Source organism: Metabacillus dongyingensis (assembly GCF_019933155.2).
Taxonomy (GTDB): Bacteria; Bacillota; Bacilli; order Bacillales; family Bacillaceae; genus Bacillus_P; species Bacillus_P dongyingensis.
This window is the reverse complement of the sequence record NZ_CP082944.1, coordinates 1,934,454-1,991,548: the sequence shown is the minus strand read 5'-3', so window position 1 is coordinate 1,991,548 and position 57,095 is coordinate 1,934,454. Positions and strand designations below refer to the sequence as shown.

Here is a 57,095-nt window from a genome sequence, read left to right as displayed (position 1 = left end):
AATATGAACCATATTAAACCCGGCAATTTCAGCAGCGAGCATGGAAGCATTCAGTGTGCCGCTTACTTTTGAAGTCACATGAATGGCAATCCCCATTTCGTATTCCTGTTTCAGTTTCTCATATAATTCGACGAAATCACCTACAGCAGGCTGACTTGTTGTTGGTGAAACTTTCGATGCTTTTAACTTTTTATAAAATTCTTCATTTGTAAGTTCAATGCCGTCTTTATAACAATTCCCATCAAATATAATGGAGAGCGGCACAACATTAAATCCGTATTTTTCAGCTGTATCTTCAGAAATACACGATACACTATCTGTTACCCATGCTATTTTTTTCAACGAATTGTTACCCCCAGGCATATTCACTAGCTCTTTACAAAGACTTTGTTTCTATATCAGTCTTTGAAAAACAGCCCTTTCATTAACACATACTGCCAACTCATTCTAGAATGCCAGGAAAAATGTCAACAGTTTTCATTCTATAGTGAACTAAAGGAATAAACAATAGAAAGAATAGCATGTTCATTGAATTTTCTTATTTCATGAAGAAGATTGACGGAAAAAGCAAAATTCATGTACGATGAGACATATCAATCTGAACGGGAGCGTATAACGATGAAATCTGTTGAAGTATACATATTATCCGGATTTTTAGGAGCGGGTAAAACAACGCTTTTAAAAAATATTTTAAAACAAGAACAAAATAAAAACCGTAAAATTGCCGTTATTATGAATGAACTCGGGAAAGTTTCCATCGATTCGGACGCTGTCTCAGATGATATTCCCTTAAAAGAGCTTCTAAATGGATGTGTATGCTGCACAATGCAAGGCCAGCTAGAAGCACAGCTCCAGGGTATGCTCTCTCAATACGATCTTGATGCCATCTACATAGAAACAACTGGGGCGGCACATCCAATTGAAGTGCTGGATGCTTGTTTATCGCCTGTTTTTGCTGAAAAACTAGCGATAGGATCCATTGTTACACTTATAGATGGTGCCCGTTATCACGATCGCCATGCCTTAAGTATTCAGCTTCAAAAACTTCTGCATGAACAAATTCATCATGCAGACATTGTCCTCTTAAATAAAGTGGACAATCTCTCAGAATCAGAACAGGCATCCCTTGTCTTTGACATTCAAAACATTGCCCCTGATTCCAAGGTGCTGCTGACTCAGTACGCCAATATAAGATTAAGCGATTTTCAGCAATTAACCCGCAAGCAGCAGAAGGAGCATCAGAAAACACATGTAAGCCTTGATCTGCATTTAAAAACATATGTTCATACTTTTACAGAACAAATTGATTTTGAAGCTTTTGAGGATTTTCTGAGAAACATGCCTGATACGATCTACCGCATAAAGGGTTACCTTTCCTTCACACATTCTGAGGATACGTACCTGTTTCAGTATTCATATGGCATGCCGCTCTACTTAAAAGAGCCTGTAAAAATGAAAAAGACGCTTGTTTTTATCGGCGAAAATTTAGATCATTCAGGGCTGAAGAATCAGCTGAATGCCTTGCAGAAATAGCTTTTTTAAAACGGCCTTCTATATTATGCAAGTGGGTTCCGCTTTAAGCAAAACTGAAAAATAGAGATAAAAACGGGTATTAAATTGTACAGCAATTTGTATCCGTTTTTTGTTGTTAACAGCTTGATGTTTTTTGGAGATTAACTGTTTGAGTATTCAGTACCCTGGAGTCATCGTTTTTCAGTAATTCAACCATTTTGTATGATTCCTCAAAATACAGGATTATGCATGTTTTGGTAATAAAACAGCTTCTTTGATTCTTCAAAACTCCGGAGCTTGCCTGATTGAGGAATCATACGCCTCCTTTGATTCCCCAAAACCCGGGAGTTTGCCTAGTTCAGGAATCATTCGCACTCTTTGATTCCTCAAAACTCCGGAGCTTGCCTAATTGAGGAATCATACGTCTCCTTTGATTCCCCTAATCCCGGGAGTTTGCCTAGCTCAGGAATCATTCGCACTCTTTGATTCCCCAAATCTCGCGAGATTGCCTAGTTCAGGAATCATTCGCACTCTTTGATTCCTCAAAACCCGCGAGATTGCCTAGTTCAGGAATCATTCGCACTCTTTGATTCCCCAAAACCCGGGAGTTTGCCTAGTTCAGGAATCATTCGCACTCTTTGATTCACCAAAAGCCGGGAGTTTGCCTAATTGAGGAATCATACCTCTCCTTTGATTCCCCTAATCCCGGGAGTTTGCCTAATTGAGGAATCATACCTTTCCTTTGATTCCCCATAACCCGCGAGCTTGCCTGATTGAGGAATCATACGTCTCCTTTGATTCCACAAAACCCGCGTGCTTGCCTAATTGAGGAATCATACCTCTCCTTTGATTCCCCAAAACCCGCGAGCTTGCCTAATTGAGGAATCATACGTCTCCTTTGATTCCACAAAACCCGCGTGCTTGCCTAGTTGAGGAATCATACGTCTCCTTCGATTCCTCAAAACCATCAGGTACACCAAACTGAGGAATCAAACTAAAGTGAATTAGTTGTGAATATATCATTATTCAATACCATAATTAGCCTTTATTCAATTCCGGACAAAAAGATAAAAACGCCCAGATAGAGAAATGGGCGTTGTATTTATGTTATTCACTTAGACATTTTTTCATTCAAAAGGGAACCCGTAAACATAAAGGAGGTCGGTTCTCTTAACGATTCTTCTCGTATATTTTTAAATTTGAATACACAATGGATAAAATCGGTGCATCTATTTTGTGTTTTTCGGCAAGCTTCAAAAGGTACCCCTGCAAATGATCTGCCTCAACTTCTGTCAGCTTCTCCATATCCCTCTGCATGGAAGACTTCATTCCCTCTGTCATGTTAAGTATTTTTTTAAGCTGAATATCTTCAATGCCGTCAGCAATTGGCGCACCTTCAGCACGCATAATCGATCCGATTTCATAAAAGAGTTTCTCAATAACATTCAAGCCGAATTCATTTTCTCGAATAGGCCCGATTGGTGAACGGAACAGCGTGGTTACACCAGACAAACCTGAGATAAACATATATTTATGCCACATATCAGCAAGAATCCTGTCACTATTTCGAATTTCGGCATTTGTTCCTGCAAATAATGCTTTAAGTTTTTCCACTTTTTCCGTCTGCTGGCCAAATAGGGCGCCGTATACAAGCTCATGGATCGGACTGGTCTGCACGATCGCACCTTCCTGATCTACTGTCGATTCAATAAAACATAAACCGCCGATTACACGCTGTTTCGAAAATCTCTCCTGCAGCATTTCCAAGTGGGCGAAGCCATTCAGCAGCGGCATAATGAGTGTTTGATCTCCTGCAAATGGAGTTAATTCTTCCACGACCTTTTCCAGATGATACGCTTTCACAGATAACAAAATGAGATCAAATGTTTCCCTATTATCTCCTGCAAGCAATGTTTTAGCATGAAAGTGATAGTCACCGTGTATACTTTTAACTTGTAATCCATGCTTATTCAGTAAATGTGCCCTTTTTTCTCTGACTAAAAATGTGACATCTTCCCCTTTTTCAGCGAGGCGAGCACCAAAATATCCGCCAACCGCTCCTGCTCCAACAACTAATACTTTCACTTTTCCATCCCCTTCCCTACATCATAAGTTTATAGAACCAATTGAGAAAAAACAAAAAATCCTGCTTGAAAAAGCAGGATTTCTTCTTATACTTCTTTTTTCTTCGTCCAAGATTTTGAGTAATCCGGTCTAAAATAATGGCAAGGATGACAATGCGATACCTGCTTCAAATCCGCGACCGACCTCAATCCTTGCAACCGTTATGGCGGGATAACCAAAGAATCCTTGCCCTGTCTATGGTCGTTATCGCATCTCTTGTTTTGCTCCGGTACTTGGAGTGAATGTGCTTTGGAGTCCGCACTGGGTTTTTGCGGATTACAAAATCAAATATTTAAAGTATCCCAAAGCACCTGACAAAATCCACTCCATGTCCCCCATTCGGTTTACTGAAGAACACCCTGAAATCGTAAAATGGATGTCAGAATGGAAAATGAATGATAAACTGTTAAATTCCCTTATTAAATACGTACAGGAAGAGTCTCTCACACAAGAACAGATGCCTGTGAAAAAGATGGATGGATAAAAACCCCGGGCTTGTTGACAGCTGGATAGAAAAAAATAAAAACCGCCGATTGGCGGTTTTTTTGTGCTGGATCAGACTAAATTACAGTCGGCTTAGCTTTCCTATGCATACATTGTTTGAATCTGTTTTTGAACATCCTCATTCTCTAGGTACTCATCATATGACATTTGTTTGTCAATAACGCCATTTGGTGTTACTTCAATGATGCGATTTGCAATCGTTTGAACAAACTGATGGTCATGAGATGTGAAAATCATTGCGCCCTTGAATGCGATTAATCCGTTGTTAAGTGCAGTGATTGATTCTAAGTCTAAATGGTTCGTAGGCTCATCTAAAAGCAGAATGTTTGAGCTGCTTAGCATCATTTTAGACAGCATGCAGCGGACTTTTTCTCCACCCGATAAGACGCTTGCTTTTTTGAGAACTTCTTCGCCTGAGAAGAGCATTCTTCCAAGGAACCCGCGAAGGAAGCTTTCGCTTTGGTCGTTCGGCGAGTATTGGCGAAGCCAGTCTACAAGGTTTGATTCTACGCCTTCGAAAAATTCGCTGTTGTCTTTAGGGAAATACGCTTGAGAAGTTGTTACTCCCCATTTGAATGTTCCGCTGTCTGCTTCCATTTCACCCATCAGAATTTTAAATAAAGCTGTAATCGCGATTTCATCACGGCCGACAAGAGCGATTTTATCTTCTTTATTCATAATAAAGCTTACATTATCAAGAACTTTTACTCCGTCAATTGTTTTTGAAATGCCGTCAACGCGCAGAACATCATTGCCGATTTCACGCTCAGGTGTAAAGCCGACCCAAGGATAGCGGCGTGAAGATGGTCTGATATCATCAAGAGAAATTTTATCAAGCAATTTCTTTCTTGATGTTGCCTGCTTTGATTTCGATGCATTTGCACTGAATCGCGCGATAAACGCTTGAAGCTCTTTGATTTTCTCTTCTTTTTTCTTGTTTGCATCAGATGCCATGCGGCTCGCAAGCTGACTTGATTCATACCAGAAATCATAGTTTCCGACATAAACCTGAATTTTCCCATAATCAAGGTCTGCAATATGCGTACATACTTTATTAAGGAAGTGACGGTCATGGGATACGACAATAACAGTATTTTCAAAATTGATCAGGAACTCTTCCAGCCATTGAATCGCTTTGATGTCCAAGTGGTTCGTAGGCTCATCAAGAAGAAGAACGTCAGGCTTGCCAAACAATGCTTGAGCAAGTAATACTTTCACTTTGTCTCCGCCTGTTAAGTCAGCCATTTTCTTCGAATGAAGCTCATCAGTAATGCCAAGTCCTTTTAATAGAATGGCAGCTTCACTCTCTGCTTCCCACCCATTAAGTTCGGCAAATTCGCCTTCAAGTTCGGCTGCCCGCATGCCGTCTTCATCTGAGAAGTCAGCTTTCATGTAAATGGCATCCTTCTCCTGCATGACTTCATAAAGGCGTGCATGACCCATTATGACAACCTTCATCACTTCATAGTCTTCATATTCAAAGTGATTTTGTTTAAGAACAGCCAGACGCTCTCCAGGTCCTAAGCTCACGTTTCCTGTCTGTGCTTCAATCTCGCCTGAGAGAATCTTAATAAAGGTAGATTTCCCAGCACCGTTTGCTCCAATTAAACCATAGCAGTTGCCAGGGGTGAATTTTATGTTAACATCTTCAAAAAGTTTGCGGTCACCATAGCGCAATCCTACATTGCTTACTGTAATCATTAAAGTTAGTCCTCCATCTATACATAATCTACAAAATTATAACACGAACTGGCGAAAAAAAATAATAATTGCAGCTTTGCCTCAAAAATATTCCTGGCATTTCCGCAAAGTCCATCTAATGTTCACATTCCAAACGTTTTGAACGGTACTTTTTTATGATAGGATTATGTGTATTACATCCCGGAGGTTATCCCATATGAAATTACTTACACTCCTAGAATACTCTCTTTATATTCTATTTACCGGATTGTTTCTTGCTTTTACAGGTTTTCAGACGAGCAATGTCACATTTTTCATCGGCCTCGTCGTCATTTATCTCATCGTCCACTATTTCAGCAAAAAAATCTTAACCAAATATGGAAAAATAGATGCGAAGGTATCCTTTCTGAAATCTATACTCGGAATTATCGGTGCCGTATTTGTTACGATGCTTGTTTTAACATTGATTTACACATAAAAAACAGACATCCTTATCGGATGTCTGTTTTTTCTATTCTTCGCGTTTCTTTACCGGATCGAAATCTTATTTCCTCCCTACGCTTACGGTATTCGCATCCCGTCTTTTTTCATCATGGAAAAACGAAAACCAGAGATTATTCTCCCATATCAGTTGGAGGCGCTGAATTGCCTTTATTCATGTATTTCTTAATTCCAAGCCACACTGCAAAACAAATTAATAAAAGGACTAGCAGAACAGGAAGATTTCCTGCTGTGAAGACAATCACGGCAGAACCTGCTGCAAGCAGAGCGTTCAGGCTTTCCATGAACTGTTTTTTCGTTTTCTCCCACGTATTCAATTCTTCGTTTTCAAGTCCGGGCACAGAAATCTTATCCTCAGAAATCTGCATCGTGATCGTTGCAAAAGAAGTTTGGTTTTTCAAGTAATTGATTCTGCCTGTAATCTGTTCCATCTCCTCTTGTACTGCACTTAGATCCGAGGAAATTTTCAGCAGATCCTCTGTTTTTTGAGCATCTTTCATAAAGCTTAATAGTCTTTCTTCAACAGCCTTTTTTGCTTTCAGTCTTGATTCTAGGTCGACGTATTCCTCTGTTACATCCTGGCCTGTGACAGTTTGCTGATTCACTTTTACGCTTCCTTTTTCAACGGTTTTTAAGAAGCTCTGGAATTTATCCTGGGGGACTTTGACTGTTAATGACCCTTCTTTTGGCATTTCATCCTCACTTGAATATGTATTTGATTCAATGACATACCCGCCAAGTGAGGCAATCGTATCTTGAAAAGCCGATACAGCCTGATTAAAGTTTTTAACTCTAATATACAGATCAGCTGTGTAAATAACTTTGCGGTTATCAGGTGTTGACGAGACTTTGTTTTCAGGTGAAGAAATTTCTGCTTTATCAGCCTGCTCACCTTCTGAATTCATTGTCATATCAGAGTCCGCTATTTCATTGGCGGACTTTCCGGCTGAGCTGTCCGCGCTTTTATCTGACTTGCTTTCTGAATTGCTGCAAGCTGCGCTAAATAAAGTAAGTAATAGGATAACGATAATAGTTCCAAACTTTTTCATGATCAACACACTCCCCTTTTATATAAACGATTAGACGAGTGCGATTTCCATTTCGTTACATCTCTAGATTATTTTGTTTTTCTTATCTTTTCAAATGGAAAGAACACAAATTCTGCCTTGCCGGCAATGCGATCTTTCGTGATGCTGCCAAGACCGTTTCTTGAATCCATACTGTTTGTGCGGTTATCCCCCATAACAAAAACTTCATGATCAGGAACAGTAATGGATTCAAAATCATCCATCAAATACAGTCCGAGTTTTTCCGCCTTCTTTTTATTTGAAAGCAAATATGGTTCCTCAAGCAGCTTGCCATTTATTAAAACCTGATGATCTTTAACCTCCACTGTATCCCCAGGCAGTCCAATAACCCGTTTCACATAATGAACATTCTTCTCCTCGCCATCAATGATGACGATATCTCCCCTGTTCACATCCCCGATCATAAAGCTGGATTTGTTTACAAACAGGCGTTCACCGTCATGAAGGGTCGGGTCCATTGAAGACCCCTCCACTAAATATGGCTCAAAGAGAAAAAGACGGATGATAAGAGCCAGACAAGCAGCAAGCAAGATAGCCTTCCCCCATTCCAGTAATGAGTGTGACTTATGTATATTATTCATATTGATCCCCCTTTTGCCTGATATTTTTCTCCTTTAGTAGTTAGGCGCAGACGATTTAAAACCCTTTTTGCACAAATAAAAAAGAAAAAATCACATGTCCTTTTTATCCATCCAAGCCATTTAATTTTACTATTTATTATGCAGCTGGAGAATTTATGAACAATAAACGCACCCTCCCCGAATACACTTAATGGACAAGGAATCGAAAGGCGGATGAATGCGGATGGAAAGCCTGCTCTTTATTGTTAAGCCGATTGTTCTTGGCATAAGTTTAGCTGCACCAATAGGTCCGATTAAGTTAGAGATGATCAAAAGGGGGATAATGGGGGGGTTTTGGCCTGCGATGCTTGTTGGAATCGGCGCCATCACGGTTGATATGCTATTAATGTTTGGGATATTTCTCGGACTCGTTACGTTTCTACAAAGCACGCTGTTCTCTGCAATTTTTAGCGCAGTCGGATGTTTTCTATTAGCAAGGCTTGGTATAAACAGTATTCTTCGTTCCCTGTCTTCTGAAAAAATGATAAAGAAAGAAGACGAAAATACCAGCAGTGCAGGATCTTATTGGACGGGCTTTTTGATAGCACTGGGCGACCCGTTTATTTTTGTGTTCTGGCTTGGTGTTTATGGCACTGCGCTGACCAGTCTTGGGCCGCACCATACCGTTTTTTATCTCCTGATTTACAGTCTGCTTATTATTGGAGGCGTTACTCTCTGGAATCTGAATATCGCAATTACTGTTCATTTTATCCGTGATTTTATTCAGGATAAAATGCTGAAAGCCGTTACCTTTATTGCAGGTATAATCTTGCTTGGTTTTAGTATAAAATTATTCAATCAAATGATTGAATTAGTTATATGAATCCTCAAACAGCGCTTTTTCAGTAGCAGACATAATAAAACAAGAGGATTCATCCATGGATGAATCCTCTTATTTTTCTTTTTATTCAAATGTCGAAGTTACCAGGTATCCTGCATAAAAAAGTACTTCTTTTGAATACACAGGCAATTTCGTTTCCCAAGTTTGATACGCTGAAGTCGTAGTAGGAGAAGAAGAAACATTCATCCCAATCTGTTTCGCAAGCAGAACAGACCGCTTCATATGATAGGGATCGCTTACGATCGTGTATGACTGCAATCCTGCTTTTTTTCCTGCTTCGTAAGCGTATTTTAAATTATCTTCTGTCAGTCTTGAGCTTGTCTCAATTAAAATATCAGATTCTTTCACACCGTTCTTCACGGCATAGTTTTTTCCGACTACTGCTTCAGGCAAGTCTGTTTTTATCGCTTTGCCGCCTGTGAAGATAATCTTATCAACATCTTCCTTTTTATAAAGCCGGATTGCGTGATTGATCCGTTCTTTAAATACCGGCGAAGGATCCTCTCCCCATGCAGCTGCTCCGAGCACAATGGCTGCATCCGTTTTAACCGATTCGTGTTTATTGCCGAAATTCCAGATGCTGACCGAAGAATAAACCAACAGCAAAAGAACGGCAAGCAGCATCATTTTAACCAGAAATGCTGCAATTTTTCCTACCTTCATCCAAATCATTCCAATCTCATCTGCACATGAAATACCTATTCCCTTTTTACCATCATCAACAGCATGGAGCAAGAGTTTTTTATTAGAAATACGGAAAAGCCTGTACTGACCACTTGTCCCTGGTTTTTGACCATACATCCCTTTACTTCTAATTATAGACACCCCGAAGGAAAACAACACATTAGAACTGGGGCATCTTTTCCAGTAAATAGTAGTCCTTCTTACTAACGAAAAAAGCTCATCTAAGGAGATGAGCTAACGCTATTCATACCTGAGAGAATCAATCGGATCAAGACGAGCTGCTTTATTTGCAGGCAGCATGCCAAAGATGACGCCGATGATCATGGAGAATGCAAGTCCGCCGAGTACAACCTGCCATGAAACGAGTGAAGGCCATCCTGCAATAACGGAGACAAGCGATGCTCCGCAAGCCCCTAGCAGGATACCGATGATTCCGCCGATGAGCGTAAGGGTGATGGACTCAATTAGAAACTGAGTGAGTATTTGTCTTTTTGTCGCACCAAGCGCTTTTCTTATGCCAATTTCGCGGGTTCTTTCTGTGACAGATACAAGCATAATATTCATGACCCCGATGCCGCCGACAAAGAGTGAAATCCCTGCGATTGATCCGATGATTAATGTCATAATTCTTGTCACCTGACCAATCCCTTCTGCGATTTCTTCCATATTAAAGACTTGATACTCATCTTCTTTGTCATGCTTCTGATTTAAGAGAGCGGTTGCTTTTTTTCCTGCTTCTTGAAGCATTTCAGCATTGTCCGCCTGAATAGTTACCTGATTAAAATCAGATTTGCCGAATGAATCCCGATACGTATTGGAAGGAATGTAAATTTCCATCGAACCAAAAGAAAAAAGACCAGTCGGCTTTTCAAGCACACCGATAATTTCAAACGGCTGCCCGTTTATCCAGATCACTTCTCCCAAAGGATCCGTCTCTTTAAATAGCTCTTTCTTTGTCTCCTGACTGATAATGCCTACACGGCGTCCGCTGATAAAATCGCCATCGATAAGGTTTCTTCCAGACTCAATTTTCAGTTCGTTTACCTCAATGTAAGCCTTATTAATGCCGAAAATGGACGTATCCGCCGTATCTTCCCTGTACCGGGCTTGCATGAATTCAGAGCTTGAGGCCACTACTTTAGAGACTTCAGGGATTTCGGATAAATCATCAATATCAGACTGCGTAAATGCTGACTCCATATAAGCATTGGGATTGGACTGCATTTCTTCTTCACTTGGCTGGTAAAACACTTCAATTGTGTTGCTGGATCCGGTAAATTGTGATTTCAGCATCTGCTCTCCGCCCTGTCCGATTGCAACGACCAGTATAACAGATGCAACACCAATAATAATTCCAAGCATTGTTAAAATGGATCTGAGCTTATGAGCAAGGACAGAAGCGAACGCCATTCGCAGGTTTTCTAACATGCTCATGCGTTTCTCCTTTCTGCCCCGTGAGACTGAACTTCCCCGTCTCTTACCATGATTATACGCTTCGTGTAGTCCGCTACTTCCTGTTCATGCGTAACAATGATGACTGTTGTCCCCTCAACATTAAGAGCTGCAAATTGCTCCATAACGGAAACGCTTGTCTTTGTATCAAGAGCACCTGTCGGCTCATCTGCAAGAATTAGCCGGGGTTTGTTGACGATGGAACGGGCAATAGCTACACGCTGTTTTTGTCCGCCTGAGAGCTCATTAGGGAGATGATTCATGCGGTCTGCAAGGCCAACTTTCTCCAATGCCAGCATCGCCCGCTCTTCCCGCTCTTTTTTCTTTACACCTGCATACACCATTGGAAGCTCTGCATTTTTCAAGGCCGTAAGTCTAGGCAGGAGCTGAAACTGCTGAAACACAAAGCCGATGGAGAGGTTCCTCACTTTTGCAAGATCTGTGTCCTGATAGGCTGCTACATCTTCCCCGTCCAGAAAATAGTGGCCGGTTGTCGGCCTGTCGAGACAGCCGATAATATTCATTAGCGTCGATTTACCTGAGCCGGATGGCCCCATGATGGAAATGAATTCGCCTTCTTCAATGGTCAGATGGATATCTTTTAAAACGTCGAATGATTCTTTTCCGACCTTGTAGCTTTTCGTAATGCCGGAAAGCTGGATCATTTCACCGTCACTTCCGTTCCGCTGAGAAGATCATCTTTCGGCTTTGAAACGATGGCATCATCGGCTGATAAGCCCTCTTTCACTTCCATATAATCGGAAGAAGCCGTTCCAATTTCAATGGTCTTTTTCTTTGTTTTTCCGTCTTCAACTGTATAGACAAAATAGTCCTCGCCATCCTGTTTTACAGCATCTACAGGTACGGTCTGAACATTGCGCTTTTCAGTTTCAATTTCCATGATCAGCTTAAAGCCGGGTTTTGCCTTCATTTCGCTGCCTTCAATGATTACCTCAACCGGATATTGTACGGCCGCATTTTCCGTTCCCATTGTACTTGATGAAGTCTCAGGAAACAGTCCGATTTTGCTCACTTTGCCCTTCCACTCAGCATCCGGCACAACATCAGAACTTAAGGTAACAGGCTGTCCTTCTGCAGCTTTTAAAGAATCATATTCTGACAAAACACCGCTGACAATAAATTGATCTGTTTTTGCAATATGTATAACTGCTTTCATGCCGCCCTGTTCTGAAGTCTGTTCGGGATGTTCTTCAATTGTAATGACAGTGCCTGCAATGTCGCTTTTCACTTCGAGAGTATTCAGCTGTTTTTCTATTGTCTCTTTTTGAAGCAGCAGCTGACGAAGTTCAATATCAGCCATCTTTTGCTCCATTTCCAGCTGATTATGCTCTGCTTCGATCGTTTTTTCTGCTTCCTCTTTTCCAACTTGCTTGGATAAATCTTTTTCTTTCTCACTTAAATCATCCAGCTGTTTTTCAAGCTGATTGATTTTAAGATAGCTTGATTCAATGGATAGAGCATTTTGCTCTTTTTCAAGAGAGAATTGTTCATTTTCATAGCGGAGGAGGGGAGTTCCCGCATTTACGGTCTCTCCCTCTTTTACTAGAATTTCAGCAATTTCCCCTTTTTCAGGATCTTGATAAATATACTGTTCATTTTGGAATCTTAGGGTACCGGGCACCATGACATTCGAAGCAATTTCCTGCTGTGAAAGCTTCACTGTACTGACCGTTACCTCTTCTTTACTCATCGCACGATAGACGTTTACACCCACAAGCAAAACTATGATTGAAACGACACCGATTGAAAGCCAGATTTTTTTCTTCATGCTGCAGGGAACATCCCTTCAAGCACTCCTCCTGCAGCGGCTAATACTGCGCCGATGACGAAGAAAACGATCGCGATTGTCCAGGCTGCTGCTTTAGATAAACCTGCAACACGCTGAAGACCGATTGCCGTCAAAATCGTTCCCCAAATCGTGAAAACTTCAAACGTCATGAGCAATCCGCCCAAGCCGCCTTCAGCACCAACAATGCTGTTTAAGCTAGTGTATGGATTAATATAATTTTCTTCTTTTACTAAAAATGCAATAAGACCGTTTAAAAGCGTTCCGATAGATGTGACAAATGCAATGTAAATCGTCATGGAAAGGATTTGTTTAAATTTAACGGCAGAACCAGTCATTTTCGCAATCGCCAGTGTAATGGCAGCCATAATAATAAGAACAATAATGCTCCCAATACCTCCTGCAACAATTCCCACAACTCCCATAACCGTGCCGAACATAGCTGCTTCTTCAGCAGTCATTCCAAGCTCTGATGTTAACTCTCCTGTTATTTCAGGACTATTAGCTAACGATAAAAACGTACCTGCTAAAAGAAATAATGTGACAAGCAGAAAACCGACAAGCACCTTTGGTTTTTGACGAATACGGTCAAACTGCTCCCCCGGGTTCATGATCATACCGAATAAAGACGGTTTTGGCGGCTGAGATGCGTTTCCTTCTACTGCCGGATTTGTTTGCTGTTCCATAATCCAATTACCTCCAATTTTATATGTTCTGTAAGTAATACGATTCTTATAAAAATAGGTTTCACAATTTCTATTATTCTTCGAATATATTTATTCAACGCAAGAAAAAGAGCCAATCGCGATCGATTGGCTCTTTGTTTTTACCCTGCATCAAGCATTCTGAATTGAGCCTTAACAAGCTCATAGTAGATTCCCTGCTGCTTCATAAGCTCTTCGTGATTGCCCTGCTCCATGATATTCCCATGATCGAGTACAATGATGTTGTCTGCCTCGCGAATAGTTGATAAGCGATGGGCAATCATGATTGCGGTTCTTCCTTTTAAAAGCGTTTTTAATGCCTGCTGGATTTTCACTTCTGATTCTGTATCGATACTTGCTGTTGCTTCATCCAAAATTAATATTTTTGGATCTGCCAGAATGGCTCTTGCAAAGGAGAGAAGCTGTCTTTCCCCAACAGATAAAACGTTGCCGCGTTCTTCCACCTCTGTCTCATAGCCATTTACTAAATCTTTAATAAATTCATCTGCCCCGACAGCTTCAGCTGCTGCAATGACTTCTTCGTCTGCTGCATCCGGTCGGCCGAATCGGATATTTTCCATGATCGTTCCCGAGAAGATAAAAGTATCCTGCAGGACTACACTGATTTGTGACCGCAAGCTTCCAATTGATAAATCCCGGATGTTATAGCCGTCTATCTTTACCTCGCCGCCTGTTGCATCGTAAAAGCGGCTGATTAAATTAGCAATCGTTGTTTTTCCTGAACCTGTATGGCCAACAAGTGCAACAGTTTGACCAGACGCGATTTGAAGTGATACCCCTTTTAACGCTTTGCGGTTTCCATCATATGAGAATTCAACTTTATCAAACGCGATATCCCCCTTCATATCTAAAAGAACGACCGGATCATCAGATTCTGAAACAATTGGCTTTTCATCTAAAAATTCAAATATCCGTTCAGATGATGCCATCCCCATCAGAAGCTGATTATACACTTGGCCAAGCCTTGAAATCGGCTCCCAAAACATGCCAAGGTAAAAAGCAAATGAAACAAACTCACCAATTGTAATCGATTCATTTGCAATTAATGAGGCACCGAACCAAATAAGGATGGCTGTTCCGATGGCATTTGTCATTTCAACGAATGGACGGAACACGGCATTTTTCTGAGTGGCATCCTGCCAGCTGCTGAAGTTTTCCGTATTGATGCCATCAAAGAATTCGATATTTTCCTTTTCCTGTGTGTAAGCTTGAGTAACCCGGATGCCCTGTATGCTTTCATTCAAATGTGAATTCAGCATGGACTGCTTCAGGCGGACCGTTTGCCAGGATCTCCGGATTTTTTTCCGCAGGCTTGTTGAGATAAAAAACATGACCGGCAGGATAATCATGATCGCAAGGGCAAGAGGCGGACTGATTGTAAACAGAATAACGATAACGCCTATCAGCAGCAGGAAATCCATTAATAGATTGATAACCCCGCTTGTAAAAAGCTCCTGAAGAGAGTTAATGTCATTCATGATCCGAACGAGAATGGATCCTGCTGATCTGGAATCAAAAAAGCGGTGGGACAGAGATTGCACATGTGTAAACAAATGCTTGCGCAAATCATATATCACATTTTGACCAAGCATGTTCATCCACCTGATCCTGAGCGTATTGGCCACATAAGAAACGAGGTAAAGCCCAAAAATGGACCCTACCAGCACCCAAAGCAAATCCAGATCTTTTTGAACGATTGCTTTATCCAGCGTGTATACCCCGATTAAAATCGGCACAATTAAACGGACAATGGTCGTTAAAATAACAGTAAGAAATGAGAGGGGCAAAAGGTTTTTCGAATACGGCTTAATATACCCCATTAACCTCCCCATCTGTTTCCAGTTAAAAGGTTTCTCTATAATTTGATCTGTAGAGTAGTAGAACCTCTGCTTAATTAAATCCTGTTTTTCTTTCTTTTGCATCTTTTTCACCTACCCTGCATTTGACTGTACAACAGCTTTTTGGTCTTTATATTGAATGTCATAAATTCGTTTGTAAGAACCGCCTGTATGAAGCAGCTCTTCATGTGTTCCTCTTTCGGCTACCTCGCCATCCTGAAGCACGATGATTTCATCTGCGTGCTTTAAAGAAGAAATCCGGTGAGCAATAATAATAGTCGTACGATCTTTCATCACGGCTTTTAAATCTTTCTGAATACGGAACTCTGTATCCATATCAACCGCGCTAGTTGAATCATCCAAAATCAGAATGCTTGGATCAACACAAATGGCGCGTGCAATGGATATTCTCTGCTTTTGTCCTCCGGATAGGCCCATGCCCCGTTCGCCAAGCATGGTGTCATACCCTTCAGGAAGTTCCATAATAAATTCATGTGCTTGAGCGCGCTTCGCTGCATCGATGATTTCATCCATTGTTGCATTTGGCTTTCCATAAGCAATATTTGATTTAATTGTTGTTGAAAAAAGGAAGGATTCCTGAAGAACAACGCCAATACTTCCTCTCAGGGATTTTAAAGAATGATCTTTAATATCCTTTCCGTCAAGAAGGATCTCGCCTGATGTCGGTTCATAAAAACGCGTCATTAATTGGGTGACGGTTGTTTTTCCTGAACCAGTGGCTCCAATCAGTCCAACCGTTTTTCCAGGAGGCGCATCAAATGACACATTTGTTAATGCCGGCACATCTTCATCATTGTATTTAAGCGAAACATTTTTAAATGTGACATGACCCGATAATTTGTCAGCGGACAAATCAAGATTGGCATCACTGATTTCTTCATCCGCTTCCAATATTTCAAGCAGCCGCTCTCCGGAAGCTTTGGATTGAGAGAACAGGTTGATGACAAATCCCAAGTTCATAATTGGCCACATGATATACCAGACAAGGCTGTAAAAAGCTACAAGCTCACCTGGTTTAAGACTGCCGTTTATCACCATATATCCGCCGAAAGCAAGCAAAGCAACAACTGAAATATTTCCGATGAACTCCATAAGCGGAAAATATTTAGCCCATACATTGGATGTATCTAAATACTTCTGTTTGTAATCGTTGTTTGAGGAATTAAACTTTGAAATTTCAAAATCCTCTCTGGATAATGATTTTACAGTATGAATGCCGCTGATATTTTCCTGAACATTTGTATTCAGTTTCCCAAACGACTTACGAATGCTTCTGAAGGCAGGGTGAACCCGCTTGTCAAACCGGTAAACGGCCACGGCCAAGAACGGCAGAGCTGCAATCGTGACGAATGTCAGCGGAACCGAATAATAGAACATGACGCAAAGACTGATGCAAATCAGAATAATGAAGCGGATTAACTCTGCAATCCCAAAAGACAGGAAAAAACGAAAGCCTTCCACATCTGCTGTAAGCCGTGACATCAAATCTCCTGTTTTTGCATTGTCATAATAGCGAAAAGGGAGGCGCTGAAGCTTTTCATAAAGTTCATTTCTCATTCTATATACGGATTTTATCCCAAACATATCCCCTAAATACTGGTGAAAATAAGTCGCCACTCCCTTCACCGTCATAATGCCGACAAACCCGAGCGCGATCCATGGCACGAGATAAAACTCTTCTTTTAATACGACATCATCAATTGTAAACTGCAGCACCATCGGATACACAACTGTGATGGCTGTCATGATAAGCAAAAAACCTATTGACCATAAAAAATCATTTTTGTAAGGCATATAAAAGGCCCTTAGTTTTTTAAATGTTTCCAATGAAAATCCCTCCTTTGGCCTTTGCTGTTTTCTTCAACTTTGAAAATATTTACAACGTATTACTTAATATATCGGGTTTCGAAATATATTTCTAGTCATTTTACGCAATTTTTAAAAAATTAATGCTAATTAATGAATTCATACTCCTCCCTTAATATGAGCCTTCTCAGTCATAGGTCTTAGTAAATAAAAAAACATGGAATCAAAGATCCATGCTTTTAAAAACACACTATCTATTATTATGTTTAAGCCAGTCATTCATGACCGCTGCTTCGGAAATCGCTTTTGTATCTTTTTCAATGTCCCCGGGTGCATTTGCCTCGCCTATCACATATCCTTCAAGTTTCATGCCGACAAAGTCAAAAATGTACTGAAATTGCTGTATGAGCGGCAATGCCTTGATTTTAGGGGAGTCTCCGCCAGCAATTATTACATATGCTTTCTTATCTTTTGCTTTTTCTTTAAAAGAAAACCGTTCATCTCTCAAAGCCTGTGACCAGCGATCAAAGAAATCCTTCATTGCTCCTGACATGCCGTACCAATAAAGCGGGGTTACAAACACAACAGCATCTGCTTTTAGAAAAGCTTCAATCAGTTCATTGAAATCATCTTCTACTTGCTGAAAACCATTTGAATCATGCCGCTGATCAGTAATAGGCTTTATTTTCATTTCCCTGAGATGTACAGGAGTATGATTGATGCCTTTTAACAAGTAACTAGCTAATTTCTCAGAGTTTCCATTGTCACGGCTGCTGCCATAGATGGCTAAAACGTTCATACTGACACTTCCTCTAACTATTGGGATTTCGTTTCGCTTTATTCAAAATCTGCAAGACACACTCCGTCTTTGCATCTGCATATTCATTTCCTGTTTTCCAATCATTCTTTGAAAGGTTCTGCTTTACAGCCTCATACTTCTCACGATCTTCAGGATGCGTTCGAAGATGATCACGGAAAAGGAGATGATCCTCCCACCACTGATGGGTTATGGGCACTGTATGTATGTGAGCAGTTCGGTGGCCATGCGGAATGTTTACTTCTTCTTTTTCAATAACATTTGGATAAAGATGAAGATATTCTTCTTTTATCCCAATAAAAAAACGTCTGAATGGCAAAGCTTCATCGTAAACCTTTTTATAAATATAGGAGGAATCAGCTAAAGCATCAACTGCACCAGACAGCTTTTCCATTGACGGCACGCCAATTAAAATATCAATGACCGGCTTAGCAGAAAGACCTTCAACAGAGGTGCTTCCGATATGTTCAATTTTAATAGAAGGATCTTTAAAGGCATTTTTCAGTCTCTGCTCATGCAGGCGGAATTGCATTTTCCAGTCAGGGTTATATTCAGAAAGATGGATCTTCATCTTATTTATCAAGCAATGGTTTGCCTTCAGCATCTACAAGCAAGGTAATCCCGGCTCCGCCTCCAGAGATCGTCTGCAAGTATTGAACACCTGTTTCTGTGTCCTTGATGACCCCTATTGCATCGAGTGTCCCTTGAGACTGAGTTACCTCAAAGCGTTTATTTGCTGCCATCCAGATCACTCCTCTTTTCATTTTTATCCTTCTAAGCTGATTTCACATCCATCGTATCATATTATTGTTTGAATCCTGAAGTCAGAATGTTTGGTTAGCAGTTTTACAAAAGAAAGAAATGCTATGGACCCTTTGTCATTATGTTAAAAGTTACGGCTCATTAAATTTCCTTTTGGAGGATTTGTTTTATACCAGAAAAATGATAAGATGATAAATATTGCCAGAAAAAAATCTTAATCGGAGGAGTGATTCAAATGTCCGTAGACGTTTACCTTAATTTCAATGGTAATTGCCGGGAAGCAGTGGGGTTTTATGCAAAGGTTTTCAAAACAGAAGAACCTAAATTTATGACGTTCGGCGAAACACCGCCTAACCCAGAGTACCCTATGCCAGAGGAAGCGAAAGATTTGATTATGCATACAAGGCTTAACATTGATGGAAGCAATGTGATGTTTTCTGATGTCTTTCCTGGAATGCCATTTGTTGAAGGGAATAATATCACCCTTGCTTTAGTTAACAAAAACATAGAAGAGCTGACCTCTATTTTTAATCAGCTTAAAGATGGCGGCACAGTAGTCATGGATCTTCAGGAAACATTCTGGAGCAAGCTTTATGGACAAGTAACAGATAAATTCGGAATTCATTGGCAGGTTAATTACGAATAAGAAAAAGGGATTTCCACAAAAAAAGAGGCCGAGCTGGCCTCTTTTTTCAATTCTCAATATGTTTTAAAACTCTTGCCGGATTCCCTCCAACTACAACATTCTCAGGGACGTCCTTCGTCACAACTGCGCCGGATGCAATGACCGCGTTGTTTCCGATTGACACTCCCGGATTAATGACCGCTCTTCCGCCGATCCATACATTGTCACCGATTGTAACAGGTTTTCCGAGTTCTGCTCCGCTGTTTCTTTCCTCAGCATTTAATGGATGAGCGGCTGTATAGATGTGAACCCCTGGCGCAAGCATGCAATTGGCCCCGATTGTTACCTTGCACACATCCAAAATGACGCAGTCAAAGTTAGCGTAGAAATTTTCGCCTACATGGATGTTTGAGCCATAATCGCAGCGGAATGTTGGTTCGATATAAATGTTTTCTCCTGTTGTTCCAAACAATTCCTTAAGGATGTTTTTTCGAGCATTGTCATCCGTTTCAATTGTCTGGTGGAACAGCCTTGTTAACCTTCTGGCGCGGACACGTTCACGTATTAGTTCTTCGTCTCCTGCAAGATACAGTTCTCCGTCTAACATCTTTTCTTTTTCTGTTTTCATCCATATTACTCCTTATTTGCTGATCATTATTTTCACATTGTGTTCCCTGAGGATTTCCTGAAACTTTGCAGGAGGCCTCCGGTCCGTTACAAGTACATGAATCATTGAAAAATCAAAAGCGCGATACTTGCTCTCTTGATTCCTCCACAACGATAAAGTTTTTATGTGATCACCTTGAGACACCTGCAACCATTTATACTCATTCGCTTGATAACGCGGAATCCCTTTCAGACAATGAGAATGCAGATTTCCACCTGCTGGGGGGAAGATTAGACAGAACCCATCGTTTTTTCTATGAGCCTGAATTTCGGACGGCAATTGAAAGCATAACTTTTGATAAAGCATTTATCGGAGCCTGTGCCATCGTTAAGCATTATTAAGCAATATGGAATCACAAAAAAAACAGCGCATAGGATCATGCGCTGTTCTTCCCGTTTAATTCGTTTCGGTTATACCATTCAGCTCCCCTACAACCGTATCAACGATAAACACGGCGTCCTCTTCTTCAAGATTAAGAGGAGGGGATATGGCAAGTACGTTGTTATACCCTGCTACAGTGGCTCCATTTTTCCCGATAATCAGCCCTTTTTCCATGCAGGAGGCAATCACTTTATTCACAAGTCCTGCATCCAGCGGTTTTTTCGTATCTTTGTTTTCAACTAGCTCGATGCCGATCAGGAGACCTTTTCCTCTTACATTTCCAACATAGGGATTATGCTGGAGACGTGATGTGAGTTCAGCTTTGATGCGTCCGCCTACTTCGCTTGATCGTTCAAACAGCTTTTCATTTTCAAAGATTTCGATGTTCTTCAGGGCAAGTGCACAGGCAGCGGGATTTCCGCCAAATGTGTTTACATGGCGGAAATAATCATATTCCTCAGTTCCTTTAAAAGCTTCATAGATTTCTTTTTTAACAGCTGTAGCGGAGAGAGGCAAGTAGGCACTAGTAATCCCTTTAGCCATCGTAATGATATCCGGCTTCACTCCGTAATTCATGAATCCGAAGGCTTTACCGGTTCTGCCGAAGCCGCAGATAACCTCGTCAACAATGAGCAAAGCACCATGCTTTTCACAGACTTCCTTTACACCTTTCATATAGTTCTCGGGCGGCATCAAAATGCCTCCGCCCGTAATAATTGGTTCCATGATCATCGCAGCAACCGTTTCGCTTAGCTCCCATGTCATGGTCTGATCGATGGCCTGAACCGATTTCAATTCAGCCGCTGCTGCTTTGTCGTCTTCAGGATAACGGTAGGAATCCGGCGGCGGCACATGAATAAATCCCGGTGCAAGCGGCTCGTATTTATACTTCCGCTGCGCCTGACCGGTTGCAGCAAGTGAACCCATTGTATTGCCGTGATAGGCTCTGTACCTTGAAATAATTTTATAGCGTTCATGGCTGCCTGTTTGCTGATGATATTGGCGGGCAATCTTGAACGCTGTTTCATTTGCCTCAGATCCGCTGTTGGAGAAAAAAATGACATAGTCCCCGCCAAGCATGTCATTCAGTTTTTCTGAAAGCTGAATAGCAGGCAGATGACTATGTGTCAGCGGAAAATAAGCAAGTTTTTTCAGCTGCTCATATGCAGCTTCCGCAAGCTCTGTTCTTCCATAGCCTGCATTTACGCACCACAAACCGGCCATGCCGTCTAAATACTTTTTCCCATTTGCATCACTGATCCATGCGCCCCTTGCTTCCGCTGCAATAATAGTCGCATCAGGATTGAATGGCTTCATAGAATGCCAGAGATGTGCTTCATCTTTTTGCAGAGCATCTCTTATATCTGTACTCTTTTGCATATTCATCCTCCTTGTCTATTAAAAATCAAATCTGGATGTAATCATTTTTTTGCGTGTATAGAAGTTTACGCCGTCTTTGCCGTTAACATGTAAATCACCGTAGAAAGAATCCTTCCAGCCCGAAAATGGGAAGAAAGCCATCGTAGCTGGCACTCCTACATTAATTCCAAGCATCCCTGCATCTGCTTCTTCTCTGAATGTGCGAATAGCCTGAGCATCCTTTGTGTAAATGGTCGCGCCGTTTCCATAGCGGGATTTTCGAATATATTCAAGGCCTTCATCTAAATTTCCCGCACGAAGCACACTGAGCACCGGGGCAAAAATTTCATCCTTTGCAAGGGTCATCTCAGGTGTAACCTTGTCAAAAATCGTAGCGCCTAAAAAATATCCTTCCGTTTGATTCTCTATATCTCTTCGTCCATCACGCAGAAGAGCTGCCCCTTCTTCTATTCCTTTTTCAATATATCCCATGACTTTATTCAGGTGAGTATCACGGATTACAGGAGTCAGAAGCACTTCTTCATCGAGTCCATTTCCCATCACCAAATCATCTGCTTTTTGCTTTAGAGTCTGCATAAATTGATCGCCGTTTCCAACAACAACTACTGCGCTGCAAGCCATACAGCGCTGGCCTGCGCTGCCGAAAGCTGAGCTTACGATATGCTGTGCCGCTTTATCAAAATCCGCATCCGGCATAACGACATGATGATTTTTTGCACCCGAGAGGGCTTGAACCCGCTTCCCTTTTGCAGCAGCTTTTTCATAGACATATTTAGCGACAGGCTGTGAGCCCACAAATGAAATCGCTTTAATATCCGGATGCTCCAATAACCCGTTTACAACGTCATGACTCCCATGAACAATGTTCAAAACGCCGTCTGGAGCACCTGCTTCCGTGAACATCTCAGCAAGCTTATTGGAAAGCAGCGGTGTCCGCTCAGATGGTTTTAAAACGAATGTATTTCCGCATGCCACCGCAAGGGGGAACATCCATAAAGGAACCATCATTGGAAAGTTAAATGGAGTGATTCCGCCGACTGCACCAAGCGGATAGCGGAACATTTCCGAATCCATCTCTTCAGCAATTCCAGATAAGGATTCACCCATCATTAAGCTTGGTGCCCCAGCTGCAAACTCAACACACTCTATTCCTCTTTGAACCTCCCCATAGGCTTCTTTATAGGCCTTGCCATTCTCAGAAACAATTAATTTGGCAAGCTCCGCATGATTTTCCGTCAATAGATGATGATATTTAAATAGAATTCTTGCTCTTTTAGGAACCGGCATCAGCTTCCACGTCTTAAATGCTTGTGCTGCTGCTTTTGCCGCCTGGTCTACATCTTCCGCGGTTGATATCGGAACGGCTGCAATCTTCTTCCCTGTTGCCGGATTTATTACATCCTGCACTTCATTTCCCGTCGCACTCACCCATTTTCCATTGATGAAATTCTTAATTGCGGCCGCTTCATTTGCAACTGTCATGTCATCCCTCCTGATATTCTGAAATTATGTTCATTATCTCTCACAAAGCAACGGCAATCATTAGACACTATGTAAAAGAAACGCGGGGAATAACGCTACAGTTTGAATAGAAAAGCGGAAACGCCCGCTTAGCCCCAGGCAGACAGATAAGGATCCGCAATTAAAGACGCTTTTTGCCTTTACTTGCGATCCTTTTTAATTAATTCCAAGACTTTCGGACTTAATTCCAAGACTTTCACAATTAATTCCCATACTTTTCATGGTAATTCCGAGACTTCCATAATTTATTCCGTACAAATGTAAACAAACTCGGTTCACCAAACCAGACAGAAATCTAATCAAAAAAGAGCACTCTTGCAAAGAGCACTCTGTTCTCCTATTCAATTTTATGCTGGAGCGGAATGGACCCTTCTGTATTCATGATAAAATCATGAGCCATGAGCATAAATTCGAGGGCCAGTCTTCTGTCTGAGTTCATGAAGTTTTCTCCAAGCAGCAGTTCTAGCTTTTCTATTCGATGGTAAAGGGTTTGCCTGACAATAAATAATTTTTTTGATGTCTCTTGCTTGGATCCGTTGCATGCTAAATACGTTTTTAAAGTGATCATCATGTCCCCGTTGTATTTCCGGTCATATTCAATTACAGGCGCCAAATATTCATGAATCGTTTCTTCGAGATCACCGTGTTTTTTTAACAATGACATCATTCGATACATATGCAGGTCCTGATAAAAGTAGCTTTTGCCTTCTTTTGAAAGGGAGTCTTGCAGGGCAAGGGTTTCTTTAGCTGTTTGATAGCTTAGATGAATATTTCCAAGTTTGTCGGCAAACTTCCCGACACCAGTGGAAATAGAGGAGGTTCTGATCCGTTCTGATCCATTTCCTGAATGGATTCTTGAGAGGGCGCCTTCCATCCTCTCTTTCCAATCCTGTTTGTGCCGTTTGTTTCCAACGATAAAAATGAGATGATGACGGACTTCAACCGTAAATAAATGAAACCCAAATTGTTCAAATACCGTTCTGAACAAAAGCTTGAGATAGGTGCTGTCTACGTTTGGCGCCTGGCCCGACGAATCAGGAGACAGCTTGCAAATACAGACTGCTCCACCATTCAAACGAAGTTTGGGATCAATAAAGGAAAGCTGTTCTTTAATAATTTCATCCGTGTATTCGCCTTCAAGCCAGTTTGTAAGCCACTCGCTTTCTTCTGCCATCTTTTTTTCTTTTACATATAAATCCCTCAGTAAATGCTGGGCAAATGCGTTAGCGGTTCTGTCTAAAATGAGCAGATCAAATTCGTTCAGTTCGCGGCAGTTCGCGATAATCAGCAGCTCTGCGTAGGTCTCGCCGAGAATCTGTACATTCTGACTTGCGATATTGAATTTAATATTTTCATCTCTGTTCTTGATTTTCAAAAGCAGCGCTTCTTTTTCCTCTCCCTTTGGCTCAGGGAAGAAATCAGCTTTATTTCCGCTTAATACAGCAATAACCTGAACCTCTAAATAGGCCTGGAGAAATTTTAGGATTTGCTCATAGTCTTCAATTTCAAGCAGCATCTTGTTCAGCTGCTGAGAATAATTTTCTAAATCTGAGAGAAGTTGATATTGTTTATTGATGATGAGGGAATGCACGTCTTGAGTAATTTCAACAAAGGGAACCTCTTGATGAAACAAAATGATAGGAAAATGGTGGTGATCTGCAAGTTCAATAACTTCAACCGGAATACTGTGAATGTGTGTGCCCATTTCGATGCATAAGCCAGCAGTATGCCTCTCGATCAATTGTCTTAGAAAGGAGACAAAGTTTTGGGGATTATCTTTAAAGCCCAGACCCGTTGTAAGAATCAGCTCATGGCCATTTAATAAATTGCTGATTTGGATCGATTCGACAATATGGACCCATTTCAATTGGCGGTGCAATCCTTTAACACCAGCGATTACTTCAGTTTGGGAAAAATGCTTTCGATTTAAAATCTCATCAATCGTTATGTATGATTTCATCCGCACACCCCTTTTTGATGTCGCTACTGTCTATTATAAAGAAGGGCATGTTTGAACACTATACGTTTGTCAGTTTTTCTCATAAAAAAGATAGGACAAATTCTGCCCTATCTTTGTCGAACGGTGTCATTTGAAGCTTTGAGACAGCAGCTTTGCTGAAAAATACTTTCTGGCATCCGCCGTTTTCACATGCATTTCAGCTGAATCGTTCTGATCCTTCTTATTTCTGAATGTAAGAAAAGCACCGCTTAAATTTTCAGTAACACGTATAATTTTGTAGCCCTGACCCAGATAAAAATCAATCTTATCTCTTTCAGACAGGTATTCCTGATAATCAGACATAAGGATCCTCCCTTGTTTAGAATTGTTCTGTTTGAACAGGGCCAGCCGCGACGTTCGAAACGGATTCATCTTCAAGATCGATTGTCCAGTCATTTCCCACTGAAATGCCAAGATACTTTTGATCATCAGGATCTTCTATTTCAGCCTGAACATATTTTTTAAACCACCAGTATTTTGCAAGTACATAATAGCTGATGCATCCCACTGCAAAGCCTAGAACAAAAGAGTATTCAGGTATAATCAGCGCTGCACCGCCCCCAAGAATCCATGCGATGAAGCCGGCAGCATTCACACCCTTCAAATATTTATATTGACCCTCATCTTCATAGAGGTCGCGAACATTTACTCTGCGTTTACGGAGCAAATAGTAGTCAGCAACTAAAATTCCGACAATGGCGGATAAAATACCTCCGACAATTAATAAGATGTCAATAATGACTCCAAATAAATCCCATGGCTGAACGACAATCCCGATAATACCGGCAATGGCAACACCTGCCCATATAGGAACCTTAGGACCGCCTACATTTGAAAAGATTGCGGCAGCCGGAATAAGATTTGCAGAGGTATTTGTAGACCATTGGGCAAACACAATCATGATCAAAAGAATACCAAGAATCATTCCTGTAGCAGATTGCTGCAGGGCAACGACAGGGTCATAGTTTTTTACAGCAATATAGGAGACAGCCCCGATGACAACCATAAAGGTTTGAACGAGCGGATAGGCAATGAGATTGCCTGCAATTTGGCTTTTGTTTCGCTTAAACCAGTTTCTTTCTAATTTTGGGGCTTTCACAAAGCGGGATAAGGATGGCATATCGGCAGCTAGCGTTCCCCAAAATCCCATGTTGGACATAATGACAACCATGAACGCTGTGACCGCTGCCCCTCCGGTTACTGGTGTTTCAACCCAGGACCAGACGTTTCTTCCTTCCTGCAAAGCCTGATCGGACAGGGTAAAATACATCCATCCTGAAATGATGATAATGACAGGTGCAGCTATATCTGCAAAGCGTTCAATCGCTTTCATACCAAGAGCTGTATTTACAATCTGCAAAATGGCAAATATATAGAAGCAAACAAAAAAGTTGTCAAATTCCGTTAATGTGGCAAGAATGGCATTCATCGCAGCAGCGCCGAAATAAGTATTCACTCCAAACCAGCATGAAGCTACAAAACCGCGTACAACGGAAGGAATATGTGTCCCGATTGTCCCAAAAGGAGCCCTCATATAAACAGGAAAGGATAACCCATGCTCAACTCCGATATCACCGGTCAATGTCATCAAAAGACCAAGGGCAACCGAACCGATGATGGTTGCAGCAACAACCCATCCAAGCGGAAGACTTTGTACACCTGCTCCTCCAATGGCAAATGCAGCCAGTACAACTGCCATCCCAACCCAGATTAGAGCAAAGCCAAGCGAACCAATGTTTTTCTTTTGATGAGGAATCGGCAGCAAATCAGGAGACTTCAAATAATTTTTAGCCACTTTCGCATATCCCCTTCCAATTGGTTATATCAACGGATACTTCAGATAGATATTTTTGGGTTTTCGCTAGTGTCAAGCAGCTCTCCATATTTAGCTCTCTTTTGATATTGCCCTCTGCCTGCCCGGCCGGCAAATTGCTTATCCCGTACGACAAATTCACCTCTTGATAGCACGGATACTGGCTCTCCTGTTACTTGCAGACCCTCAAATGCGTTATAATCAACCGCCATATGGTGAGTTTCAGCGGAAATCGTCCGTTCTGCAGCGGGATCAAAAAGGACAAGATCCGCATCAGAGCCGACTGCAATCGTTCCTTTTTTAGGATAAAGACCGAATAGCTTTGCTGTTTTGGTGCTTGTCATATCCACAAATTGATTTAAAGATATTCTGCCTTTTTTCACACCTTCTGAAAAAAGAATACTCAGACGATCTTCTATTATAGGGCCCCCATTTGGAATTTTAGTGAAGTCTTCTTTTCCCAAATCCTTTTGTCCTTTAAAATCAAAAGAGCATTGATCAGATCCAAGAGTTTGCAGCACTCCAGTTTTAAGTGCATTCCACAGCACATCCTGATGTTTCTTATCTCGGAGAGGCGGTGACCAGACATATTTTGCCCCTTCAAAATCAGGCTTTTCCAAATACGTTTGATCAAGGACCAAGTACTGAGGACATGTTTCCCCCCATACATCAAAGCCCTTGCTTCTTGCTTCTGCAATTTTTTCAACAGCATCAGCACAAGACACGTGTACAACATATAGCTGTGAACCAGCAAGCCCTGTTAATTGAGCAGCTCTGCCGGTTGCTTCGCCTTCAACTTCTGGAGGGCGTGTTAAGGCATGGTAAATCGGGTCTGTCTTTCCTTCAGCAAGTGCCTTTTTAGTCAGATAATCAATGACATCACCATTTTCAGCATGAACCATAACAAGACCGCCAAGTTCTTTAGCCGTTAAAAGCGTCCGGAATAATGTTTCGTCATCAGCCTGAAAAACGTTTTTGTAAGCCATAAAGACTTTAAATGAAGAAATGCCTTCTTCATTAATCACAGCAGGAAGCTCACCAAGTACATCTTCATTTATTTCAGAAATCATTAAGTGAAAACTGTAATCGATCACTGCTTTATCCCTGGATTTTTCATGCCATGTCTGAATGGCATCCTTTAATGGTTTTCCTTTTTCAGTTAAACAAAAATCAATAACCGTTGTTGTGCCTCCAAATGCTGCGGCCATTGTTCCGGACTCAAAATCATCCTTTGTTACGGTTCCTCCAAAAGGCATATCAAGATGTGTATGCGGATCTATTCCGCCGGGAAAAACGTAGCAGCCCTTTGCATCAACGATTTCTGCACCTTCCTCAGGCAGGTTGCAGCCAATCGCTGCAATTTGTTCCTCTTCCACTAAAATATCTGCTTTATACGTATCAGCAGCGGTGACGATTATGCCATTTTTAATTAATTTTTTCATCAGTCCACGCCCTTCCTTTACTTCACAAAGTCCGCACTTGATGTTCCAAGTGAACCAATCACTGCCTGTCTTTCATTCCATGTCATCGGAGGCAGTTCATTTGCAAGCTCCACCATATCGATCGCGCCGTCCGCTGGACATACGATTGAGCAAAGGTTGCAGCCTACACAATCTTCCTCGCGCACTTTCAGATATGACTGACCGCTCTCATCCTTAAGCATGTCAATGCACTGATGGGATGTATCTTCACAGGCAATGTGGCATTTATTACAGTTAATGCAGACATCAGTATTAATTTTCGCTACAACTTTATAGTTTAAATCGAGCTCTCCCCAGTCCGAGTATCTTTGAACAGACTTGCCGACCAGATCCATGACTGAGGATAAGCCTTTGTCATCTAAATAATTGGACAGGCCTTCAATCATATCATCAACAATTCGGAATCCGTGATGCATGGCGGCTGTACAAACCTGGACGCCCATCGCACCCATCAGCATAAATTCAACGGTATCTTTCCAGTTTGCGATTCCGCCGATGCCTGAAATAGGGACGTTGATCCGCGGATTTCTTGCACATTCAGCAACCATGTTTAAAGCAATCGGCTTAACTGCAGGGCCGCAGTATCCACCGTGTGCTCCTTTTCCTGCTACATGCGGAATCGTATTCCACGTATCAATGTCAACGCCGGCGAGGCTGTTAATCGTATTGATCATGGAAATGGCATCAGCTCCGCCCGCAACGGCTGCCTCAGCTGTCACTGTAATATCGGTAATATTTGGCGTGAGTTTGACAATTACAGGGGTTTTAGCCGCTTCTTTTGCCCAGTAGGTTTGTCTCTCCACCAGGTCCGGCACCTGACCTGATGCGGCTCCCATGCCTCGCTCTGCCATGCCGTGGGGACAGCCGAAATTCAGCTCAAGTCCGTCTACCCCGACATCCTCTACCCGCTTTACAATTTCATGCCATTTCTCCTGCTTCGGTTCAACCATCAGCGACACAATAATGGCATGGTTCGGGAATCTTTTTTTTGTTTCATAGATTTCTTTTAAATTGACTTCAAGAGGACGGTCTGTAATTAATTCAATATTATTAAAACCGGCTACACGCTGCCCATTAAAACTGACTGCAGCAAAGCGGGAGGATACATTTAAAATTGGATCCCCGAGCGTCTTCCATACAGCTCCTCCCCACCCTGCCTCAAACGCCCTCTGAACCTGATAGCCCGAGTTCGTAGGAGGGGCGGATGCGAGCCAAAAAGGATTCGGTGACTTAATCCCTGCAAAATCAATTCTTAAATCAGCCATAGATGAACCTCCTTATATAGAAATGCGGAAGGGCCCGTTTAGCTCCGACAGACAGATAAGGATCCGGCAGAAAAGGCGCTTTTTGCCTTTACTGACGGAGCCGTTCTGGCCGAGGAGTTGGGCCGTGGAGCTGGACAACTTGAAATGCGGAACCGCCTTCTTTAGTTTCTAAAGGCGGATCCTTTCAGATCTGTGTCATTCAGGCAAGCTTCAGTTCTTCAAAAGATATCTTTTTATGAATCTCATAAGCTGTCAGCTTCCCTTGCTGAGCAGCTGAAACGACCATCGCTTCTCCCTGGCCTTTACCGAAAATTACATCTCCGCAGGCAAAAATCTTCTCGTTTGAGGTTTGATAAGATTCTTCTGAAATTCGCACCACTCCTTCAGAATGTTCTATGCCGAATTGCTCGATTAAATGGAGATATCTTGATTGTCCGATTGCTCGGATGACTGCATCCGTTTCGATGATAAACTCAGAGCCTGGAACGGGAACAGGGCGCGGACGCTGTCCATTAGTTCCAGCAGAAAGCTCCATTTTGAAGCATTCAATTCCTATTACTCTGTTATCCTCATTCGTCACAATCCGCTTTGGAGCAGTAAGCCATTTGAAAGCAACACCGTCCTGTTTGGCGAAATCATATTCAAAATCGTATGCTGTCATTTCTGCCTGAGTCCTGCGGTAGAGAATGCTGACATCCTCTGCACCAAGTCTGACTGAGCATGTTGCAGCATCTATTGCCGTGTTTCCAGCTCCTATTACAACGGCCTTCTTCCCAATCAGGTCCATTGTTTTTGCCGTTTTCGTTTCTTTTACAAAATCAATCGCATCGTAGACACCATCTGCATCTTCGCCTTCAATGCCAAGCTTTGGAACTGAAGACATGCCTACAGCGAGAACAATGGCATCATAGTTCTCTATCAATTCGGAAGCCATGACATCTTTTCCGACCCGGGTATTTGTCCTGATTTCAACATCCAGGCTTTTTACTTGCTCTACTTCCCAAAAAGAAATGGATTGGGGAAGCCTGAAAGAGACGATGCCATACGTATTTAAGCCTCCGGCATATTGTTCAGCTTCAAAAATCGTTACGCTGTAGCCGAGCAATGCAAGCTCTCTTGCTGCTGATAATCCTGCAGGTCCTCCGCCGACAATGGCCACTGTCTTCCCATTCTTTTCACCAGCCCGAAACAGGATCTGTTCATTATGAATCGCCCAATCGGTCGCATAGCGCTGCAGGTTGCCGATCATAATGGGCTTTGTAGATGAATTAAGTACACACGCACCTTCACAAAGCTCCTCCGTCGGGCAAACACGTGAACAACTTGCTCCAACAGGATTAGCCGTCATAATGGTTTTGGCGGATCCCTTCAGATTTCCTGAAGCGATTTTCTTTATAAAAGAGGGGATATCAATACCAGTCGGACAGGCCTGAATACAAGGAGCGTCGTAGCAAAATAAACATCGATTGGCTTCCTCGAACGCTTCCCTGTTTGACAGGGCCTGCTCAACCTCCATAAAATTTCTCTCTAAATCGATTAAAGAAATTTCCCTAGTCAAGATAAAATCCTCCTTTTCCCGCAATTAAGGCAGCAAAGCCGTCATATCCTGATATGTTTCGGGACGTCTGTCACGATAAAACTGCCATGTATCCCGGACTTCACGGATTAATTTTTTATCCATCTCACCGATGACGACCTCGTCCCTGTCACGGCTTCCTTCAGCCACAAAGCGTCCTCTTGGATCGGCAAGATAGGATTGTCCGTAAAACTCACCCATGTTCCATGGCCCCTCATAACCAACCCGGTTGATGGCCCCGATGTAATACCCGTTTGCAACTGCATGAGCTGGCTGTTCAAGCTTCCATAAATATTCTGACAGACCCGCTACAGTAGCAGATGGATTAAAGACAATTTCAGCTCCATTTAACCCAAGGAGCCTTGCACCTTCAGGGAAATGCCGGTCATAACAGATATAGACTCCAATTTTCGCAAAAGCTGTATCAAAAACGGGATAGCCAAGGTTGCCCGGTTTAAAGTAAAACTTCTCCCAGAAACCGCCGCCTTCTTTGCCAACTCCCACATGAGGAATATGATGTTTACGGTATTTTCCTAAGTATGATCCATCCGCATCAATAACTGCGGCTGTATTATAATAAGTAGCAATTCCTTCGCGTTCATAAATTGGCAGCACAATTACGACGCCCAGTTCACGGGCAAGGTCCTGAAACCTTTTTGCAGTCGGTCCATTTGGAATTTCTTCCGCTGCGTCGTACCATTTCGTGTTCTGCTCCGTGCAGAAGTATGGGCCATAAAAGATTTCCTGAAGACAAACAATCTGTGCACCTCTGCCGCTTGCTTCTTTCACAAGCTTGATATGCTTTTCAATGGCTTTTTCCTTGTGAACTTCGACAGCTTCATTTCCATCTACATCATTGCTTGCCTGAATTAATCCAATTACAACTTTGTCTGACATTGAAACCCTCCTTAGGAACCGTTATTCTTATAATAAAAAATATTCAAAATATTAAAAATTCAATCTTTGTATCTATTCTACTTTCATTTCTGTCCGTTTACATTGTACATATTGTTAAAAGGTTTCTTTCATTTCTCTTGCACTATGTAAAAAAGATGAGGGTAATGTGAGAGTATGTAACATTTTTCAGGGAGCAGTCAGATTGAATCTATTTTCTTTTTGTGTAAAATTTGTGTTATTTCCGGTTTTTCGTTAGGATAGGTATGGGACAAGTGAATTAAACTTGAGAGATTGGAATGATACATATTGAATATTGCAGCCTACACGGTTGAAAAATTGCATGATCCATTCGGAATATTATCTGGGGATCGCTACGAATTCTTTTTAGAGCTGGATGTTGATGAAGACGATGAACTTTATACGGAAAAGGGTCTGCTATTGAAGGTTATTTATTTAGTGGATGACAGCGGCGGAAGAATCTCTGTCTATCATCTCATGGAAAAGGAAACAAATACATTCCTTGATTTTGAGCTTGATGAAGAAGAAGAAGCCATGATAAAAGAGTTTTGCCAAGGTCATTATTCAGAGGAAAATTAAGAAAGAGCAGGCGAATTTAACTCGCCTGCTCCTTTTTTAAGCTTCTGTTTTTTTGCCTTCTTCAACGATATGAAATAGAAGATGCGCCAGATGATGAATTGGTCCATATGCTTCTTCCTCTTCGTTCGTTTCTTCATTAAACTCCAGATCATTTAAATATAGAGCAGTGAATTGATAGAAATCCTTCAGCTCAAATGAATAGCATGCACTTGGATCTTCCTGCTCCTCCTCATAATGAAGAACGAGGTACCACTCTTTTCCGTCTTTGTCTTCCCCGTCAAAGAAAACGAAAAAACCAACGTTTGTATCTAGCTCGAACAAATGGCGTGTTCCGCCTTCTGTTGCGCGGTGAAAATCTTCCTCGTTCATCTTTTGAACTGTCATGGCATCTGTTTGATCTTCTTTATGAAATTCTACTGAAAATGGATTCATGATATCTCTCCTATGTATTAGATTCTTACCTATCGTATACCACTTTCACCTGAAAAACAAAACGAAGACCCCTTTTTCAAAAAAGGGGCCGTTTCCTTACTTTTTAAAAATGCCAAAAGGTTTTCCGATCGGCAAGAAAACACGTCCGAAATGTGCATTCAATACTGCCGCTGCAGACCCGTAAAATGATAAGAGGGCAATCAGCATTTCAGAAACAGCCGCAAGCATATGAGTCGCTTCGTGCATGATGCCGAAAGAGCTTAAAGATAAACCGATAAATAAGAAATCAATGAGAACAAAGATAAAAAATAACACTTTATGGGTTTCCATTGCACCAATTGTCATAAATAAGCTGAAGATTAAATAACCGACAAAAGCAAATCCAAGCTGTTTTGGATCAACGCTTGCTGCAAGCTCTTCTCCGAATACACCTAACTGAATGAGCCAGGAACCTCCTACACCAAGCCAAAACAGGCCAAACGCACCGAAAGCAGTCGTCCCAAACGTGTTGTTGTGCTTAGCGTCATTGATGCAGGCAAACAGCTGAGCAAACCCTCCTAAAAAGATCGCCCACGGTAAAATAAATGAAAGACCCTCCGTTAACCCAAGCTTTTGCGAAGAAGCAACGAGTGTAACCATTGCAAGTCCAAAAAGTCCAAGCGCTGAAGGATCTGCGGTTGTCATTTTTACTTGTTGTACATTCTGATTGTTCATGATGAACCTCCTATATTTTAAACACATACTTGAACAAGATACAGGATTGGAATAGTGGTGTCAATGAGTTTTTAGGGGATTTAATATAGTAAACGATTACATTTTTTTAAGGGGAAAATAAAAAAAAGCTGCCAGTAGGCAGCTTTTTAGCTCATTATAATTTTACAACGTTCTCAGCTTGAGGTCCGCGGTTGCCTTCAACGATGTTGAATTCAACTTCTTGACCTTCTTCTAACGTTTTGTACCCTTCGCCAGTGATCGCGCTGAAGTGAACGAATACATCGTTTCCGCCTTCAACTTCGATAAATCCAAAGCCTTTTTCTGAATTAAACCATTTTACTTTTCCAGTTGCTTGCATGAGAAAACCTCCAAAAATTTTTTAATATGTCCTACTATTTACAACATGGTAAATAAAATATTCACATATTATAAAGAGTATCAATAAGAGGAATAGATAGCCTTTATAACATGTGAATGCTATACCCCATATGAATTCATCTTAAAAAGATTTGACTGATAGTCTGACAATATCTATTGGTTATTCATTTATTTATCTGTGAACACAAAGCAACGAAAGCCCTACCTCTCTCTCGTCCTTGCGGCTCCGATGACCGCGCCAGCTTGAATTGAGCTAACAAAAATCAAAGGATTTGAACTTAAAAAACTAGATTATCCACTAAGGATAATTGAATGTGAATCTCTATTATTTCTTGGTAGAAGGGCATTTATATTATGAACTAACTTTTTTATTATACATTGATAGAAGAAGAAAATCAACATTTTGGATTGATTGAGCTTTTTTGGAAAGTGTGTAAGGAAGTGCACTTTCTAAAACCAGTGTCGTTTACTCCATTTTGGCCGCCAGTTAAATTGTATTTCAGCGATAATCACTTTAGTCAAAGTCAAAAAAGACATTAGGCAGGAAATATATGCTTTCTTAATCCATAAAAAAAAGCGCCCCAACGTAAGGGGCTCTCTTCTTATTCTGCGTTTTCTGTTTCTGCTAATACGCGATTTACGCGCTTCTCAAGCATTTTCATGCCGCTTCCGCCTGCCTGGAAATGACGAAGAGCGCCAGTTTTATCAAATACATAATATGCTGGCACATATTGATTGTCAAAAGCATCTGTCAGCTTGTGCTCGCTGTCAACGAAAACCGGCTGAGTGATGTCATGCTCGGCTGCAACTTTTTTAATATCCTCTATGTTAAGATCATCTTCTGATCTAGGCATATGAACAGCAACTACGTTCAGCTTATCTTTGTATTGATCTCTGAATTCATTCACCTGAGGCATTGCCTCCTTGCAAAGATGGCAGCTTACAGACCAAAAGTGAATGAGCGTTGGTTTTTCCCCGATTAAATCTTCTTTTGTCTGCTGACCGTTCAGCCACTCCACAGCACCGTTTAATTCCGGCATTTGTTCGCGTAATTTCATTGTAAATTCCTCCATTACTTGTTTAAAAAAGGCCTAACAGAGAGTTAGACCTTACTTTTCATTTAAAACTTATAGAGTTGCTTGTCCCGGCTTCCAGTTAGCTGGGCAAAGTCCGCCAGTTTGCAATGCTTGAAGCACACGAAGTGTTTCATCTACATCGCGGCCGATGTTGTTGTGGTTTACAACAGCATATTGAAGCTCGCCGTCTGGATTGATAATGAATAGTCCGCGAAGAGCAACACCCTCTTCTTCAATTAACACCCCGTACTCGCGTGATACAACATGGTTCGTATCAGCTGCAAGCGGGAATTTCAATTCGCCAAGACCGTTTTCTTTGCGGTCTGTGTTGATCCATGCTAAGTGAGTGTGAATTGTATCCGTTGAAACGCCGATTACTTCAGCATCAAGGTCATCGAACTCATCGTAACGGTCAGACATAGATGTAATTTCAGTTGGACATACAAACGTGAAATCCATTGGATAGAAGAATAATACTGTCCATTTATCGTTTTTCATGTTTTCTTCAAGACTTACTTTACCAAATTCTTTGTTAACCATTACAGCGTCCATTTCAAAGCGCGGAGCTTGTTTTCCTACCATGCGTTCTGCCATTATGTATCCCTCCAAAATGTATTTTGATATCTTGTATCGATATCAGCTTAATTGAGAATAATCAAATGATTTTCTCAACTGGTGACATAATCTTTTCACATTGATCATTATAGAGCAATCTGTATTTTTAGTCAATGTTAAATAATAATTAATTTAATATAGACCGCTCGAGTTAAAATGAATACATCAATTGGTATTCCCTTTTCTGTGCAAAATCAATCAACAAATATCTTTAAAATGCGATTCATTTCAACAAATTAAGTTTAACATGCACAGCAGCGGGTAACCAAATAATTAGACTTATTTTTAATTGCACAGAAAGGATGTTGTACATGGATTTTATTGATTTACTGAACAAAATTAATTGGGCAGGTCTTATGACAACTGCTGGAATTATCACCTTAAAGCTGATTGGAATCCTGATTGCTTTTATCGTGGTGAGAGCGATTGGCACAAGGATCGTTGATAAGACCTTTGCACGTGTGCAGGAGCGCCAGTCCATTTCAATCGGCCGATCAAGAACACTTCAAAGCTTAACATTAAATCTCTTTTCTTATATTCTGATTTTCATTTTTGTCGTAATGGTGTTCGAGGTATTTGAATATGATGCGACTGCACTGCTTGCCGGTGCCGGTGTTGTCGGTCTTGCCATCGGTTTTGGGGCCCAGGGGCTTGTAAGCGATGTGGTAACAGGTTTCTTTTTACTTCTTGAAAAACAGCTTGATGTGGAGGACTACGTTACAACTGCAGGATACTCAGGAATTGTTGAACAGGTTGGACTGCGGACGACTCAGATTAGAAGTTTTGACGGCACTCTGAACTTTGTGCCGAATCGGGAAATTATCAGTTTAAGCAATCATTCGCGCGGAAATATGAGAGCGCTCGTAGATATAGGAATATCCTATGATGATAATATAGATGAAGCCATCGCAGTTCTTCAGCAAGCATGTGACCGCATTGCCGCGGAAGATCCGGCTATCGTTGATGGCCCAAGCGTCATTGGCGTTCAGGGTTTAGGAGCTTCAGATGTTGTGATCCGCATCATTGCCAAAACAGAAAACATGATGCAATGGGGTGTTGAGAGAAATCTCCGCAAAAAATTAAAAGAAACGCTTGATGCCCATGGAATTGAAATTCCATTTCCGCATCAGGTTTTTGTGGAAAAGAAGGCGAATGAAGTACAACATTAAAGAGCTGCCATCAGGCAGCTCTTTAATGTTGTGTGCTATTGCATTCTGCTCTCAACATGCTGGCAAATTTCATCTGCCGTATAACCGCTTGCACTGAATACAGAACCATTTGTCACCGCATTGCTGATCCCCATGATATTGGAGTCTTGACCTGTGATGATGCAGAAGTCACAGCCTTTCGCATCTTCTTCATTTCGCAATTGAACAACTTCATAACCTTTTTCCTGAAGAGCAGCTGTTACATCTGATAATGATTGTTCAACACCTATTTTTGGCATTACATCCACCTCCTATCACTAATGTGTCACATGGAAGGGACGTTTATTCTTTGAATCAGTTTGCTTTATAGAGAAAATATTTGCACATCAGCTGAACTGCCATTTGAATAGCTTCTTCCTTTGGCTGCAGCTTGGAATGATGGAGTCCATATGGTGATTCCACTCCAAGCCAGAACATAAATCCCGGAATTTCATCAAGCATATAACCGAAATCCTCGCCTGTCATGGCTTCACGGCATAATACAACCTCTGTATCGGTATTTGCTTTTGTAAAGTCCATAAATTCTTCTGTTAGCTCGTGATGGTTATATACTTGGTGATACATAGAACCATAATCAATAACAGCCTTGCATGAGTAGCCGATTTCAAGACCATGGACAAGCGCCTCAATCCGTTCCTTCACTTTTTGCATGGATTCTACAGAGAGCGTACGGATGGTGCCTTCGAGTCTTGCATTCTCTGCAATAATATTTTGTACTGTCCCGCCCGTAATCTTTCCGAAAGTAATGACTGCACTGTCCAGAGGATCTACATTCCTTGCCACTACAGATTGCAGCTGTGTGACCAATGATGCAGCTGCAACGATCATATCCTGAGTTGTATGAGGATATGCTGCATGTCCGCCCTTGCCTTTTAAGTCAATGAACAGCTCAGATGTATTGGCAAAAAGCAGCCCGGGACGAGTTGCAATTGTTCCTGCCGGATATTCAGGTGCAATATGAAGAGCTGTTATAAGATCCGGCTTCCACTCTTTCATGATATCACTGCGAAGCATCGGTTCAGCTCCGCCTGGTCCCTCCTCAGCAGGCTGAAAAATAAAAAGGAGATCGTCTCTTACTGGATTCTGAACAAAATAAGTGATAATGCCAAGGGCAATAGTCATATGAAAATCATGACCGCAGGCGTGCATTCGGTCTGGGTGCTCTGACTGAAAAGAATATTCCGTTTCTTCAATAATCGGAAGCCCGTCCATATCTGCGCGATAGGCAATTGTTTTCACAGGATCGATCCCTTTTACTTTTACAAATATTCCTGTTTTCCACGTTTTGATTTCCATTCTTTCAGAAGGCAGGGAGCCTAAATAAGCCAAAAGATATTCCTGTGTTTTAAACTCCTGGAAGCCAAGTTCAGGGATACGGTGGAGATCCCTTCGAATATTGATTAATGATGGTAATAGATCCATAATGCTTCCCCCTTATACCTATAGAGAAGGCGTGGATGAAAGTCATCCACGCCGAAAAACAGAAAATCGTATTATAGCTGTCTTAATTCTTGTTTGATTTCTGTTTTTGATTTTGTTTTTTCGTCGATTTCTTTAATCTTGCGTGCAGGAGTACCAGCTACCACTGTATAAGGGGCAACGTCATCAATTACAATTGCACCAGCAGCAACAACCGCTCCTTTTCCGACCGTAACGCCTTCAAGGACAACTGCATTAGCTCCGATTACAACATCATCTTCAATGACAACTGGTTTAGCTGAAGGCGGTTCAATTACACCTGCAAGTACAGAACCTGCACCAATGTGACAGTTTTTGCCGACAGTTGCGCGTCCGCCAAGGACAACGTTCATGTCGATCATTGTACCTTCCCCGATGACAGAACCGATGTTAATTGAAGCACCCATCATAATAACAGCATTATCGCCGATTTCCACTTGATCACGGATGATAGCGCCTGGCTCAATACGGGCTTTGATGCCCTTCATGTCAAGCAGAGGTATCGCAGAGTTGCGGCGGTCGTTTTCCACAACAAAGTCTTCAATTTTAGCCTCATTTTTTGTCAAAGCCTCTTGAATTTCAGCCCATTCGCCAAAAACAACCCCGCTGTTACCATTTAAAAACGTTTGTGTAGAAGTACCAAAATCAATACTTTCTAAGTCACCTTTTACGTAAACTTTTACAGGTGTCGATTTCGTGCTATTTTGTATAAATGAAATAATCTCATTTGCATCCATCATTTTCATATGTATTCCTCCTTCAGACTATGTACTTCATTACTGTATCAAAGGAAGTGTTAGTTGACAAGCCGATTGTCTATACAATTTATGAGCGCACGGCAGATTGGATGAAGCGAGCAAATTGACGACCAAATTCCAAACACGCATCTTCCTGCTCACCATCTGGAAAACACTCAATCTTAAGGCTTTCAATCGCTAGAGAGCCTTTATTTTCCTGAATTTTTTCAGCAAGCAGATCAACCGCACCGCAAAAAATATCATAAGCCGTATCGCCGGAACCAAATAAAGCGATGGTTTTATCCGAAAAATCATAATCGTCCATCTCATCATAAAGATCCATGATTTCATCAGGCAGCTCCCCGTCTCCCCATGTGTAAGCACCAATCAATAAGTGATTATATTTTGTGAAAACAGAGCCGTCAATATCCATTGCTTCAAACTTCTCTGCTTCTGCACCCGCTTCTTTTAATCCTTTTTCAATTAAATCGGCAATGGCTTCCGTGTTGCCTGACATGCTTGCATAGATAATTGCTGTTTTCCCCATTTGATCAATCTCCTTTCTTAATGGACCACTGCTGAATAACCGTACAAGTCACCCTGTTTGCTTTCATGCAGGCCTGCCGCGAAAAAAGAACGTCCGCTGCCTGCAACCCTGAACGCATGCCCTTTTAATGTTTCTGCAGGAAAAAGAGCCATGGTATCTTCATTTAATGCGTATATCCTGGAAAAGCCGTACTTATCCTGGCTTGACGCTGCGTACGTGATCGTTTCATCACAAAAAACATCCAAAAAGGCTTCCTCGCTGTAGATATTTTGACAGCTGACCCAGTTGAGGTTATTCCCATCATTTAGTTTAGCCATTTCAATACTTCCTGCATGGCCTTTTGCAGAGCCTCTGCAGATAAGAAGGTTCCTATTTTTATCAACCGCTATTGAAGAAATCATGGAGTAAGCTTCCTTTTTAATTCTTGCAAAGGAGCCATGATTATGATCATATTTCCACAGGCCCCCATGCTCTGCATGAATCTGCGTGCCGATAAAAAGCTGATTTTCATGCAGATAGAGTGATCTGATAACAGGTTTTGAGGAAAAGTGCTTAAATGGCTTAAAGCCTTTCCATGATCTCCCGCTGTCATTTGACTGATAAATCGTATGCTTTCCATGAATGATGACCGTTCCGTGATCATCGCCTGCAATGGACCAAATGGCTGCTGTTGTCGGAAGGTATGCTTCAGTGCTTGTCAAATCAGATGTATTCATACGGAAAATAAAGCCTTCTTCACCGACCCCGAATAAATAAGAACCAAGCATTTTTAAGCAGCGGATTTTCTTATCAATTCTCAGAAGCCTTTCCCAGTGATCATGGCCGTCAAAAAAATAAAGCCCTTCATTTTTTATTGCAACAAAATATCCGCTCCCCTGTACTTTTTCGACTGCTGTCGCACCTCTATGAAGCATTCATTGTCACCCTTCCGCTTTTGGCACACCATGCAGAAAAAGATTCTGCAAACTGGATGCATTCAGAAATGGCCTCATCCGTTTCAGGAGAACCCTCTATCTTAAGCAAGTCTGTAAAAACATCCGCCCCTGTTTCTGCAAATCTTCCCTGTAAGAGGTCGACCGCCTCGCAAAATTTCGGATATGCGTGATCCCCAGAACCAAAGCAGCCGATTTTTTTGCCTGTAAAATCAGCGTCTGAGAGTTCTTCGTAAAAGTCCTCTGCTTCATAAGGAAGATCTCCATCCCCCCAGGTATAAGATCCTGCAAGTATATAATCGTATTTCCTGAGACTCTCGCTATCACAAGCATCCATATCTTCATATGTAACATCCATCTCGTCTTCTTGAAGTCTTTTTCCGATCAGTTTAGCGATATCTTCTGTGTTTCCTGACATACTTGCATATATAATAAGAGTTTTTTTCAATAAAGCCACCTCTTTAATTGATAATGATTTTCATTTTCATAAACTCACTATAATTGAAATTGATTCTCATTGTCAATAGCGTTTTACAAAAAGAAAAAGCAGCTTCAGATACAAGCTGCTTAATGAATCTCTTTATTATTCTCTTTTAAAACATCAAGAAATGCCTGAACCTGCTTTAACTTAAAAGAAGATTCAAATCCAAGCAGCCACGTATCCCTGACAATTGGCTCGCCGTGTTCATTCAGCAGCGGTATTTTATAAATATCCCGTTCATCATCAAGCAGTGTGACGGATGGCAGAATGGCGTAGCCGATGCCATTGTATGCCATTTGTTTGCACGTTTCGATTTGATCGACAACAATGGTGCGCTTCGGACTGCTTTGAAAATGCTTGTGCCACCAATCCTGAATTTCCTGATAGTAAGATGAATCGCTTTTAAATTGAATAAAAGGTCTTTCTGTTTCAATAAGGTCCTCAACCTTCTGAATTTCAGTGTCTACTAAATACAGAGTATCTGTCAGTAAATGCTGTTTGACGCCTTTCCACTCAGGATTTCCCCTGATGATGCCGATGTGAACATGGTCCTCGTACATGCTTTTCAATATTTCACTGCTCCAGCCTGTTATGAGCGATATTTTTGCATGCGGGTATTTATTGACATATTGCTTTAAGATGTTAGGAAGCCAGTGCTGTCCAATAATTGACGCAACAGCTATCTTGAGCGTTCCATGAACCTCTCCTTCAAGCTCTGATATTTCTTCTCTCAGTTTCTCTTCTTTTTTTGTTACTTCTTTTGCAAAGGCCACAATTTTTTCTCCTGAAGGAGTGAGAGTGAGTCCCTTTTGAGAGCGGATAAAAATCTGAAACCCCCATGATTTCTCAATCGACTGAAGTCTTTGAGACAACGCAGGCTGGGAGACAAACAGCCGTTCAGATGCTTTTCGCATATTCATTTCCTCTGACAGAACAACAAGCATTCTCAATTCGGTTAATTGCATCTATATTCTCCTTGATAAGTTTTTCTTATATTATAAGCTAATTTTTTCAACATTTCATAATCATTAAAGGAAGAATATACTAATTTTAGAGAAACACTTTTAATCGGGATGTGATGACAATATGGAATGGCCGATTTTTTTCATTGGAATTGCAGCGACATTTATCGGAACTCTTGCGGGCAGCGGAGGCATGATCAATATGCCGCTCATGCTGCTTTATGGCTTGCCTGTTCATACAATCATCTCCTCAAATAAATTTGCCAATACTTTGAGCTCCTTTTCAAGCTTTTATGTGCTGCTGAAGAAACGGGAAATTCATTTTAAAGAGATTTTGTATACAGCCCCTTTTACAATATCAGGAGGAATTGCCGGAGCTTATTTCACGAGCAGGATTAATGAGAACACGATGACATACATCGCTCTTTTTCTGTTGATCTTCGCATTGGGATTAAATTTTTTAAGAAAGCCCAAGGAACAAAACTCGGGGGAGAGCAAAATTAAAAAAAGACTCTATCCTCTTGTCTTTGGGATCGGCGCTTATGACGGCATGTTCGGACCAGGTCAGGGCACTCTTCTGATGTACACATTCCTTCATCAGGGTTTTTCGTACATTAAATCCGTTGCGTTTACAAGATTTCAAACGTTTTTAAGCTGCTCTGGCGCATTTGCCACATATGCAATGGCCGGAATCATGAACTGGACGATCGCTTTGAGTCTGGCGGCGGGAAGCATTATTGGTGCACAGCTTGCAGTGAGGTTTGCGAGAAAGCTCAGTTTTGCCCATGCCTCTTGGCTGATACGGCTGATCACTGTCCTGATCATCATCCAGTTATTTTATAATCTTATTTTTTAGGAGGGAAAGCGGATGAGTTTGTCGATTGTAAAGCTGCATCATATCCAGCTGTGTGCACCATTTGAAAAAGCAGAAAAAGCGCGTGAATTTTACTTAGGAAAATTGGGTTTCCAAGAAATTAATAAACCCGAATCTCTTATTAAGAATGGCGGGTTCTGGTGCAAAGCGGGAAATGTGGAGCTCCATATTGGGCTTGAGGAAATGGAAGAGACTAAAAGCAAACGCCATCCTGCCTTTCAGGTAGAGGATCTGGAAGCTTCAAGATGTTTGCTTGTAAAAAATAATATCAAAATTCAAGAAGAAACAGAGATTCCCGGAATTCAGCGGCTTTCTTTTTTTGATCCTTTTGGAAATAGGATAGAGCTGCTTCAAATACAGAAAAGCGAAGCTTAACAATAGAGAGAAGAGGTGCACACAGATTAGACCTCTTTGAGGGTGGACTCTAGCTTGAAGCACATAATAAAAAAGCATAAGAGGTTCCCCCCCCCTACGCTTTTTTTCTTTCTTTAGGCAAATTTAAAACCAGCAGAAAACTGATGATTGCAAACGCAAAAACAACCATGTAAACACTGTGAAGGGATTGCGTCAAACCGGCTTTTAACGCCTGAATAGCCTCGTTTGAAAGCTTGGATGCAGACTCAGAGCTTAACAGCTGATTCACGGAATCCAAATTGACCGATTCATTAATTCCCTGTTTGTTAAAATAGGATTGTAGCCTTGTATTTAAAATCCCGCCTAAAAGGGCTGCTCCAATTGTATTGCCAAGCGTTCTCATAAACATATTTGCCGCTGTCGCTGATCCTCTTTGCTCCCAGCTGACTGTACTTTGAATGGAGACAATAAATGCTGTCGTCGTCATCCCCATGCCAATCCCGACAATAAACGACCCTAGGGCTGCCCATAATGGGCCATCATCAGGGCTTAAATTAAAAAATACAAGACTTCCTGCAATCAGGGCGATTCCCCCTATAACAGAGGTTGTCCGAAACCCAATTTTCAACAGCAGATTGCCCGATGCAGTGGCAGCAATCGGCCATCCAATCGACATTGCTGTTAGTGTAAAACCTGCGACGATTGGGGTTTGTCCCATTACTGCCTGGACAAATGCCGGTAAAAAGGAAGAAATGCCAATCAGCATGACACCGGTAGTCAGCGATGTCATATTCGCAATAAAGATGCTTTTCTCTCTCCAAATTTCAAAAGGCATCATAGGCTCTTTCGCACATTTTTCTTGTCGAATAAATAGGACAAAAGAAAGAATGGCTGCAGCAGTCAGAAAAAGAATTTGAGTTGACAGCCACGGCCATCTGATGCCGCCTTCAACAAGAACGACCATTGCTGTACATATTGACGCAAATAAGAGGAAAGCGCCTTTGTAGTCAATCGAATGCTTTTTCCGCTCCACATCTTCATGGAGATACAGCACCAATCCAGCTATCGCCAATAGCCCAAGCGGAATGTTTATCCAAAACACAAATCGCCAGCTGACAAATTGGACGAGCAATCCTCCTATTGCCGGGCCCATGATTGCTGAGATTCCCCAAACGCTGGATAAATACCCCTGTATCTTGGCCCGCTCTTCCTTCGAATAAATATCCCCTACAATCGTTGACGCTACCGGCATGACAGCTCCTGCACCAAATCCCTGGACAAATCTCGCTGCAATCAGCCATTCCATTGAATTCACCAGTCCACATAAAATGGAGCCGACTAAAAAAACGGAAATCCCAAATATCAATACTGGCTTTCGCCCGAATAAATCAGAAAGCTTTCCATAAATTAAAACCGTCACGGCATTCATCAGCAAATAAGAAGAAAAAATCCAGCTGTAAAGAGAGAAGCCTCCAAGCTCGCCTACAATCGCAGGCATGGCGGTGGATACAATTGTCGCCTCAATCGCTGCCATAAACATAGCAAGCATGACAGCCGCAAGAACGAAGGGACGCTTCATATTGGATGGTTGCTTTTTGATTCGTTCTTTTTCAAGTACTGCCTGTGTCATATGATCTCACTCCCTCGGGGACCGCAAAACAAAAGAAGGAGGCATGCTCTCCTTCTCTTAGCTTCATCGCTTAATTGTCATTTATTTTCATTTGTTTTTTCAATTCTTTTAAAATGGCGCGTCTTGTCAAAATCCCTTCAAACACACCTTCCGCATCCACTACGCAGACAAAAGAATGGTCGATGACTAAATCTAATCCTTTAGACAGTGGATCATTCAGTAAGAGACTCGGGATATCAGAATTCATCGCTTCTTCGACTTTCATCACTTCAAGCTTTTCAAATTCGATTCTCTGGAGGCCAAGAATCGCATCCATCATCATATTTGTGCCGAGCAGCCCGTGAAGCTTGAAAAAAGGATCAAGCACAGGTACCGCTGTATATCCCGTTTTTGTCAGAACCAGAAGGGCGTGCTCAAGGTTATTCCCCACTTGCACATGCGCAACTTTATCAGCTGGAATCATATACTCTTCTATTGTTGAATCATTTAATAATTTGGTTGTATGTAGACTAATCAATATGTTCTTCCTCTCTAAAAAAGTTCAGACCGAACAATAATACCCTTTCATGTCTTTTTTGAAACATCTCTTTTTTATTTTACCACAAAGGATACAAGAAATGCGGAACCCCTGGCTTACTCCGACAGACAGAAAGTGGTTTCATTTATTTCGGATCCTTTTATGTTCAATCCCATGCCCCTCAGAAATTCATTCCAGAACCTTCGTGATTTAATTCCAAGACTTTCGAATTTAATTCCAAGACTTTCGTATTTAATTCCAAGACTTTTAAAATTAACTCCGCATAATTGTGACCGACAAGCAATTCCAACCTATTGAAAGCGCATACATTCTAAATTATATCACAAAAAAAGATACTCTAACGCAGAGTATCAAACATATGTATCTCTATAGTTCAAATCTGATTCGGTCATACAAGCTTACGAGCTTCTGATACGTTGCGTTATCTGTTTGTTTGGTGCCGCTCTCGATTTCATAAATTTCGCTGCTGATCAGTTCTAGTGCATATTGCTGTTTAAGCAAAAGCTCCACTAAAAATTTTTGATCGTCTGATGAGAGTATTTCGACTGCAGAATTCATTTTTTAATGCCCCCTTGTTATTTAGAGTAATCAATTTTTCAAGCTTGCGTCAACCGCAAATTCCGACACATTCTTTATTTTGTGAATCGATTGGCATAGCTGAATGCAGTATAGGAATCAGGCTTTATTTTAGCCTCTATTCCCATCGCCTGAATTCTGCCTGTCATCTCCTGGATCAGGTCTTTAGTTAGTCCTTTTCTCCCAATATCAAGATGAATTTCAAACAGCAGATCTGCCCCTTCATCTGAAAAAGGAATCAGAATTTCTGCAAGCTCTGAAAGATAGCTTGTTGTAAAAGCATAAGCAAGTTCCTGACTTAATGTTGTTTCCATTGAAATTTTTTCATGCAGGCTATCAATCGGTCTTGGGATGACCGTATTTTTTAAACAGCCCCATGCCCCTTTTCCAACACGGTGAACATGCACTGCTGTTATAAACTTGGTATCGTGCTGATGCACTTGAGAATCCGTTCCGATGGACAATATATATTCAGAACGCGGATCATTTGAAATGAACGTTTTAATTCTTTGGATCATAGTTTCAAATGACATACTTCCTTCAGACACATTATAAAAGATAAAGTGATCAGTCATATGGCAGCTCCTTTTCAAGAAAAGAATACGGAAACAACATATTATATGCTTGGCTGTTTGGAGTGTTGAGTAAAATTGGCGTAAATTTTATTGTATATTTTTTCCTCACTCTTCCATTTTTAAACTGGAATCCGTATTAAAGCCTTTCCCTCTTCTCATGGAGCTTTTTCATCACCCTCTTTTCTGAAATTCCATTTAGTTATAAGACGCCCATTTCATCTTGAAAGTTTCCGATTTTTAAAAAAATGTTAAAAAAATTTATGATGACTGCTTTTTTATCGTTGAAATGGCAATATGAGATGGAAAAGATTTATTTATTTCATCTGCTTTGACACTCTTTTTAAAGATACCCATTAACATGGGCAATATCATTCCTTATATTTATGTACGAACAATTTATCCAACAATTAACCGCAAAACGATATTTAATATTTTCTTAAAAAATAAAAAAACAGCCAATAAATTTGGCTGCTTAACCTTTTTTCGTTTGAATATTACGCATATGATAATTGCAGTTGGAACACGAATAAATGACATTTTGATTGGACTGGGCAGTCAGCACTTCATCAAGAGGCTGCTGCTCATGACAATTTGGACAAATGACGCTTGGTTTCGTATTCATCAGTTCCCTCCTATTATTGGAGCAAATCAAAAATTTCAATTGCGATCATATCGATATTGTCAAATTGATAAGATTGAGGCTTTTCATCTTTTTGAAATACTTCTAATTCGAACGTATCGGTTTTATCAAAGTATTTAACACTGCAACGTTTTTCACCCTCTACTTCAAAGAAGCGCTGGTTGGGTTCATTTGAAGTCGCGTTTTCTTGCAGACTTTGAAGTCTAGTAATGATACCTAAAAGCTGTGACATTAGTATCACCTCCAACAGAGTGAGTCAACTTGAGGTCCGCCTTCGCCTCTAGTTTGTGCGTCCTTCTTTATTCTATCCATCCATTTTAATTTGAAAATAAATCAGAATATTCGCATCGTTCTTTACATTAAGAGTCTGCAAATTTAAAATGGTAGTGATGGGAGAAACAAATTTTTTATCGATCACAAGGGGGTTTAAGATAAATGTCGCTTGTAACCAAAATTGATGAACGTTTAGCAATCATTGATAGTCATGATTTAGGGATGACGGGTCGGACAAGTTCCTATGTATTACTTGAAGAGGATATCACACTCTTTGAGCCTTCATCAAGTCCTTCTGTCCCACATATTAAAAATGGGTTAAAGGAACTCCGTATAAATCTTGAAGATATATCCAATATCATTGTTACACACATTCACCTAGATCACGCTGGGGGCGCGGGTTTGCTGCTTGAAAGCTGTCCAAAAGCAAAAGTGATTGTGCATCCGAAAGGCGCAAAACATTTAATTAATCCCTCGCGTTTAATTGCTGGGGCAAAAGCGGTGTACGGAGATAAATTTGAAGAATTATTTTCACCGATTGTACCGATTCCAGAAGATCGCATCGTAATAAAAGAGGACGGAGAATCACTCCGGATTGGCCGCGATTCAGTCCTTACATTTTATGATACACCGGGACACGCCAATCATCACTTCAGTATTCTTGACCATAAAAGCAACAGCATGTTCACAGGCGATACAATCGGAATATTTTACCAGGAGCTGCTGCCAGATGGTCTTGAATTTTATTTGCCTTCTACCTCACCGAACCAGTTCGATCCGGAAGCTATGGAAAAATCAGCTGCATTTTATGAAAGAATGAAACTAAATGCCCTTAATTTCAGTCACTACGGCGTCAGTACAAATCCCAATCACGCCATAAACGCGATGAGAAAATGGCTTCCTATTTTCCTCGAATGTGCACAAAAAGGAATGGAACTCTCCAAACCTTTTTCTTTAGAAAATGCAGCAGAGCATGTTAAAATAGAGCTTCAAAATCAAGTGTTTTCTTTCCTGGATCAACAGGGAATTTCCAGGTCTCACCGCGTGTATAATATATTAGCATTAGATTTATCGGTCTGTGCCATGGGTCTTGTTGATGCATGTTATAAAAAAATGAAATCAGGTACATAAAGGAGTCTCTATGTCACAGAGTAAACGTGTTGAAGTTTATACACAGCCTGACTGTCCGCCTTGTCAGATTGTGAAGCAATATTTAGATCATCATAAGATTGACTATTTGGTATTTGACGTTTCGGAAGATGCCAATGCCAGAAACAAAATGGTTAACGAGTTTAAGTCATATTCAACCCCAACTGTTACAGTTGATGGGGAAATTGTAGCAGGTTTTGACCTGCAGAAGCTTGATAAATTGCTTGGTCTTTCATAAAACGTTATAAAGCCGCCACCGAAATGTAAAGGTTTCCGTTTTGAGGTGCTTTTCTTAAATTATAAGACGAAATGACAGTCATTTTGACATAGCTATTGGTATATAAAAAAGCAAAACTCGCCGCGGTATCGGCGAGTTTGCTTTTTTTATGGTGTTCAGGCTGCTGGTTCTCAATTAGGAATTGTGAACCTGTAAGTTCTATAATAAAATTAACAGCGATCTGCAACACTAAATCGCTGTTTTCATTGTTATTACTTCAATTAAACCCTTCTGTTTCTCAAAGCTTCCCTGTCTATATTTTGCGGTGGCTGTTCCATCCATTGGTTTTCAATCATCAATTTTATCCCATCATTTGCATATTGCATTATTTCAGCCACTAGTCTTGTGTAATGGCCGTCTAAATCCTTTCTAAGAGTTGCTCCAATGGCGGCACCATACCCAGCGATGCTAATTGCAGTCAGACTATTGGTTTGAAACATCATCAACTTATCCGAAAAAGGTGCATCAATGGATTGAGAAATGGTTGAATCCCACGTACTTGGCATCGGCACACCATCTTCTATTAAAACCTGCCTAAAAACGGTTTCGTGCTTTGCTGCTATCTCCGTGCCTCTCTCCATATATTTTCTAACTTCAGGTGATTTAGCAGCTTGGGAAAAGCCAGAGACAAATGTTCTGCCAATGGAGTTTGTTTCCGTATTTTTCGAAATATGGGCTAGTTCAATGGCTGTTAACGGACGATGCTTTCCGATTAATCCTGATAAAAATGTTTCACTTTGAAGGTATTCAGCCTTTTCCATTGGAGCTATAGTAGGAGAACGGACAAAAGCTCCCTTCTTAAGAAGTAAATCACAAGCATCATTGTAAAGTTTCATAAACATTTGGGATGTTTTCGAAAAAAAATCTCTTGCATCGTTTCGCGCCAATACTTCGAGTAAAGCTGCTGCGGCAGCTGTTCCAGCAGCAGCCATATATTTTATGTATCTCAAGGCAAATAAGTCTGAATATAATCGACCAGCTTTTAAATTTACATCTTCTTGTGTGAATCCAATGGGTATGGCGTGATTTTCATTTTCAAAGATTAGTTTGACTTCATTTACAACATATGAACAATTTGTTAGAGCGGTTTGAATAATATCTGTACTGTCATGATCTTCATTTACATTGGCAAAGTGCTGAACTATACAATAAGACATTGAATTCTGCATATAGGCACTCCACAAAGCTGCAACTTCTGAAGAAACAAGTTTAGGGCTATGTTCCATTTTTAGACTCCTTAATTTTTTTCTTAATATGTGCAATAAAGATTTGTATTATTAATTCTGAGAGCAGAAAAAGGTTGGAGCGATAACCTTCTTAATTGGCTGTGAATTTGGCATTTTCCCTTATGTGTACTCTACTTGATGTCCATTATAAAAAAGTCAAAACCCATTAAATAGGTTCAAAAACCCTGTATGCAGGGCGTGTGATTTGTCTTATTACTAATAGAATAGCGGAGCCGGCTGTTCATTATAAAGGCTTATCAATTTTAAACATCAAAAAAACACAGAAACAGATGTCCCTGTGCTTTACTCACCGTAATAGGCAAAATCAGTTTGCGGCTGGTAATAATCGGTTAAAAAGGTTTTGGCTTCAAAATAGGAAGTCCGCAAAAAGGAAAGTCCCTGATTATCTTGAAAAGGTTCAGCTTCTTTTAAGTCTGTAAGCGTGTTCGAGAAAAGCATGCTTACGTTAATCGCTGAATCATCTTCCTTTTTTTCTTCAATTGCTTCAGCTTTCGGCTCTTCTTCAGAGAATTGAATGGAGGAAATTTTATACGAACCATCTTCCTCAATAAATTCAACTGTTTCAAAATGGTCATCATAGCTGACAGGTCCTTCTTCTTCAGCCGGGAAAAATTGATAAAGCTTTATCTTCTTGTTTTCCCTTCCAAACTGCATGTTATCATCGTAATTAAAAAATGGAATGCCGTATGGTGTGAAATCACTGCCGTACACGATATATTTTTTTTCACCTTTGTGAACATTTTCTTTCATATAGCCATCAATAAATTCATCCGTAAAGTATGGCTCTAATGCTTTTTCAATTTCTTCAAGGGAGCGCTCATTTTCCGTGAGAGTGAGCTGGGTCTGCGCAGCCTCTTTTGTCAGGTCAGCTGCCTCTTCTTGATCAAACGATGACTGTGCAAAGCCTGCATGTCCAAAACCAAAAAACAGAATAAGTGCGGCGAATGTGCTTGAAATGAATTTCATTTTTTATCCTCCCACCTTTTTTTAGCTTCGTATGTCTTAGTCTCTAAATTTTATCAGACTAATTGTCGTTTCAACTCAACTTTCATCCACAAAATACCATCATATTCTGACATTTTCTCTTATATTATTCATTACCCTTATAAAAAAAGGATAATCCTGAAATTTCAAATCAGTAAAAAAAACAGCAGCAAATGCCGCTGTTTTACCAGGATCTTGTAAAAGCCAGATAAAAAATAAAAAGTAATAAAAACCCTAAAAAAAAGATCCAAGTCAGAAAAACTGGATTTCGAAGATACGGATGCTTTTGAATCTTTTCATTTATTGGAGTATCTATTTCACTTTTCCTTGCACCTACCAGTCTTCCCACGCTCAACGTATAGAGAAGTCCTCCCGCGACAATCATAAATGCGAGAATAGCGAGGGCCATCGTGAATTTATCCATTGTGTCACTCCTTCTTTATAAGAACTTATCCGAAGCGGTCTTTCCGATACACTAGTGGTTATTCCGCTTTTCTTATTAGAATGACACAACGCATAAAAATTATTACAAAAGAGCTTCATTTTCGTAGAGATAAGAGTATGGCAAATCCAAGAATAGATAGTGCTTCTGATCAATTGGATAGGAGAATGTCCGAATGGTTTCGCCTGTTTCGATGTCGCTGTATAAATCGCTGAAAAAACCTTTTTTTCTGATTAGCATTTTCATGATATTTTCAAGAAAATAAGGTCTCCAGCTCCAGTTTTTCATGTAATAGTGAGGCTGAAATTGCCATGCTCCGTCAAGCTTCAGAATATTTCCTGATTGCTGAAATCCGTCCCCGTCACAAATGTAGATCCGGAAGCAGCAATCTGACAGTTCATTTGAAAGCTTCGTGATCAGCTCATCAAACTGAATGCCCGGCTTATTCTCTTTTGAAATTAACAGGTGCACTTTTTGATGAAACGCTTCTGAGATTTCATAAAATTGCTGAAGCTTCTTTTTTTCATATTGGATAAAACCGTGAAATTCCCGGGTCATTTTTTCTTTTATCATATATGGTTCAATTAATTCTTCTTTAGGAGTCTGAAGGTAATCTCCTTGAAAGTAACGGCCTCCATTCTTCCAGGCATATTGAAATTGAAAATTGACCTCAATTTCTTCATACAGGATGGTAGCCCCTATTTTCCTCGCCAAAAGAGAAATGGAGTATAAAACGTCTTGATACGTCTGCAGGGGTGAAGTTAATCTGAGGGGCTGAAGATCAATTTTCAGGATATTAGGCATCAGTATGCCGATCCTGTCAAGGTTGCTGCTTGCTTTTCCAACGTTGTCCACAGCTATTTTAATGCCGTATGTACGGTAATAAGTGAATACATGTGTCAGCTGCCGAATGTCGCCTGTAAACGTGTGCTCAGTTATTTCAATGACAATCCTCTCAAGGTTTCCGCCTTTTTCTTTCCATTCAAATAATTGATTCAGCAGGCTTTCTCCGTGATCAAGCATTAATAGATTTGCATCACGGTTAATAAAAATAAGCGTGTCATCATTAGTTAAAAGAAAAGCATCAAGGGCCATATGTAAAATGTAGTTATCTGCTTCTAATCGGTATTCATCTGGAATCGTTTCATCCTTAAAAAAAGGCCCGAGACTTTTCGTTTCCTTTTCCATTTGGATTCTCCCAAGTACTTCATACCCGATCACCTTTTGTTCGTCTGCGCTGAAAATGGCTTGATAGAACGGTTTTACGTGCTCTAAGTTTGTCATAATATCTAAAGGATCCATATGCCATTCCCCACTTTCTCTCTCTGTTTTTGTATGATTATACCACATTTGCATGAGTTCGAACGGTAAAGTAAAAATGGATTCTCCTGCTGAAAAGGAGAATCCATTTTCTTTAAGATATTAAAAAGGATGCTGATTCAGCCATTGGCCTCCATCCATTGTAATGCACTCTCCATTGATATACCCGGCAGCATCTGATAAGAGGAATGATGCGAGAGATGCGATTTCCTCAGGCGTGCCTAAGCGGCCGAGCGGCACACTTTGAAGCGTTCTCTTTGCAGCTTCTTCAGACTGCCAGAGCTTATCTGCTCCGCCTGTTCTTTCAATAGGCCCTGGAGCTATCGCGTTTACACGGATTCCATATTTTTTTCCCCATTCTACAGCAAGCGTTCTTGTCATAGAAAGCACTCCTGCCTTTGCAGCAGCAGAATGGATGACTCCCGCGCCTGCTCCCCATGCATATGTAGCAACCATGTTAAGAATGGCTCCCTTTTGCTGTTTCTCAATCCAATACTTGCCCGCTGCACTGCTGCAGTAGAACGTTCCATTCAGCACGATGTTGATAACTGAGTTCCATCCATTAACGGAAAGCTGTTCTGCCGGGCATATAAAATTGCCTGCTGCGTTATTGACTAGACCATCAATATGTCCAAATGCTTCGTCTGTTTTCCGGATCAATTCCTCTGACATTTCTGGTACACGAACGTCCATTTGAAACGGAATAATCTTTCCTTCCAAACCTATCATCTCTTCTTTGGCAGCCTCTAATTTTTCAATCGTTCTGCCGGTAATCACAACGTTTGCACCCTGTCTGGCAAAACTTTCTGCCATCGCTTTCCCCATCCCGCTTGATCCGCCGGTTACAATAATTACTTTATCCTTCATCAACTACACCCCCAAAAATGAATGACCATTCATATTTTATCATATAATCCTTCTATTTTCTAACTATTTCAACTATTATTTAGTAATAGTACAAGAGTACGCTAAATTCCGATTAATAAATGCTGTACATTCATCAGTATTTTTATAATGGTTTAATAAAAAATCACGGAGGAGGAGCCGCTATGACAAAAGATATTACAAGAAGAGCCTTCCTGAAAGGATTGTTTGCATCATTAGCCGGCGCTTTGCTTGCAGCATTTGGAGGATATGGCTACGCCAGATACATTGAACCCAGACTTATCCATACAACTGAAATAGAAATTAGCAGCACAAAGCTGCCATCCTCTTTTTCCGGGGTGAAAATCGTCCAATTCAGCGACACCCATCTCAGTGAAGATTATTCAATCAATCAGCTCGAAAAAATTGTGAACAAAATAAATCTGCTGTCTCCAGATGTCATTTTTTTCACAGGTGATCTTATAGATAAACCTAATCAGTACGCATATTTGCATCAAATTTCGCCAGTTCTGGGGAGATTGAAAGCGCCTCTAGGGAAGTATGCCATTTATGGGAACCATGATCATGGCGGATATGGGACATCTGTCTATGAAACCATCATGAAAGATTCAAATTTTAACCTGCTGAAAAATAGAGGGGAACGGATCTCATTGCTTGATGGATCTTCCGTTTTTGTTGCGGGAATTGATGATATGATGCTTGGCAGACCTGACTTTGATCAAACGTTTGCAGATGCAGGCAGCAGGCTCTTTACAATTCTTCTGGCACATGAGCCTGATGCTGCGCTGGAAGCAAAACAGTTTTCTGTTGATCTGCAGTTATCAGGACATAGTCACGGAGGCCAAGTACAGCTGCCGTTCTATGGCCCCTTGATCACGCCTCCCTACGCATCCGTATATACCGAAGGACTGTATGAGGTGGACTCAATGAAGCTTTATGTGAATCGCGGACTTGGTACCACCAGACTTCCATACCGCTTTTTTTCAGTGCCGGAAATTACTGTTTTTACGTTAATAAAAATCTAAAGGCGCATGGTTTTAAACCAGCGCCTTTTTTATTTAAGATATCTTTGTTCAATTTCATCAGGAGGCAATGGTTTGGAAAAGAAATATCCCTGGCCTGTTTGACAATTTAATGCTTTTAAATAAGCGTATTGCTCTTGTGTTTCAATTCCTTCGGCAACTACTTCAAGTGATAGGCTTTCTGCAAGATGAACAATAGATGTGATAATAGCTGCATCCTTTTCATCCGTTATAACATTTTTTATAAACGATTGGTCGATTTTCAACGTATCAATCGGAAACGTTTTAAGATAGCGCAGGGATGAGAATCCCTTTCCAAAGTCATCAATAGAAATGGAGACTCCAAGACTTTTTAATCTCCGAATGGTTTCCATTGCTTCATGCGGATTTTGCAGGGCACCCTCTGTTATCTCAAATTCTATTTGATGTGGCTGAATTTGATAAGTCTGAAAGAGAGATCGAATCATGTCTGCAAGGTAGTATTGCTGAAATTGCTTAGAAGAAAGGTTAATGGCGACTTTTACTCGACTGTTGCCATTCAAGCTCCATTCTGCCAGCTGTTTGCACACCTCTTCTATGATCCATTCGCCAATTGGGATCATCAGTCCGGATTCCTCGGCAACAGAAATAAAAGCAGTGGGAGGAACTGAACCCATTCCTTCATGCGTCCATCTCAGCAAAGCTTCAAAGCTTTTCGTCTCATTCGTATTCAAATCAACTTGAGGCTGATAAAATAGTGAAAATTCGTTGTTTTCAAGAGCTTGCCTGAGTCCCGTTTCAATCGCAAGCAGCCTGCTTGAATTTTTGTTCATTCCGGAATGATAAGTCTGAAAACGGCCGCGCCCTCTTTGCTTCACGTCATAAAGTGCCATATCTGCATTTGTGATCAGCTGGGATTCTTCCATTCCGTTTTCAGGATATAGGCTGATTCCGATGCTTGGACTAATAAAATAAACAAGCTCATTCAGATGTATTGGTTCGGCAAATTTGTCAAGAATCTGCTGTGCATACTGTTCCGCTAAGAGCTTGTCCGCGTTCTGAAATAGGAGAATAAATTCATCTCCACCTTGTCTGTACACTTTATATGATGGAATTTCAAGCGACCGAAGACGAAAACTGACCTCTTTAAGAAGCAGATCACCAATGGAATGCCCCATCGTGTCATTCAGCATTTTAAAGCGGTCAAGGTCAATATACATTAGGGCAAGTCCTTTAGTGGTCTGGTCTTTAAGCAGTATGCTCAGATCTTTTTCTAAGGCAGTCCGGTTTAAAAGACCTGTCAGCGAGTCATGAAATGCCATATGCTTGATCAGGGAGTGATGACGCTTTTGATCTGAAATATCCCTGGCTATCAAATAGATGCCCTGTATGCTGTTGTTTAATATAATCGGAATGGTTTTTAAATGAAGATGCAATTCCTGATTTTTCACTTTAAGGTTTGATTCATCCTCCATTGCGCTCCCCTTAACTGCATGTGAAAACATAGAAGTAATCCGCTCCCTGTCCTGATTAAACAAGTCAAAAACGGATTTGCCGATTAATGAAATCGTGAACGTTTTCATTAGATCGATTGCTGCTGAATTGGCAGAAACAATCGCACCATTTAAATCAAGCGAAAAAATGCTGTCAATATTGTGATCAAACAATGATTTATATCGCTGCTGACTTTCAATTAGTTTCTGCTTCTCAGACACCCGTTCAGAAATATCGCGTGTAACGGAAATAATGTAGATGACCTCTCCCATGTCGTTCATAAACGGAGTGAGGACTGATTCACCGAAAATG

At 41.0% G+C, this 57,095-nt stretch carries 62 protein-coding genes (2 of these 62 cut by a window edge); 13 read left to right on the top strand and 49 right to left on the bottom strand.

Going from position 1 to position 57,095, the window contains the following annotated elements; translation table 11 throughout:
* Positions 1-342, bottom strand: partial view of a DegV family protein gene (locus K8L98_RS09845; RefSeq protein WP_223441846.1) — the 5' end (the start) only. Its footprint begins 516 nt before the window's first position; only the first 342 of its 858 coding nucleotides appear in the window; the start codon lies at positions 340-342; its stop codon lies beyond the left edge, outside the window.
* A 276-nt stretch (positions 343-618) separates the two neighbouring features.
* Here K8L98_RS09845 and K8L98_RS09840 point away from each other — a divergent pair, with 276 nt between their 5' ends.
* The gene (locus K8L98_RS09840) at positions 619-1,533 is read left to right on the top strand and encodes a CobW family GTP-binding protein (protein WP_223441844.1); all 915 of its coding nucleotides are present in this window, start codon (positions 619-621) and stop codon (positions 1,531-1,533) included.
* Positions 1,534-2,682: 1,149 nt separating this feature from the next.
* Here K8L98_RS09840 and K8L98_RS09835 read toward each other — a convergent pair.
* A complete protein-coding gene (locus K8L98_RS09835; RefSeq protein WP_223441843.1) occupies positions 2,683-3,597 on the bottom strand; it encodes a ketopantoate reductase family protein in 915 nt (304 codons plus the stop codon).
* A 277-nt stretch (positions 3,598-3,874) separates the two neighbouring features.
* Between K8L98_RS09835 and K8L98_RS26845 the strand changes: the two genes are divergently transcribed.
* On the top strand, positions 3,875-4,120 hold the full coding sequence (locus tag K8L98_RS26845) for a glycine betaine ABC transporter substrate-binding protein (protein WP_420828841.1): 246 nt from the start codon (positions 3,875-3,877) through the stop codon (positions 4,118-4,120).
* 101 nt (positions 4,121-4,221) lie between these two features.
* Here K8L98_RS26845 and K8L98_RS09830 read toward each other — a convergent pair whose 3' ends face one another.
* On the bottom strand, positions 4,222-5,841 hold the full coding sequence (locus K8L98_RS09830) for an ABC-F family ATP-binding cassette domain-containing protein (protein ID WP_223441840.1): 1,620 nt from the start codon (positions 5,839-5,841) through the stop codon (positions 4,222-4,224).
* Positions 5,842-6,037: 196 nt separating this feature from the next.
* Here K8L98_RS09830 and K8L98_RS09825 point away from each other — a divergent pair, with 196 nt between their 5' ends.
* On the top strand, positions 6,038-6,298 hold the full coding sequence (locus K8L98_RS09825) for a hypothetical protein (protein ID WP_223441839.1): 261 nt from the start codon (positions 6,038-6,040) through the stop codon (positions 6,296-6,298).
* 136 nt (positions 6,299-6,434) lie between these two features.
* Here K8L98_RS09825 and K8L98_RS09820 read toward each other — a convergent pair whose 3' ends face one another.
* Positions 6,435-7,370, bottom strand: a complete 936-nt coding sequence (locus tag K8L98_RS09820) for a DUF4349 domain-containing protein (protein WP_223441838.1) — start codon at positions 7,368-7,370, stop codon at positions 6,435-6,437.
* Positions 7,371-7,438: 68 nt separating this feature from the next.
* Entirely contained in the window at positions 7,439-7,990 is a 552-nt protein-coding gene (gene lepB, locus K8L98_RS09815) for a signal peptidase I (protein WP_223441837.1), read from the bottom strand.
* Positions 7,991-8,213: 223 nt separating this feature from the next.
* Here lepB and K8L98_RS09810 point away from each other — a divergent pair, with 223 nt between their 5' ends.
* Positions 8,214-8,852, top strand: coding sequence for a LysE family transporter (locus K8L98_RS09810; RefSeq protein WP_223441835.1), 639 nt, complete (start codon positions 8,214-8,216; stop codon positions 8,850-8,852).
* 81 nt (positions 8,853-8,933) lie between these two features.
* Here K8L98_RS09810 and K8L98_RS09805 read toward each other — a convergent pair whose 3' ends face one another.
* The 10 genes from K8L98_RS09805 to K8L98_RS09760 form a co-directional block, all read right to left on the bottom strand.
* Positions 8,934-9,542, bottom strand: coding sequence for a YdcF family protein (locus tag K8L98_RS09805; RefSeq protein ID WP_223443297.1), 609 nt, complete (start codon positions 9,540-9,542; stop codon positions 8,934-8,936).
* Between the two features lie 252 nt (positions 9,543-9,794).
* Positions 9,795-10,988 carry an ABC transporter permease gene (locus tag K8L98_RS09800; RefSeq protein WP_223441833.1) on the bottom strand — a complete coding sequence of 398 codons (1,194 nt, stop codon included), beginning with the start codon at positions 10,986-10,988 and terminating at the stop codon, positions 9,795-9,797.
* A complete protein-coding gene (locus K8L98_RS09795; protein ID WP_223441830.1) occupies positions 10,985-11,671 on the bottom strand; it encodes an ABC transporter ATP-binding protein in 687 nt (228 codons plus the stop codon). The genes K8L98_RS09800 and K8L98_RS09795 overlap by 4 nt, the downstream gene beginning before the upstream one ends.
* Positions 11,668-12,795, bottom strand: a complete 1,128-nt coding sequence (locus K8L98_RS09790; RefSeq protein WP_223441826.1) for an efflux RND transporter periplasmic adaptor subunit — start codon at positions 12,793-12,795, stop codon at positions 11,668-11,670. Before K8L98_RS09790 ends, K8L98_RS09795 begins: the two co-directional genes overlap by 4 nt.
* The gene (gene yknW, locus K8L98_RS09785; RefSeq protein WP_223441823.1) at positions 12,792-13,499 is read right to left on the bottom strand and encodes a YknW family membrane protein; all 708 of its coding nucleotides are present in this window, start codon (positions 13,497-13,499) and stop codon (positions 12,792-12,794) included. Before yknW ends, K8L98_RS09790 begins: the two co-directional genes overlap by 4 nt.
* A 140-nt stretch (positions 13,500-13,639) precedes the next feature.
* Entirely contained in the window at positions 13,640-15,460 is a 1,821-nt protein-coding gene (locus tag K8L98_RS09780; protein WP_223441820.1) for an ABC transporter ATP-binding protein, read from the bottom strand.
* Positions 15,461-15,469: 9 nt separating this feature from the next.
* The gene (locus K8L98_RS09775) at positions 15,470-17,224 is read right to left on the bottom strand and encodes an ABC transporter ATP-binding protein (protein ID WP_223441818.1); all 1,755 of its coding nucleotides are present in this window, start codon (positions 17,222-17,224) and stop codon (positions 15,470-15,472) included.
* A gap of 229 nt (positions 17,225-17,453) precedes the next feature.
* The gene (locus K8L98_RS09770; protein WP_223441816.1) at positions 17,454-18,002 is read right to left on the bottom strand and encodes a flavodoxin family protein; all 549 of its coding nucleotides are present in this window, start codon (positions 18,000-18,002) and stop codon (positions 17,454-17,456) included.
* 13 nt (positions 18,003-18,015) lie between these two features.
* On the bottom strand, positions 18,016-18,603 hold the full coding sequence (locus K8L98_RS09765; RefSeq protein ID WP_223441814.1) for a GrpB family protein: 588 nt from the start codon (positions 18,601-18,603) through the stop codon (positions 18,016-18,018).
* Entirely contained in the window at positions 18,593-18,763 is a 171-nt protein-coding gene (locus tag K8L98_RS09760) for a DUF6440 family protein (protein WP_223441812.1), read from the bottom strand. Before K8L98_RS09760 ends, K8L98_RS09765 begins: the two co-directional genes overlap by 11 nt.
* A 254-nt stretch (positions 18,764-19,017) precedes the next feature.
* On the opposite strand from K8L98_RS09760, the gene K8L98_RS09755 reads away from it, so the two are divergent.
* Positions 19,018-19,428 carry a VOC family protein gene (locus tag K8L98_RS09755; RefSeq protein WP_223441809.1) on the top strand — a complete coding sequence of 137 codons (411 nt, stop codon included), beginning with the start codon at positions 19,018-19,020 and terminating at the stop codon, positions 19,426-19,428.
* A 46-nt stretch (positions 19,429-19,474) separates the two neighbouring features.
* Here the strand turns inward: K8L98_RS09755 and K8L98_RS09750 are convergent, their stop codons facing one another.
* Positions 19,475-20,035 carry a maltose acetyltransferase domain-containing protein gene (locus K8L98_RS09750; RefSeq protein ID WP_223441807.1) on the bottom strand — a complete coding sequence of 187 codons (561 nt, stop codon included), beginning with the start codon at positions 20,033-20,035 and terminating at the stop codon, positions 19,475-19,477.
* 65 nt (positions 20,036-20,100) lie between these two features.
* Here K8L98_RS09750 and K8L98_RS09745 point away from each other — a divergent pair, with 65 nt between their 5' ends.
* On the top strand, positions 20,101-20,415 hold the full coding sequence (locus K8L98_RS09745) for a DeoR/GlpR family DNA-binding transcription regulator (protein WP_223441805.1): 315 nt from the start codon (positions 20,101-20,103) through the stop codon (positions 20,413-20,415).
* A 55-nt stretch (positions 20,416-20,470) separates the two neighbouring features.
* On the opposite strand, the gene K8L98_RS09740 is transcribed toward K8L98_RS09745, so the two are convergent.
* From K8L98_RS09740 to K8L98_RS09700, 9 genes are all read right to left on the bottom strand, one after another.
* On the bottom strand, positions 20,471-21,835 hold the full coding sequence (locus K8L98_RS09740; protein WP_275976752.1) for an aspartate aminotransferase family protein: 1,365 nt from the start codon (positions 21,833-21,835) through the stop codon (positions 20,471-20,473).
* Positions 21,836-21,853: 18 nt separating this feature from the next.
* A complete protein-coding gene (locus K8L98_RS09735; protein ID WP_223441801.1) occupies positions 21,854-23,317 on the bottom strand; it encodes a CoA-acylating methylmalonate-semialdehyde dehydrogenase in 1,464 nt (487 codons plus the stop codon).
* A gap of 376 nt (positions 23,318-23,693) precedes the next feature.
* Entirely contained in the window at positions 23,694-25,316 is a 1,623-nt protein-coding gene (locus K8L98_RS09730; RefSeq protein ID WP_223441799.1) for a PucR family transcriptional regulator, read from the bottom strand.
* 126 nt (positions 25,317-25,442) lie between these two features.
* The gene (locus K8L98_RS09725) at positions 25,443-25,658 is read right to left on the bottom strand and encodes a hypothetical protein (RefSeq protein WP_223441797.1); all 216 of its coding nucleotides are present in this window, start codon (positions 25,656-25,658) and stop codon (positions 25,443-25,445) included.
* 16 nt (positions 25,659-25,674) lie between these two features.
* Complete coding sequence (locus K8L98_RS09720) at positions 25,675-27,150, bottom strand: NCS1 family transporter (RefSeq protein ID WP_223441795.1); 1,476 nt, start codon at positions 27,148-27,150, stop codon at positions 25,675-25,677.
* A 41-nt stretch (positions 27,151-27,191) separates the two neighbouring features.
* Entirely contained in the window at positions 27,192-28,610 is a 1,419-nt protein-coding gene (gene hydA, locus K8L98_RS09715; RefSeq protein ID WP_223441792.1) for a dihydropyrimidinase, read from the bottom strand.
* Positions 28,611-28,627: 17 nt separating this feature from the next.
* Complete coding sequence (gene preA, locus K8L98_RS09710) at positions 28,628-29,914, bottom strand: NAD-dependent dihydropyrimidine dehydrogenase subunit PreA (protein ID WP_223441790.1); 1,287 nt, start codon at positions 29,912-29,914, stop codon at positions 28,628-28,630.
* 199 nt (positions 29,915-30,113) lie between these two features.
* Positions 30,114-31,430 (bottom strand): NAD(P)-dependent oxidoreductase, encoded by a 1,317-nt coding sequence (locus K8L98_RS09705; RefSeq protein ID WP_223443294.1) that lies wholly within the window; start codon positions 31,428-31,430, stop codon positions 30,114-30,116.
* Between the two features lie 66 nt (positions 31,431-31,496).
* Positions 31,497-32,387, bottom strand: a complete 891-nt coding sequence (locus tag K8L98_RS09700; RefSeq protein ID WP_223441787.1) for a nitrilase-related carbon-nitrogen hydrolase — start codon at positions 32,385-32,387, stop codon at positions 31,497-31,499.
* Positions 32,388-32,693: 306 nt separating this feature from the next.
* Here K8L98_RS09700 and K8L98_RS09695 point away from each other — a divergent pair, with 306 nt between their 5' ends.
* Positions 32,694-32,984, top strand: a complete 291-nt coding sequence (locus K8L98_RS09695; protein ID WP_070878059.1) for a DUF6509 family protein — start codon at positions 32,694-32,696, stop codon at positions 32,982-32,984.
* 36 nt (positions 32,985-33,020) lie between these two features.
* Here the strand turns inward: K8L98_RS09695 and K8L98_RS09690 are convergent, their stop codons facing one another.
* The 5 genes from K8L98_RS09690 to K8L98_RS09670 form a co-directional block, all read right to left on the bottom strand.
* On the bottom strand, positions 33,021-33,416 hold the full coding sequence (locus tag K8L98_RS09690; RefSeq protein WP_223441785.1) for a cytosolic protein: 396 nt from the start codon (positions 33,414-33,416) through the stop codon (positions 33,021-33,023).
* Between the two features lie 96 nt (positions 33,417-33,512).
* Positions 33,513-34,130 carry an acetate uptake transporter gene (locus K8L98_RS09685; protein ID WP_223441783.1) on the bottom strand — a complete coding sequence of 206 codons (618 nt, stop codon included), beginning with the start codon at positions 34,128-34,130 and terminating at the stop codon, positions 33,513-33,515.
* 154 nt (positions 34,131-34,284) lie between these two features.
* Positions 34,285-34,488, bottom strand: a complete 204-nt coding sequence (cspD, locus tag K8L98_RS09680; RefSeq protein WP_070878053.1) for a cold-shock protein CspD — start codon at positions 34,486-34,488, stop codon at positions 34,285-34,287.
* A 622-nt stretch (positions 34,489-35,110) separates the two neighbouring features.
* On the bottom strand, positions 35,111-35,566 hold the full coding sequence (locus K8L98_RS09675; protein WP_223441781.1) for a TlpA disulfide reductase family protein: 456 nt from the start codon (positions 35,564-35,566) through the stop codon (positions 35,111-35,113).
* A 69-nt stretch (positions 35,567-35,635) separates the two neighbouring features.
* A complete protein-coding gene (locus tag K8L98_RS09670; RefSeq protein WP_223441779.1) occupies positions 35,636-36,178 on the bottom strand; it encodes a peroxiredoxin in 543 nt (180 codons plus the stop codon).
* 332 nt (positions 36,179-36,510) lie between these two features.
* Here K8L98_RS09670 and K8L98_RS09665 point away from each other — a divergent pair, with 332 nt between their 5' ends.
* Entirely contained in the window at positions 36,511-37,368 is an 858-nt protein-coding gene (locus K8L98_RS09665; RefSeq protein WP_275976751.1) for a mechanosensitive ion channel family protein, read from the top strand.
* A gap of 35 nt (positions 37,369-37,403) precedes the next feature.
* Here K8L98_RS09665 and K8L98_RS09660 read toward each other — a convergent pair whose 3' ends face one another.
* The 7 genes from K8L98_RS09660 to K8L98_RS09630 all read right to left on the bottom strand — a co-directional run bounded on the left by K8L98_RS09660 (position 37,404) and on the right by K8L98_RS09630 (position 42,527).
* Positions 37,404-37,646, bottom strand: a complete 243-nt coding sequence (locus K8L98_RS09660) for a YkuS family protein (RefSeq protein ID WP_223441776.1) — start codon at positions 37,644-37,646, stop codon at positions 37,404-37,406.
* 55 nt (positions 37,647-37,701) lie between these two features.
* On the bottom strand, positions 37,702-38,829 hold the full coding sequence (locus K8L98_RS09655; RefSeq protein ID WP_223441773.1) for an N-acetyldiaminopimelate deacetylase: 1,128 nt from the start codon (positions 38,827-38,829) through the stop codon (positions 37,702-37,704).
* A gap of 71 nt (positions 38,830-38,900) precedes the next feature.
* The gene (gene dapD / locus K8L98_RS09650) at positions 38,901-39,611 is read right to left on the bottom strand and encodes a 2,3,4,5-tetrahydropyridine-2,6-dicarboxylate N-acetyltransferase (RefSeq protein WP_223441770.1); all 711 of its coding nucleotides are present in this window, start codon (positions 39,609-39,611) and stop codon (positions 38,901-38,903) included.
* Positions 39,612-39,690: 79 nt separating this feature from the next.
* A complete protein-coding gene (locus tag K8L98_RS09645; protein WP_223441769.1) occupies positions 39,691-40,149 on the bottom strand; it encodes a flavodoxin in 459 nt (152 codons plus the stop codon).
* Between the two features lie 17 nt (positions 40,150-40,166).
* Positions 40,167-41,063, bottom strand: a complete 897-nt coding sequence (locus tag K8L98_RS09640) for an exo-alpha-sialidase (protein WP_223441767.1) — start codon at positions 41,061-41,063, stop codon at positions 40,167-40,169.
* Positions 41,053-41,529, bottom strand: a complete 477-nt coding sequence (locus K8L98_RS09635) for a flavodoxin (RefSeq protein WP_420828840.1) — start codon at positions 41,527-41,529, stop codon at positions 41,053-41,055. The genes K8L98_RS09640 and K8L98_RS09635 overlap by 11 nt, the downstream gene beginning before the upstream one ends.
* Positions 41,530-41,648: 119 nt before the next feature.
* Entirely contained in the window at positions 41,649-42,527 is an 879-nt protein-coding gene (locus tag K8L98_RS09630; protein WP_223441763.1) for a transcriptional regulator CcpC, read from the bottom strand.
* 121 nt (positions 42,528-42,648) lie between these two features.
* Here K8L98_RS09630 and K8L98_RS09625 point away from each other — a divergent pair, with 121 nt between their 5' ends.
* Positions 42,649-43,380 (top strand): sulfite exporter TauE/SafE family protein, encoded by a 732-nt coding sequence (locus K8L98_RS09625; RefSeq protein WP_223441762.1) that lies wholly within the window; start codon positions 42,649-42,651, stop codon positions 43,378-43,380.
* A 12-nt stretch (positions 43,381-43,392) separates the two neighbouring features.
* Positions 43,393-43,773 (top strand): VOC family protein, encoded by a 381-nt coding sequence (locus K8L98_RS09620; RefSeq protein ID WP_223441760.1) that lies wholly within the window; start codon positions 43,393-43,395, stop codon positions 43,771-43,773.
* Between the two features lie 94 nt (positions 43,774-43,867).
* Here the strand turns inward: K8L98_RS09620 and K8L98_RS09615 are convergent, their stop codons facing one another.
* The 6 genes from K8L98_RS09615 to K8L98_RS09590 all read right to left on the bottom strand — a co-directional run bounded on the left by K8L98_RS09615 (position 43,868) and on the right by K8L98_RS09590 (position 47,943).
* The gene (locus tag K8L98_RS09615; RefSeq protein ID WP_223441757.1) at positions 43,868-45,382 is read right to left on the bottom strand and encodes an MDR family MFS transporter; all 1,515 of its coding nucleotides are present in this window, start codon (positions 45,380-45,382) and stop codon (positions 43,868-43,870) included.
* A gap of 70 nt (positions 45,383-45,452) precedes the next feature.
* Positions 45,453-45,899, bottom strand: coding sequence for a cyclic-di-AMP-binding protein CbpB (cbpB, locus tag K8L98_RS09610; RefSeq protein ID WP_223441753.1), 447 nt, complete (start codon positions 45,897-45,899; stop codon positions 45,453-45,455).
* A gap of 387 nt (positions 45,900-46,286) precedes the next feature.
* Positions 46,287-46,478: an antirepressor AbbA gene (gene abbA, locus K8L98_RS09605; RefSeq protein ID WP_223441750.1), complete on the bottom strand. Its 192-nt coding sequence runs from the start codon at positions 46,476-46,478 to the stop codon at positions 46,287-46,289.
* A 74-nt stretch (positions 46,479-46,552) separates the two neighbouring features.
* A complete protein-coding gene (locus K8L98_RS09600) occupies positions 46,553-47,071 on the bottom strand; it encodes a ribonuclease H-like YkuK family protein (RefSeq protein WP_223441747.1) in 519 nt (172 codons plus the stop codon).
* A 472-nt stretch (positions 47,072-47,543) separates the two neighbouring features.
* A complete protein-coding gene (locus K8L98_RS09595; RefSeq protein ID WP_223441744.1) occupies positions 47,544-47,693 on the bottom strand; it encodes a hypothetical protein in 150 nt (49 codons plus the stop codon).
* 13 nt (positions 47,694-47,706) lie between these two features.
* On the bottom strand, positions 47,707-47,943 hold the full coding sequence (locus K8L98_RS09590) for a YkuJ family protein (RefSeq protein ID WP_101564785.1): 237 nt from the start codon (positions 47,941-47,943) through the stop codon (positions 47,707-47,709).
* A gap of 203 nt (positions 47,944-48,146) precedes the next feature.
* Here K8L98_RS09590 and K8L98_RS09585 point away from each other — a divergent pair, with 203 nt between their 5' ends.
* Both K8L98_RS09585 and K8L98_RS09580 read left to right on the top strand, forming a co-directional pair.
* The gene (locus K8L98_RS09585; RefSeq protein WP_223441741.1) at positions 48,147-49,115 is read left to right on the top strand and encodes an MBL fold metallo-hydrolase; all 969 of its coding nucleotides are present in this window, start codon (positions 48,147-48,149) and stop codon (positions 49,113-49,115) included.
* A 10-nt stretch (positions 49,116-49,125) separates the two neighbouring features.
* On the top strand, positions 49,126-49,371 hold the full coding sequence (locus K8L98_RS09580; protein WP_223441738.1) for a glutaredoxin domain-containing protein: 246 nt from the start codon (positions 49,126-49,128) through the stop codon (positions 49,369-49,371).
* A gap of 260 nt (positions 49,372-49,631) precedes the next feature.
* On the opposite strand, the gene K8L98_RS09575 is transcribed toward K8L98_RS09580, so the two are convergent.
* The 5 genes from K8L98_RS09575 to fadH all read right to left on the bottom strand — a co-directional run bounded on the left by K8L98_RS09575 (position 49,632) and on the right by fadH (position 54,270).
* Positions 49,632-50,636, bottom strand: a complete 1,005-nt coding sequence (locus K8L98_RS09575) for a DUF3231 family protein (RefSeq protein ID WP_223441736.1) — start codon at positions 50,634-50,636, stop codon at positions 49,632-49,634.
* Positions 50,637-50,939: 303 nt separating this feature from the next.
* Positions 50,940-51,623, bottom strand: a complete 684-nt coding sequence (locus tag K8L98_RS09570) for a DUF3993 domain-containing protein (RefSeq protein ID WP_223441734.1) — start codon at positions 51,621-51,623, stop codon at positions 50,940-50,942.
* A 202-nt stretch (positions 51,624-51,825) separates the two neighbouring features.
* A complete protein-coding gene (locus K8L98_RS09565; RefSeq protein WP_223441731.1) occupies positions 51,826-52,065 on the bottom strand; it encodes a hypothetical protein in 240 nt (79 codons plus the stop codon).
* A gap of 102 nt (positions 52,066-52,167) precedes the next feature.
* On the bottom strand, positions 52,168-53,385 hold the full coding sequence (locus tag K8L98_RS09560) for an EAL-associated domain-containing protein (protein WP_223441728.1): 1,218 nt from the start codon (positions 53,383-53,385) through the stop codon (positions 52,168-52,170).
* A 120-nt stretch (positions 53,386-53,505) separates the two neighbouring features.
* The gene (fadH, locus tag K8L98_RS09555; RefSeq protein ID WP_223441726.1) at positions 53,506-54,270 is read right to left on the bottom strand and encodes a 2,4-dienoyl-CoA reductase; all 765 of its coding nucleotides are present in this window, start codon (positions 54,268-54,270) and stop codon (positions 53,506-53,508) included.
* A gap of 182 nt (positions 54,271-54,452) precedes the next feature.
* Here fadH and K8L98_RS09550 point away from each other — a divergent pair, with 182 nt between their 5' ends.
* Complete coding sequence (locus tag K8L98_RS09550) at positions 54,453-55,313, top strand: metallophosphoesterase (protein WP_223441724.1); 861 nt, start codon at positions 54,453-54,455, stop codon at positions 55,311-55,313.
* A gap of 29 nt (positions 55,314-55,342) precedes the next feature.
* Here the strand turns inward: K8L98_RS09550 and K8L98_RS09545 are convergent, their stop codons facing one another.
* Positions 55,343-57,095 carry the 3' portion of a bifunctional diguanylate cyclase/phosphodiesterase gene (locus K8L98_RS09545; RefSeq protein WP_223441722.1) on the bottom strand. 329 nt of this gene lie beyond the right edge of the window, so the window shows 1,753 of its 2,082 coding nt (coding positions 330-2,082); its start codon lies off the right edge, out of view — the gene reads right to left on this strand; its stop codon occupies positions 55,343-55,345.

Bases quoted from the DNA above. Each gene is read 5' to 3' on its own strand.
- preA (WP_223441790.1), bottom strand. From the start codon at position 29,914: ATGGCTGATTTAAGAATTGATTTTGCAGGGATTAAGTCACCGAATCCT.
- K8L98_RS09805 (WP_223443297.1), bottom strand. From the start codon at position 9,542: ATGATTTGGATGAAGGTAGGAAAAATTGCAGCATTTCTGGTTAAAATG.
- K8L98_RS09620 (WP_223441760.1), top strand. From the start codon at position 43,393: ATGAGTTTGTCGATTGTAAAGCTGCATCATATCCAGCTGTGTGCACCA.
- K8L98_RS09735 (WP_223441801.1), bottom strand. From the start codon at position 23,317: ATGACAGTTGCAAATGAAGCGGCCGCAATTAAGAATTTCATCAATGGA.
- abbA (WP_223441750.1), bottom strand. From the start codon at position 46,478: ATGAATTCTGCAGTCGAAATACTCTCATCAGACGATCAAAAATTTTTA.
- K8L98_RS09630 (WP_223441763.1), bottom strand. From the start codon at position 42,527: ATGCAATTAACCGAATTGAGAATGCTTGTTGTTCTGTCAGAGGAAATG.
- K8L98_RS09755 (WP_223441809.1), top strand. From the start codon at position 19,018: ATGTCCGTAGACGTTTACCTTAATTTCAATGGTAATTGCCGGGAAGCA.
- K8L98_RS09820 (WP_223441838.1), bottom strand. From the start codon at position 7,370: ATGAAAAAGTTTGGAACTATTATCGTTATCCTATTACTTACTTTATTT.
- lepB (WP_223441837.1), bottom strand. From the start codon at position 7,990: ATGAATAATATACATAAGTCACACTCATTACTGGAATGGGGGAAGGCT.
- K8L98_RS09570 (WP_223441734.1), bottom strand. From the start codon at position 51,623: ATGAAATTCATTTCAAGCACATTCGCCGCACTTATTCTGTTTTTTGGT.
- K8L98_RS09625 (WP_223441762.1), top strand. From the start codon at position 42,649: ATGGAATGGCCGATTTTTTTCATTGGAATTGCAGCGACATTTATCGGA.
- K8L98_RS09580 (WP_223441738.1), top strand. From the start codon at position 49,126: ATGTCACAGAGTAAACGTGTTGAAGTTTATACACAGCCTGACTGTCCG.
- K8L98_RS09740 (WP_275976752.1), bottom strand. From the start codon at position 21,835: ATGCAAAAGAGTACAGATATAAGAGATGCTCTGCAAAAAGATGAAGCA.
- cspD (WP_070878053.1), bottom strand. From the start codon at position 34,488: ATGCAAGCAACTGGAAAAGTAAAATGGTTTAATTCAGAAAAAGGCTTT.
- fadH (WP_223441726.1), bottom strand. From the start codon at position 54,270: ATGAAGGATAAAGTAATTATTGTAACCGGCGGATCAAGCGGGATGGGG.
- K8L98_RS09655 (WP_223441773.1), bottom strand. From the start codon at position 38,829: ATGGATCTATTACCATCATTAATCAATATTCGAAGGGATCTCCACCGT.
- K8L98_RS09790 (WP_223441826.1), bottom strand. From the start codon at position 12,795: ATGAAGAAAAAAATCTGGCTTTCAATCGGTGTCGTTTCAATCATAGTT.
- K8L98_RS09690 (WP_223441785.1), bottom strand. From the start codon at position 33,416: ATGAATCCATTTTCAGTAGAATTTCATAAAGAAGATCAAACAGATGCC.
- hydA (WP_223441792.1), bottom strand. From the start codon at position 28,610: ATGAAAAAATTAATTAAAAATGGCATAATCGTCACCGCTGCTGATACG.
- dapD (WP_223441770.1), bottom strand. From the start codon at position 39,611: ATGAAAATGATGGATGCAAATGAGATTATTTCATTTATACAAAATAGC.
- K8L98_RS09760 (WP_223441812.1), bottom strand. From the start codon at position 18,763: ATGGCAGCAAATAAACGCTTTGAGGTAACTCAGTCTCAAGGGACACTC.
- K8L98_RS09840 (WP_223441844.1), top strand. From the start codon at position 619: ATGAAATCTGTTGAAGTATACATATTATCCGGATTTTTAGGAGCGGGT.
- K8L98_RS09670 (WP_223441779.1), bottom strand. From the start codon at position 36,178: ATGGCAGAACGCATGGTAGGAAAACAAGCTCCGCGCTTTGAAATGGAC.
- K8L98_RS09595 (WP_223441744.1), bottom strand. From the start codon at position 47,693: ATGAATACGAAACCAAGCGTCATTTGTCCAAATTGTCATGAGCAGCAG.
- K8L98_RS09645 (WP_223441769.1), bottom strand. From the start codon at position 40,149: ATGGGGAAAACAGCAATTATCTATGCAAGCATGTCAGGCAACACGGAA.
- K8L98_RS09795 (WP_223441830.1), bottom strand. From the start codon at position 11,671: ATGATCCAGCTTTCCGGCATTACGAAAAGCTACAAGGTCGGAAAAGAA.
- K8L98_RS09770 (WP_223441816.1), bottom strand. From the start codon at position 18,002: ATGAACGTTTTAGCCATCTATGGCAGCAGCCGTGACAATGGAAACTCT.
- K8L98_RS09550 (WP_223441724.1), top strand. From the start codon at position 54,453: ATGACAAAAGATATTACAAGAAGAGCCTTCCTGAAAGGATTGTTTGCA.
- K8L98_RS09615 (WP_223441757.1), bottom strand. From the start codon at position 45,382: ATGACACAGGCAGTACTTGAAAAAGAACGAATCAAAAAGCAACCATCC.
- K8L98_RS09565 (WP_223441731.1), bottom strand. From the start codon at position 52,065: ATGGATAAATTCACGATGGCCCTCGCTATTCTCGCATTTATGATTGTC.
- K8L98_RS09725 (WP_223441797.1), bottom strand. From the start codon at position 25,658: ATGTCTGATTATCAGGAATACCTGTCTGAAAGAGATAAGATTGATTTT.
- K8L98_RS09585 (WP_223441741.1), top strand. From the start codon at position 48,147: ATGTCGCTTGTAACCAAAATTGATGAACGTTTAGCAATCATTGATAGT.
- K8L98_RS09810 (WP_223441835.1), top strand. From the start codon at position 8,214: ATGGAAAGCCTGCTCTTTATTGTTAAGCCGATTGTTCTTGGCATAAGT.
- K8L98_RS09560 (WP_223441728.1), bottom strand. From the start codon at position 53,385: ATGGATCCTTTAGATATTATGACAAACTTAGAGCACGTAAAACCGTTC.
- K8L98_RS09705 (WP_223443294.1), bottom strand. From the start codon at position 31,430: ATGGAGGTTGAGCAGGCCCTGTCAAACAGGGAAGCGTTCGAGGAAGCC.
- K8L98_RS09685 (WP_223441783.1), bottom strand. From the start codon at position 34,130: ATGAACAATCAGAATGTACAACAAGTAAAAATGACAACCGCAGATCCT.
- K8L98_RS09750 (WP_223441807.1), bottom strand. From the start codon at position 20,035: ATGAAAACAGAAAAAGAAAAGATGTTAGACGGAGAACTGTATCTTGCA.
- K8L98_RS09675 (WP_223441781.1), bottom strand. From the start codon at position 35,566: ATGAAATTACGCGAACAAATGCCGGAATTAAACGGTGCTGTGGAGTGG.
- K8L98_RS09665 (WP_275976751.1), top strand. From the start codon at position 36,511: ATGGATTTTATTGATTTACTGAACAAAATTAATTGGGCAGGTCTTATG.
- K8L98_RS09660 (WP_223441776.1), bottom strand. From the start codon at position 37,646: ATGCCAAAAATAGGTGTTGAACAATCATTATCAGATGTAACAGCTGCT.
- K8L98_RS09600 (WP_223441747.1), bottom strand. From the start codon at position 47,071: ATGACTGATCACTTTATCTTTTATAATGTGTCTGAAGGAAGTATGTCA.
- K8L98_RS09575 (WP_223441736.1), bottom strand. From the start codon at position 50,636: ATGGAACATAGCCCTAAACTTGTTTCTTCAGAAGTTGCAGCTTTGTGG.
- K8L98_RS09590 (WP_101564785.1), bottom strand. From the start codon at position 47,943: ATGTCACAGCTTTTAGGTATCATTACTAGACTTCAAAGTCTGCAAGAA.
- K8L98_RS09800 (WP_223441833.1), bottom strand. From the start codon at position 10,988: ATGAGCATGTTAGAAAACCTGCGAATGGCGTTCGCTTCTGTCCTTGCT.
- K8L98_RS09780 (WP_223441820.1), bottom strand. From the start codon at position 15,460: ATGCAAAAGAAAGAAAAACAGGATTTAATTAAGCAGAGGTTCTACTAC.
- yknW (WP_223441823.1), bottom strand. From the start codon at position 13,499: ATGGAACAGCAAACAAATCCGGCAGTAGAAGGAAACGCATCTCAGCCG.
- K8L98_RS09825 (WP_223441839.1), top strand. From the start codon at position 6,038: ATGAAATTACTTACACTCCTAGAATACTCTCTTTATATTCTATTTACC.
- K8L98_RS09730 (WP_223441799.1), bottom strand. From the start codon at position 25,316: ATGAAATCATACATAACGATTGATGAGATTTTAAATCGAAAGCATTTT.
- K8L98_RS09640 (WP_223441767.1), bottom strand. From the start codon at position 41,063: ATGCTTCATAGAGGTGCGACAGCAGTCGAAAAAGTACAGGGGAGCGGA.
- K8L98_RS09830 (WP_223441840.1), bottom strand. From the start codon at position 5,841: ATGATTACAGTAAGCAATGTAGGATTGCGCTATGGTGACCGCAAACTT.
- K8L98_RS09700 (WP_223441787.1), bottom strand. From the start codon at position 32,387: ATGTCAGACAAAGTTGTAATTGGATTAATTCAGGCAAGCAATGATGTA.